The sequence below is a fragment of the Pseudomonas sp. JL3 genome (assembly GCF_031570575.1).
Lineage (GTDB): Bacteria > Pseudomonadota > Gammaproteobacteria > Pseudomonadales > Pseudomonadaceae > Aquipseudomonas > Aquipseudomonas cucumis.
Genome location: NZ_JAKWJK010000002.1, coordinates 56191 through 113285, shown reverse-complemented (window position 1 = coordinate 113285; position 57095 = coordinate 56191). Strand labels below are relative to the sequence as shown.

The following is a 57095-nucleotide window of genomic DNA, read 5'->3' as shown; positions in this document are numbered from 1 at the left end:
TCAACCTTTTCATCGTCTTCGACGCGATCTACACCGAAGCCAACCTGACTCGCGCCGGGCAGATTGTCGGCATTACTCAACCAGCGGTCTCGAACGCTCTGGCTCGCCTGCGCGAGACCTTCAACGATCCGCTTTTCGTGCGCACCGCCCAAGGCATGGTGCCCACGCCGATGGCGCAGAACATCATCGGCCCCGTGCGCAACGCCCTCTCCTTGCTGCGGGTGTCGGTGCAGGAAAGCCGCATTTTCAACCCGTTGCAGGCGGTCAAGACCTACCGCATCAGCATGACCGACCTTACTGAAGCGGTGATCCTGCCGCCGCTGTTCCAGCGCCTGCGACGCCTGGCGCCGACGGTGATCATCGAAAGTTTCCTGTCCAAACGTCGCGAGACCACCAAGGAATTGGCCGCCGGTCGTCTCGATTTCGCGGTGGATGCGCCACTCAATACCGATCCGCAAGTGCGTCACGTCAAGTTGATGGAGGACCGTTACGTGTGCGCCATGCGCAAGGGCCATCCGTTGGCGGGCAAAGAGAAATTCACCCTCGACGATTATCTGTCCCTGACGCACATCCATATCTCCAGCCGGCGCAGCGGTCTGGGTTATGTCGATCTGGCCCTGGGCAAAATGGGCATCCAGCGCAAAATCGCCCTGCGCTCCCAGCATTACCTGATGGCGTCCCAGGTGTTGCAGCAGACCGACATGGTCATGACCGTGCCGGAACGCTTTGCTCGCCGACATGACTTGTACTCGGTGAACCTCCCGGTTAAAGAAGTTCCGCCGGTGGAAACTCATCTTTACTGGCACGAAAGCACCGATCAGGACCCGGCCAACCGCTGGATGCGCGAGCAGATGATCGAGTTGTGCCAACAGGTTACGGCGCATGAGAAGAAGCTGGATAAGGTGTAGGACATTAATCCGCGTCATCGTTCTTCGCGGGCAAGTCGGATCGCCACACCGCTCGCTCCACAGGTTTGGTGTCGATCATTTAATCGTGGCTCGACGCGAACCTTGTAGGAGCGAGGTTTGCCCGCGAAGAGGCCGGTGATACCAACGAAGATCCACGCCCCCTTGACGTAAACGTCAACCTGCCATTAGCTTAGCGCCATGACCTTTTTCGAGCGCTTCCATGAGCAGCCAGACCTATAGCATTTCCGACCTCGCCCGCGAGCTCGACATCACTACCCGAGCTATTCGCTTTTATGAAGAGCAAGGCCTGCTCAGCCCCGAGCGTCGTGGTCAGGAACGCATTTATTCGCCCCGCGACAAGGTCAGCCTGAAGCTGATCCTGCGGGGCAAGCGCATTGGTTTTTCCCTGGCCGAATGCCGCGAGCTGATCGAGCTCTACGACCCCTCCAGCGGTAACACCAAGCAACTGCATAGCATGCTGGCGAAAATCGCCGAGCGTCGGGAACAACTCGAACAGCAACTGCTGGACATCGAACAGATGAAACTGGAACTCGACACGGCCGAAGAGCGCTGTACTCAGGCGCTGGAGCAGACGATCAAGAGCCAGCAAGCGGTCCGGTAGATCTACACAGTTCCCTGTGGGAGCGGCGGTGCGGCGATCCGACTTGCCCGCGATGAGGGCATGACATTCAACATTGATGCTGACTGACACACCGCCATCGCGGGCAAGCCGCCCCCACAGGGTTTTCCCAGTATTCAGACAACAGGTCAATTCCCATGTCCCTACCCACCCACGTACGCCTGGTCGAAGTCGGCCCTCGCGACGGTTTGCAAAACGAAGCCCAGCCCATCAGCGTTGCGGACAAGGTACAACTGGTTGACGCGCTGACCGCCGCAGGCCTGGGCTATATAGAAGTCGGCAGTTTCGTCTCGCCCAAATGGGTGCCGCAAATGGCCGGTTCCGCCGAGGTCTTCGCGCAGATCAAGCGCAAGCCGGGCGTGACCTATGGCGCCCTCGCCCCCAACCTGCGGGGCTTCGAAGATGCCATCGCCGCCGGGGTCAAGGAAGTCGCCGTGTTCGCCGCAGCGTCCGAAGCGTTTTCCCAGCGCAACATCAATTGCTCGATCAGCGAGAGCCTGGGGCGCTTCGTGCCGATCATAGACGCCGCCAAACAACACGGGGTCAGCGTGCGCGGTTACGTGTCCTGCGTGCTGGGTTGCCCTTATGAAGGTGACATCGCACCGGAACAAGTCGCCCGGGTTGCTCGTGAGCTCTATGCCATGGGCTGCTACGAGGTTTCGTTGGGAGACACCATCGGCACCGGCACCGCCGGCGCGACACGCAGGATGTTCGACGTGGTGTCGGCTGATGTGCCACGCGAAAAACTGGCCGGGCACTTTCACGATACCTATGGCCAGGCCATGGCCAACATCTACGCCAGCCTGCTGGAAGGCATCGCGGTGTTCGACAGCTCCATCGCCGGCCTCGGCGGCTGCCCCTACGCCAAGGGCGCCAGCGGTAATGTCGCGACCGAAGACGTGGTTTACCTGCTCAACGGCCTGGGTATCGAGACCGGAATCGACCTGGATGCCTTGATTCGGGCCGGCCAACAGATTTGCACGGTGCTGGGGCGCCCTACCGGTTCGCGCGTGGCCAAGGCCCGCAGTGCACAGTGACAGTGTGGATGTGTCCGGGTGTTACCGCGTGTGCAGAAACGTGGGCGGAAGCGAGTAACACGGAAACAAATTGTCGGGTTTGGGTCGGATGAAAAATCCTGTGAAAAACTCAAGGCATTGAATTTAAAGGGTTTTTAAAAGTTGGCACGGCTTCTGCTATCTCTATGGCATAACAAGAATAAAAACTGCAAACCAATAAAAATAAGACGTAACGACTCTGACATAACAAGAACAACACGGCAGAGACGCAGCTAACAGATTTTTTTGGAGAGGATGTGCTTTTCAGGGTGCTTTTCGAAGTAACCCGCAACCGGGCAGAGAACAATAAAACTACCTTCAGGTAGCTCCCGAACTGGTTGGATCGCTTAGCGAAAAAGTAGATCAGCGCTCAAAAAAATACGTTTGCTCTTGATCCCGGATGGGGATCGACAAAAACAGCGGTAAAGGGCCACGGTTGCCAAAAACAACAACAGACCGCCCCTCAATAATAAAAAAAGAGCACGTGCGACAAAATTAAAGGGGAGCTTCGGCTCCCCTTTGTGCTTTCTCGTGTTTGCCATTTCCACTGCGCCCCCCCCCCCCTGTGGGAGCGAGCCTGCTCGCGATAGCGGTGGTTCAGTCGACATCTATATCGGATGTGCTGCCGTCATCGCGAGCAGGCCCGCTCCCACAAGGAATTGTGGTCAGGCGTGATGACCTCGCAGCTCCTCGATGCTGATCTCGCGCATCCGAAACTTCTGGATCTTGCCGGTCACGGTCATCGGAAACTCCTCGACGAACTTGAAATAACGCGGCGTCTTGAAGTGCGCGATGCGCTCCTTGCACCAGGCTTGCAGCTCCTGTTCGGTGGCGCTGTGGCCGGGGTGGAATTTGATCCAGGCAACGATCTCTTCGCCATAACGGGAGCAAGGAATGCCGATCACCTGCACGTCAGCTACCGCCGGATGGGTGAAGAAGAACTCTTCCAGCTCCCTAGGGTAAACATTCTCACCGCCGCGAATGATCATGTCCTTGTTACGCCCGGCGATGCACACGTAGCCTTCGTCGTTCATGCTCGCCAGATCGCCGGTGTGCATCCAGCCCGCCTCATCGATAGCCTCGTCGGTGCCTTGCGGGTTATTCCAGTAGCCGAGCATCACGCTGTAACCCCGAGTACACAGCTCGCCGATGGTGCCGCGTGGCACCAGGTTGCCCGCCTCGTCGATGATTTTGCTTTCCAGTTGCGGCTGGGTGCGGCCAACGGTGGTGACGCGCAATTCCAGCTCGTCTGACGGACCTGTCTGTAACGACACAGGGCTGGTTTCCGTCATGCCGTAGGCAATTTGCACTTCGCTCATGTGCATTTCATTGATAACCCGGCGCATCACCTCGATCGGGCAGGTCGCCCCGGCCATGATCCCGGTGCGCAGGCTCGACAAATCAAACTCGGCGCGCTTGGGCTGATCGAGCATGGCGATGAACATGGTCGGCACGCCGTAAAGCGCGGTGGCTTTTTCTTCGGCGACGGTGCTCAGCGTCAGCAACGGATCGAAGGCGTCGTTGGGGTAAATCATGGTGCTGGCGTGGGTGACGCAGCCGAGGTTGCCCATGACCATGCCGAAGCAGTGATACAGCGGCACCGGAATCACCAGCCGATCATTGGCTGTCAGCCCGAGGCTTTCGCCGACCATGTAACCGTTGTTGAGAATGTTGTAATGGCTGAGGGTCGCGCCCTTGGGAAAACCCGTGGTGCCGGAGGTGTACTGGATGTTTACCGCTTGATCGAAATGCAGACTGTCCTGACGTTCGCGCAATTGCTCGATCGACACGCTGGCCGCCAGATCGGTCAGCTGCGACCATGGCAGGAAACCCGATGGCGGCTGCGCATCCAGGCTGATCACGCCACGCAGTTCCGGCAGACGTTCGCTCTGCAACCGGCCGATGGATTGTTCCGCCAATTCCGGTACCAGCCCTTGCAGCATGCCGTGATAGTCGGAGGTCTTGAAAGCCCCGGCACAGACCAGCCACTGGCACCCGGACTGCTTCAACACGTATTCGAGTTCGGAGCTGCGGTAAGCCGGATTGATGTTGACCAGAATCACGCCGATTTTCGCGCTGGCGAACTGGCTAATGCACCACTGGGCACAATTCGGCGCCCAGATGCCGAGCCGGTCACCGGTCTGCAAGCCCAGCGCCAACAACGCTTTGGCGTACAGGTCGACGGCTTCTGCCAACTGCTGCCAGGTGTAACGCAGCTGTTGATGTCGCACCACCAGTGCCTCGCCGTCCGGGTATCGCGCGACGGTGTCGTCGAACTTCTGCCCGATGGTCATCGCCAGCAAGGCTTTGTCCTGGGAACCACGTGTGTAGCTGCGCTGCGGGTTTGCACTGGGTTGATCCATGACGACCCCTATTGTCTTTATTAGTGGGTGTTGGAACGGAGCTACGGCAGCTCCGACCATTCAGAACTGGCTCTACTCTCGCCCAAGTTGACGTTAACGTAAAGGGTGATTGACAGCCATTCATCACAAGCTTACGTTAACGTAAAGGTGAGAGCCGAATCGCTGCCCTCCCCACCCTACAAAAAAGCCAAAAGGTGTCCCATGAGCTACCCATCCCTGAACTTTGCCCTCGGTGAAACCATCGACATGCTGCGCGATCAGGTTCAGTCCTTCGTCGCCAAAGAGATCGCCCCGCGCGCCGCTCAGATCGACATCGACAACCTGTTCCCGGCCGACCTGTGGCGCAAATTCGGCGACATGGGCCTGCTCGGCATTACCGTGCCGGAAGAGTACGGCGGCGCGGGTCTGGGTTATCTCGCGCACGTGGTGGCGATGGAAGAAATCAGCCGCGGTTCGGCCTCGGTCGCCCTGTCTTACGGCGCTCACTCCAACCTCTGCGTCAACCAGATCAACCGCAACGGCACTCACGAACAGAAAAGCAAATACCTGCCGAAGCTGATCAGCGGCGAGCACATCGGTGCGCTGGCCATGAGCGAGCCGAATGCCGGTTCCGATGTGGTCTCGATGAAACTGCGCGCCGACAAACGCGGCGACCACTACGTACTCAACGGCAGCAAAACCTGGATCACCAACGGCCCCGACGCCAACACCTACGTGATCTACGCCAAGACCGACCTGGAAAAAGGCCCGCACGGCATCACTGCTTTCATCGTCGAGCGTGACTCCAAAGGCTTCAGCCGCAGCAATAAGTTCGACAAGCTCGGCATGCGCGGTTCGAACACCTGTGAGCTGTTTTTCGATGACGTCGAAGTACCGGAAGAAAACATCCTCGGCGTGCTCAACGGCGGCGTGAAAGTGCTGATGAGCGGCCTCGACTACGAACGCGTTGTGCTCTCGGGTGGCCCGACCGGGATCATGCAGGCCTGCATGGACTTGATTGTTCCGTACATTCACGACCGCAAGCAGTTCGGCCAGAGCATCGGCGAATTCCAGCTGATCCAGGGCAAGGTCGCCGACATGTACACCCAACTCAATGCCAGCCGCGCCTACCTTTATGCGGTAGCCCAGGCCTGCGAGCGCGGCGAAACCGCGCGCAAGGACGCCGCCGGAGTCATCCTCTACAGCGCCGAATGCGCGACCCGAATGGCCCTCGACGCGATCCAGATTCTCGGCGGTAACGGCTACATCAACGAATTCCCGGCCGGTCGTCTGCTGCGTGACGCCAAGCTGTATGAAATCGGCGCCGGCACCAGTGAGATCCGTCGCATGCTGATCGGTCGCGAACTGTTCAACGAAACCCGCTAAACGGAGCTGCACATGGCTATCCTGCATACCCAGCTCAACCCCCGTTCGGCGGAGTTCGCGGCCAACAGCGCGGCGATGCTCAAACAGGTCGACGCCCTGCACACCCTGCTCGCGCAAGTGCAGCAAGGTGGCGGCCCGAAGGCTCAAGAACGCCACACCTCGCGGGGCAAATTGCTGCCCCGTGAACGGATCAATCGCCTGCTCGATCCCGGCTCGCCATTTCTCGAGATCAGCCAACTGGCCGCCTACGCGGTCTACGGCGAAGACGTTCCCGCCGCTGGGGTGATTGCCGGTATCGGTCGGGTGGAAGGCGTCGAATGCATGATCGTCGCCAACGATGCCACCGTTAAAGGCGGCTCGTACTACCCGCTGACCGTGAAAAAACACCTGCGCGCACAAACCATCGCCCAGCAGAATCGCCTGCCCTGCATCTATCTGGTGGACTCCGGCGGTGCCAACTTGCCGCGTCAGGATGAAGTGTTTCCGGACCGCGAACACTTCGGGCGGATCTTCTTCAACCAGGCCAACATGAGCGCCATGGGCATTCCGCAGATTGCGGTGGTCATGGGCTCGTGCACCGCCGGGGGCGCTTACGTGCCAGCGATGGCCGACGAGGCGATCATGGTCCGTCAACAGGCAACGATTTTCCTCGCCGGCCCACCGCTGGTGAAAGCCGCAACGGGTGAAGTGGTCAGCGCCGAAGACCTCGGCGGGGCCGATGTGCACTGCAAGATTTCCGGCGTCGCCGACCATTACGCCGAAAGCGATGAACACGCCCTCGCATTGGCCCGGCGCAGCGTCGCCAACCTCAACTGGCGCAAGCTCGGTGAACTGCAACAACGTACGCCGATCGCGCCGCTGTACAGCAGCGACGAGTTGTACGGCGTGGTGTCGGCGGACGCCAAACAACCCTTCGAGGTGCGTGAAGTGATCGCGCGGCTGGTGGACGGTTCGGTGTTCGATGAGTTCAAGGCATTGTTCGGCACGACACTGGTGTGCGGCTTCGCTCACCTGCACGGTTACCCGATCGCGATCCTCGCCAACAACGGCATCCTCTTCGCCGAAGCCGCGCAGAAAGGCGCGCACTTCATCGAACTGGCCTGCCAGCGCGGCATTCCATTGCTGTTCCTGCAAAACATCACCGGTTTCATGGTCGGCCAGAAATACGAAGCCGGCGGTATCGCCAAGCACGGCGCGAAACTGGTGACGGCCGTGGCCTGCGCCAAGGTGCCGAAATTCACCGTGATCATCGGCGGCAGCTTCGGCGCCGGTAACTACGGCATGTGCGGTCGGGCTTACGACCCACGCTTCCTGTGGATGTGGCCGAACGCACGGATCGGCGTGATGGGGGCCGAACAGGCGGCAGGCGTGCTGGTGCAGGTCAAGCGTGAGCAAGCCGAGCGCGGTGGCCATGGTTTCAGCGCCGAGCAGGAAGCCGAGATCAAGCAACCGATTCTCGATCAGTACGAAGAACAGGGGCATCCCTATTATTCCAGTGCTCGACTGTGGGACGACGGCGTCATCGACCCGGCGCAAACCCGCGACGTATTGGCCCTGGCCTTGTCGGCGTCGCTGAATGCGCCAATCGAACCGAGCCGCTTCGGCGTGTTCCGGATGTGATCTGGAGAAAACCATGAGCGACTTCAACACCCTCGAACTGCTGACTGACCCGCGTGGTTTCGCCACCCTGTGGCTCAGCCGCGAGCAGAAAAACAACGCCTTCAACGCCGAAATGATCCGAGAACTGATCCTCGCGCTGGACAAAGTGTCGAGCGATGCCAGCCTGCGTTTTCTGCTGATCCGTGGGCGCGGCAAGCATTTCAGCGCTGGCGCCGATCTGGCCTGGATGCAGCAATCGGCCGAACTCGATTACCACACCAACCTTGATGACGCCCGGGAACTGGCGGAATTGATGTACAACCTCGCCAAGCTGAAAATCCCGACCGTGGCAGTGGTGCAAGGCGCGGCCTATGGCGGCGCGCTGGGCCTGATCAGTTGCTGCGACATGGCCATCGGCGCCGACGACGCGCAGTTCTGTCTGTCGGAAGTGCGCATCGGCCTCGCGCCGGCGGTCATCAGCCCGTTCGTGGTGCAAGCCATCGGCGAGCGCGCGGCACGCCGCTATGCCTTGACCGCCGAACGTTTCGGCGGGCAACGGGCTCGGGAAATCGGCTTGCTGTCGGAGAGCTACCCGATGGCTGAGCTGGAGCAGAAAGTCGATCAGTGGATCGACAACCTGCTGCTCAACAGTCCGGCGGCCATGCGCGCCAGCAAGGACTTGCTGCGTGAAGTCGGCCATGGCGCGCTGACCCCGGCGCTGCGGCGCTACACCGAGAACGCCATCGCCCGAATCCGCGTCAGCCCCGAAGGCCAGGAAGGCCTGCGTGCCTTCCTGCAAAAACGTCCGCCGAACTGGCAAGCCGAAACCACCCTCAAGGAGCCGCGTTGATGAGCGCACCTGTTCTCACCACCCTGTTGGTGGCCAACCGTGGTGAAATCGCGTGCCGAGTGATGCGCACCGCCAAGGCCTTGGGCCTGACCACCGTGGCCGTGCACAGCGCCATTGATCGTGACGCCCGGCACAGCCGCGAAGCGGATATACGCGTTGACCTGGGCGGCAGCAAAGCCGCCGACAGTTACCTGCAAATCGACAAACTGATCGCTGCCGCGAAAGCCAGCGGCGCACAGGCGATTCATCCCGGTTATGGCTTTCTCTCGGAAAACGCCGGGTTCGCCCGCGCAATCGAAGCGGCCGGTCTGATCTTCCTCGGTCCACCCGCCTCGGCCATTGACGCCATGGGCAGCAAGTCCGCGGCCAAAGCCTTGATGGAAACCGCCGGCGTGCCGCTGGTGCCCGGCTATCACGGCGAAGCCCAGGACTTCGACACCTTCCGCGACGCCTGCGAACGCATCGGTTACCCGGTGCTGCTCAAGGCTACGGCGGGCGGCGGTGGCAAAGGCATGAAAGTGGTCGAGGACGTCAGCCAGCTGGCCGAAGCCCTGGCCTCGGCGCAACGTGAAGCGCAGTCGTCATTCGGCGACTCGCGGATGTTGGTGGAGAAGTACCTGCTCAAGCCACGCCACGTGGAAATCCAGGTATTCGCCGACCAGCATGGCAACTGCCTGTACCTCAACGAACGTGATTGCTCGATTCAGCGTCGGCATCAGAAAGTCGTCGAAGAAGCACCGGCTCCGGGTCTGAGCCCGGAACTGCGTCGCGCGATGGGCGAAGCTGCTGTGCGCTCGGCACAGGCCATCGGTTACGTCGGTGCCGGCACCGTGGAGTTTTTGCTGGATGCGCGCGGTGAGTTCTTCTTCATGGAGATGAACACGCGTTTGCAAGTTGAACACCCGGTAACCGAAGCGATCACCGGCCTTGATCTGGTGGCCTGGCAGATTCGCGTGGCCTGCGGTGAAGCGCTGCCAATGACGCAAGACCAGGTGCCGCTGATCGGCCATGCGATTGAAGTGCGACTGTATGCCGAAGACCCGGGCAATGATTTTCTGCCGGCCACCGGGCGTCTGGCGTTGTACCGCGAATCCGCCGAAGGGCCGGGGCGTCGCGTGGACAGTGGCGTTGAAGAAGGCGACGAGATTTCGCCCTTCTACGACCCGATGCTCGGCAAGCTGATTGCTTGGGGCGAAGACCGTGAACAGGCGCGGCTGCGGTTGCTGAGCATGCTTGATGAGTTTGCCATTGGCGGACTGAAGACCAACATCAACTTCCTGCGCCGAATCATCGGCCACCCGGCGTTTACCGCGGCCGAATTGGATACCGGGTTCATTCCGCGTTATCAGGAACAACTGCTGCCAGCACCTTCAGACCTCAGCGATGAATTCTGGCAAGCGGCCGCGCAGGCATTTGCCAAGAGCCAACCGAGCACGACCCGCGCTGATGACCTGAGTTCGCCTTGGGGTATCGGCAACGGATTCCGTGCCGGATTGCCGACAGAAATCACCCTGCATTTGAGTTGCGAAGGGCAAGACCGGGCGCTGACCCTGGGCGATACCAATGCTCATACCGCCCAGCTCAAGGGTGAATACCTGCTGACCGAACACAACGGTTTGCGCCGCCAGCATCGGGCAATCCGCCGTGGCGACACGCTGTATCTTCAATGGGACGGTGAGCTGCGCCGCATTGAGGCGTATGACCCGATCAGTGCCGTCGAAGCCAGTCACAGCCATCACGGCGGACTCACCGCGCCCATGAACGGCAGCATCGTGCGAGTGCTGGTGGAGGCCGGGCAAACGGTCGAAGCCGGGGCGCAATTGGTGGTGCTGGAAGCGATGAAAATGGAGCACAGCATTCGCGCACCCCACGCCGGAGTGATCAAGGCGCTGTATTGCCAGGAAGGCGAAATGGTCAGCGAAGGCAGTGCGTTAGTGGAATTGGAACTCGCGTGAAATGAAGATCGGTCCTACGCGTTGCGAGGACCGATCTGATTAGAATTTGGCAGTCGCCTGAACCACTACGCCGATGATTCGGCATTCTTCGGTGTAAAGGGCTTTCGGATAGGTCGGATTGAGCGGGACCAGATAACGCTGCCCGCCCTCTTCGATCAGTTTGCGAAAAACCGCCTCGGCGCTGCCGGGCCATTGGGCGATCACCAGTTTGCCAGGCTCCGGCACGATGGCCGGGTCCACCAGAATCAACATGTCCGCGGCAATGCTCACACCCGTGGGTGCGGTCATCGCATCACCGACCACTACCAGCCAGAATGCTGCGCCTTGGGCGTGGTAATCGGACAGCTCGAAGCGCGGCTTGCTGGCAGTCGATGAAGCGCCGTAAGTTGATAGTTCTCCGTCGCGTACCTCCCCGGTTTCCCGCCAGTCACTGACCGGGTAGCGAAAGTACGGGTTGTACTTTTGCGTCAGAGGGATCTCTTCATCCTGTGAGATCTGCGGTTCCCTGATCACCATCGCGACTTCCAGATAATCCATCCCCAGCGCCTGCAAGACACGGTTCATCTCTTGGATGCCGGGCTGACGACGTTTATTCAGCCAATGGCCGACGCCGCCCTGGGACATTCCGATGCGCTCGGCGAGTATCTCTTGAGTGACTTTGAGTTCACTCATTTTGGCCTTGACCAATTCAATCCATTTATCCATGTGCGGCACGATACGTGGGGTACTCCGACCAACAAAACACAAATTGTAGTATTTAAATTCAAGACACAAATACAGTACGTACTAAGCTGGGCTCACGGATTTGAATCTATCACGGAGCTTGCCATCGTCATGACCATCCCCAGCATTACCCTGCCCGACACCCAATTCGACACTACGCTCAACTCGCCAAAAGGCTCTGCCGCCGCGCAGCGGGCGCTGGACTACTACTTGAAACCAGCTGTGTCAGAAGAGGCCAGCGAAGAACGTTTCTTCGATGTGAACCGTAACATCAGCAGCGAAGAGGCACTGGTCCATGCGTCGGATCTGTTGCGCTGTGCCGCCGCCACCGCGCATGAATCCGCCAACCAGCTGCAGGGTGCAAGCCGGGATCTGGCGTTTTCGACGGTGCACATGATCGACATGGCCAAGGCGATGGTCGACCGCTCCCTGGAGGGCAATCAGAACGTTTGAGGAGGAAGCGCTTTGGAGGAGGACAGGAAAAGTTTTCCAATCGCGCAGATAAAAACATTTGACTTGCAAATGATAATGATTATTATTGCATCAACTGGTCGCGAGATCAGTCGATGGCCCAAGGGACCTTAGGTCGGTCTCCTGGACTATCTCCTCATCAGGCTAATCACGGTTTTTGACCCGGCTTTTGCCGGGTCTTTTTTTTGCCAGTTATTCTGGCTTTGGCTTCAGGCTAATGAAGTCTGTGGGTACTGCAAATTCGATTGGCGCGGATGATATCAAATGAATACCTGTTGGCAAGAGAGGCCCGGTAGCATTGGGCCAAACTAACGCAAAATAGCACTTGAGAATCACTCGCGCAGTCTCTAAGCTGCGTCGGCGTCAAGGAGGACGCCCCCCCTTTTCACCCTCGCAATTTCCCCCGGTTTCTCCCTTCCTTGCGTGTAAAGTAGCAGCCATAAAAATCATATTCAGGAATTGATTATGGCCGTGGCTAGATCTTCTTTCGACATCAACGCGAACTTCGACAGTGGCAACATCGAAGTGCTGGACATCAGCAATCCTTTGCAAGCGCTGCTGGCGATCAAGCCAGACACTCGCAGCCAGCATTTCCAGTGGTTCCACTTCAAGGCCAGCGGTCTGCACGTTGGAGAGGAGCATTGGTTTCGCCTGAACAACGCCAGCAAGTCTTCGTACAACAAAGCCTGGGATGGCTATCAGGCGGTGGCCTCCTATGACCACGTCAACTGGTTCCGGGTGCCGACTATTTTCGAAGGTGACTGCCTGCGTTTCAGCCTCGAAGCCACTGCCACCCACGCCTGGTTCGCCTATTTCGAACCTTACAGCCGTGGCCGCCATGACTGGCTGATCGAACAGGCCCTGACCAAGGCCGGCACCGAACTGCTGGCCACCGGCAAGAGCGTTGAAGGTCGCGACATCCAGTTGTTGCGCAAAGGTACCGGCGCCGAAGGCCAGCGCAAGGTCTGGATCATCGCCCAGCAACACCCCGGCGAACACATGGCCGAATGGTTCATGGAAGGGGTGATCGAGCGCCTCGAAAAACACGACGACCCAGTGCTGAAAAAACTCCTGGCCAGTGCCGACCTGTACCTGGTGCCAAACATGAACCCGGATGGCGCCTTTCACGGTCATTTGCGCACCAACGCCATGGGTCAGGACCTGAACCGCGCGTGGCAGAGCGCCAGCCAGGAAATCAGCCCGGAAGTGCTGTTCGTTCAGCAACAGATGGAAAAGTATGGTGTCGACCTGTTCCTCGACATCCATGGCGACGAAGAAATCCCCTACGTGTTCACCGCCGGTTGCGAAGGTAACCCTGGCTATACGTCGCGGATCGAAAAACTCGAAGAACATTTCCGCAGTCATTTGAAACATCAGACCAAAGATTTCCAGACCAAACACGGCTACACCCGCGACGAGCCTGGCAAAGCCAACATGACCCTGGCCTGCAACAGCGTCGGTCAGAAGTTCGACTGCCTGTCGCTGACCCTGGAAATGCCCTTCAAAGACCACAACGACGCACCAAACCCGCTGACCGGCTGGTCCGGCAAACGCTCGAAGCAGTTGGGCAAGGACGTGCTGACAACCATCGCCGACATGGTCGATGCTCTACGTTGAATTCAAAATCAAAAGATCGCAGCCTTCGGCAGCTCCTACAGATGTTCACAAAAACTCGTAGGAGCTGCCGAAGGCTGCGATCTTTTTACTCAGCCGGGAGCCGCACACAATCTTCCGGCCCCAACAAGCGCCCATCCTCGGCACGCAATTCCAGAGCCCGCACCGGTCGACCATTCTCACGATCGACAACCCGCGAATGCGCCTCCCCCGCCTCATAGAAAAACGCCTCGCCCCACTGCCGTAACCCGATGATCAACGGGAACAGGCCCTTGCCCTTCTCCGTCAGTACGTATTCCTGATACGCGCTGCCGTCCGACGCTGGCACCAGATCGAAAATCCCGTGAGCCACCAACGTGCGCAGGCGTGCCGAGAGAATGTTTTTGGCCATGCCCAGATTGCGCTGGAACTCGCCGAATCGCCGCAGGCCATCGAACGCATCGCGCACGATCAATAACGACCACCAATCACCAATCGCGTCCAGTGAACGGGCGACCGGGCATTCGGCGCCTTCCATGCTTGTACGTTTAACCATGACCGCGTCCGCCGGCAACAAATGTGGTTGCAATATAAAACCAGACTCCCTACCGTACAACTGGTTTTATTTTGAAACCACAAAAGGAAGCCTGTGATGAAACCTGACCATCCGTTAAGCGGCGCAGTGGTGCTGCTGTTTGCCGTTGCCTGCGGCCTGGCCGTCGGCAATGTGTATTACGCACAACCGCTGCTCGATGCCATGGCTGAAGCCTTCGCCATGGATCCGGCAACCATCGGTATCGTCGTCACCCTTACCCAGATCGGTTATGGCGTGGGTCTGTTGTTGCTGGTTCCGCTAGGGGATCTGCTCAACCGCCGCCGGCTGATCGTCACGCAAACCCTGCTGTCAGCACTGGCCTTATTGATGATCGCATTAGCGTCGAACAGCACCTGGCTATTGCTCGGCATGGCACTGACCGGGTTACTGGCGGTCGTGACGCAAGTCCTGGTGGCCTACGCTGCAACCCTGGCCATCCCGGCGCAACGTGGACGTGTGGTGGGCGTGATTACCAGCGGCATTGTCGTCGGCATTCTGTTGGCACGAACGGTGGCGGGCGGCATGGCTGATCTGGCCGGTTGGCGTTCGATTTATCTGTTGTCCGCCGGGTTGACTCTGCTGATGGCACTGCTGTTGTTTCGTGTGCTGCCAAAGCACGAAGAGGCGCGACCGGATAGCGCTTACGGTGCGTTGATCGGCTCGGTATTCACATTGTTCAAGGAAGAACCGGTATTGCGTCAACGGGCCATGCTCGCCCTGCTGACCTTCGCCAGCGCCATGGTGCTGTGGACACCCTTGGTGTTGCCGCTGAGTGCCCCGCCGCTTTCACTTTCCCACACCGAAATCGGACTGTTCGGCCTGGCCGGAGCCGCCGGTGCGCTGGCCGCCGCTCGCGCCGGGCATCTGGCTGACCGCGGTCTTGGGCAATGGACCAGTGGACTGTCGTTGCTGCTGATGCTTGCCTCATGGCTGCCCATCGCACTCACTCAATCCTCTTTATGGGCGCTGCTGCTCGGGGTGATTACGCTGGATCTGGGTTTGCAAGCCGTTCACGTTACCAGCCAGAGCATGATCTACAGCGTGCGCCCCGAAGCGCAAAGCCGACTCACCGCCGGCTACATGCTGTTCTATTCGATCGGCAGCGCCTTGGGTTCTATCGGTTCGACGGCGATGTATGCCTGGGCGGGATGGATCGGCGTGTGCTTGTTGGGAGCGGGGATCAATACCGTGGCGTTTATCTATTGGTGGCTGACGTTGGCCACGAAGGACCAACCTGTGGAAGCAACTTCACGCTGACGCGTAGGAGCTGCCGCGGGCTGCGATCTTTTGATCTGGGGGGACACCTTCGATTTTCAAGATCAAAAGATCGCAGCCTGCGGCAGTTCCTACATTGACCGCGTACATCCGCAGAATTTACCTGTGGCAGCTGGGATCACCCTCGATCTTTGCCCCGCAACATGCTGTTCAGCACATCATCACGACGTACCCAACCGTGAAACAACGCCGCCGCCAAATGCAGCAGTACGGTCAGAAACAACAGATACGCCAAATACCCATGCGCCTTGCGCAGGAACGCAAACACCTGCGCATTCGCCGGCAGAATCGACGGCAACTGCAACGAGCTACTGAGCATCACCGGATCGCCGGCCGCCGAAATCATCGCCCAGCCCAACAGCGGCAAAATCAGCATCAAGGCGTACAGCAAAAAATGCGAAGCCTTGGCCGCGAATGCTTGCCAACCCGGCAGATCCGCCGGCAGTGGTGGTTGCCGGGTCGAAAAACGCACGGCCAGGCGCACGATCACCAGCAACAGAATCGCAACGCCCAAAGGTTTGTGCAGATGGATCAGCCACTGATGGCGCTCGGACACCGAGGCCGCCATGCCCGCGCCGATAAACAGCATCGAGATGATCATCAGCGCCATCAGCCAGTGCAGCAGCCGCGCCAATGGCGTGAAATGGTTCGGTTGAGCACTCATTGTTGAGACTCCTGTTTGGCGTTGGGCAACTGCTTCACTTCGCTGGCTCGGCGCAGGTAGGAACGGGCGTAACCGGCTGAGCGAGCGGCGAGCAATGGGTCGTCGGAGCCTTCGATACCGCTGGGCAATACCAGTGGGTCGTAGTTGATGTCACGACACTCGCCATTGAGTTGCGGCTGGGTGCTTTCAAGCACCAGCGTGCCGGCGTTCAGCACTTTTCGGCCGTCGGGCCAGGCCTTGCTCGCGTCGTTGACCGGGTCCCCGGGGTTCGCCAGGGTGATGTTCAACTGCCAACGCAGCGGGCCGGCGGACAAGCGCTGTACCAGATCTTTCTCGAGAAAATCGCCACCCTCGGGGGCCGTTGCACCTGCCGCGTCCTGAGCCACTGGCGTCATGCTCCAACGCACCGCCTGCCGTTGCCCGGCCGCGTTCACCAGGTAAAACGCGTTGACGCTGTTATAGGTTTCCGTCGCGTAACTGGCTGACGGTTTGGCGGTTTTGATCCAGGCCAGAAATGGCGCGGCTTCCGGATGAGAACCGAAGAACGCTGGCACAGCCGCCGGGTTCGGTTTGCCGGTAGCCGGATCCGGTGACTGTGCTTGTTGCAACTGATAGAACGCCTCGGGCGTGCCCACCGGGAACACTGGCATACTGTTCATCCCGGTGCGCCACTGCTGACCATTGGCCTGGGTGAAACGCAACGCCAGGCTGCGGATCGGCACGCTATTGTCCGGCGCGTAAGGATTGCCCGCAGGCAGCGCGAAACGCCCGACCACCGGGGTCCGCGCTTCGCTGAACACTTGGGCGCTGGAATACTCGCGCGCCTGGCTGCTGCTCTCGAAATGCCCGATCACGCACACGCCTTTGGCGTGGTTACGACGGAATCCCGGGTGCACGCCGTTGTTTTTCTCCAATACATTGACCAAGTCTTTCGGCGTCAGGCGCTGTGGGTCGAGTGTGCCGTTGACGTAGGCAAAAGCCCCGGCCAGCGCGGCGACCACCACGGCAATGCCGGTCAGGCGCAACGTCAGGCTCGCGGCACTCAGCGGTGGCCGGCCAGGCCCCGTGGGTGGTGATGAGCGATCTACCATGAATGACTCCAGGGCCATCGGCCACAAGTGAGAAGAATCAGGCAGACGAACCGCGCCAAGGTTTATTCCATCGCCCGGTATTTATTTTTTCAGGCGTGGAATAACCTCCAATGTCGGGCGTCTTCCTGAACACTCACCACAGCGTAGTGACTGGTCAGAACTTCATGAACGATATCGACGAACAACTCAGAGAAATCATTCCCAGACTGCGGCGTTTCGCCGTATCGCTGACGCGCAACTCCAGCAGCGCCGACGATCTGGTGCAGGCCTGCCTTGAGCGCGCGCTGTCGAGTTGGGGCGACAAACATCTCGAGGGCGACTTGCGTGCCTGGCTGTTTTCGATTCTTTATCGGCAGTTTCTCGACGCTCATCGCCGCTCCCGGCGTTATGCGCGGATGCTCGAATTCTTTACCGGCCGTGACGATGCGCAGCCTTCGGCAGAACGCACGGTGATCGCCCAATCGACCCTGCAAGCCTTCGATCAGCTCGGCACCGAACAGCGCGCGCTGCTGCTCTGGGTGTCGGTGGAAGGCTTGAGTTATAAGGAGGTCGCCGAGATTCTCAACGTCCCCATCGGCACCGTGATGTCGCGCCTGTCCCGCGCACGCCAGGCCTTGCGCCAGCTCAGCGACGGCGAAATCAACCGCCCTTCCCTGCGGAGACTCAAATGATCAGCATGCCTCCCAGCGAGCGTGACCTGCACGCCTACGTCGATCACCAACTCAGCGATGCTGACCGACATCGGGTGGAGACTTACCTGGCCAACAACGCCGAAATGGCCGCGCAAGTACGCGCCTGGCAGCACGATGCCCAACAATTGCGCGCAGCCCTGAGCGGTGCCTTGCAGCAACCGGCCAACCCGCAACTCGACCCGGCAATGATTCGCCAGCGAGTCAAACACCAGTCGCGCCGCCATCTGGCCAGCGCCGCGGTGTTGCTGATTGCGGTCAGCGTCGGCGGTTTGAGCGGTTGGCAGGCGCGGGAAATGACCCTGGTCAGCGCCCCGCTGCCGATGACCGATGCGATGCAGGCCTACCGGCTGATTGCCCAGCAAGGCATGCTGCCGGCGGATTACACAGTCAGCGATAACGGCGATATGCAGGGCTGGCTCGATCGGTATTTCAGCCAGGCCCATCGTCTGCCGAACCTGACCGCTGCCGGATACAAACCCATCAGCGGGCGGCTGCTCAGCACCGAACAAGGTCCGGCGGCGATGGTGGTGTACGAGGATCAGGGCGGGCACAAGATCAGCTTCTACGTCCGCCCGCCGGGGCCGAAAAACTTCCTCCTGCCTCGGGGTAGCCGCAGCGATGGCGAACTGCAGGCCGAGTACTGGTCGGGGGCCGGGTACAACTACGCGATGGTCAGCCCGAGTGACACGCCGGCGGCGCAGATGCTCAAGCAAACTGCGCAATTCTGATCATCACCGCCAATCCCTGTGGGAGTCCGTGATCATTTGGAGATTACGGTCAACCCTGCCCAAACACTTGCGAAGGCCTTCGCAACAGCGGATCAAACGGATTGATCCGCGGCCCGATCAGTGCGGCTTCACGCTTGAGCATGTCCACCACCGTTGGCAAGCGATCCGGCCCCAGGCGATCACTGACCGTGGCCACACTCAGCGCCGCCACCGCCCGGCCTTCGCGGTCGAGGATCGGCACGGCCACCCCGGCCATGCCTTGCAATACGCCAGTGTTGCGCCCGGCGTAACCGAGGGTGCGCACATTCTCGACTTCCGAGCGCAGGAACACCTCGTCATACAGGTGAAAATCCTTGAGCCGCGGCAAGTTGTAATGAATCACCGTGTCGCGCTCCTCTTGCGGCAGAAACGCCAGAATCGCCAGACTGCCCTGCCCCACGCCGAGCGCCACCCGCCCGCCGATATCACCGGTAAACGTGCGGATCGGAAACGGCCCTTCACTGCGATCCAGACAGATCGCATCGAAGCCGCTGCGCGCCAGTAAAAACAACGAATCCCCCAACGATGCCGACAACCGCAGCAACGCCGGCCGCGCCAGTTCGCGCAAATTGCCGGTATTGCCGGCGCGAGCCGCCAAGGCAAAAAACTCCAGGCTCAAGCGATAACGTTTACTACGCGCGTCCTGCTCGACCATGCCCTCGTCCATCAGGCTGCGCAGCAAGCGGTGCGTCGTCGGTTGCGACAAACCAATGCGCTGCGCCAGTTGGGTCACGCGCTCTCCGCCCTCGACGGTATCGCCCAGACTGCGCAGCACCGCAAATAGTCTTGAGACGGCACCGACGCCGACTTCATTTTTGTTTTCATTCCGCTCAATGGAATCAGACATGTGATTTCTCGACGATAAATTTACTCACTGAATGAAACTGAAAATAGTCATCGCTTCAGTGAAATAGGCCATTGAGCCCATCCTATTCTTCGTCCTACTCTGCGTCCATCAGGGGCGATTCGAACAACAGCGGCAGCCGACAGAAGTCGAGCGCCAACGCACCCCGGCAACATCCTTTTCGTATCTGCCCATACAAAAAAGCGCGCCTTTGGCGACGCATAACAATCTCAGGTGGAGCGCAGTCATGGCCTTCGTGCAACTTGAAAACCTCGGCAAACGTTATGGTGAGATCGACGCGGTCGTCGCCACCAATCTGTCAGTGGAAAAAGGCGAGTTCGTCTCCTTGCTCGGCCCCTCCGGCTGCGGCAAAACCACCACCCTGCAAATGATCGCCGGCTTCGTCGAAGTCAGCAGCGGGCGCATTGTGCTGGACGGTCGCGACATCACCCACGCCAAACCCGCCAGTCGCGGGCTGGGCGTGGTGTTCCAGAGTTACGCGCTGTTCCCGCACATGACCGTGCAAGACAACGTCGCCTTCGGCCTGCGCATGCGCAAAGTGCCCAACGGCGAGTTGCAGCAACGGGTGGATCGGGTGCTGAAACTGGTACGTCTACACCTGCACGCCGAGCGTTACCCACGGGAGCTCTCCGGCGGTCAGCGCCAACGAGTCGCGCTGGCCCGGGCGCTGGTGATTGAACCACCGGTGCTGCTGCTCGACGAGCCGCTGTCCAACCTCGACGCCAATTTGCGCGAAGAGATGCAGTTCGAAATCCGCCGCATTCAGCGTGAGGTCGGCATCACCACGCTGATGGTCACCCACGACCAGTCCGAAGCCCTGTCGATCAGCGACCGGGTGGTGGTGATGCAGGCCGGGCGCATCACCCAGATCGACGCGCCCTACACCCTCTACGAACACCCGCGCACCGAGTTCATCTCCGGGTTCGTCGGCAAGGCCAACCTGCTGCCCGGCGAGCGGGACAGCGCCGGCGTCGTGCAGGTGTGCAGCCGTGGCAACGGCGAACTGACCCTGAGCCTGCGCCCGGAAAAGATCGACTTGCTGGATAACGGTCAGGGCCGTCTGCAAGGCAAGATCGTCAGCCGCTTTTTCCTTGGCAGCCAATGGCTGTACGGCGTATCGACATCGTTGGGCGAACTCAGCGTGGTGCGCCGCAACGACGGTTCGGCCCCCTTGATCGAAGGCACGGCGGTCGGCCTCGATTGGGATGCAACATTGCTGCGGGTGCTGAGTGTCGACGAGGTGGAGGCATGAGTACGCTTGCCGTCATCCACCAGGGACGTCAGGGTTATTGGTTATCAGCACCGGCCCTGGCATTGTACTTCGGTCTGCTGGTGATCCCGCTGCTGCTGACGCTGATCCTGTCGTTCAACGTCTTCGACTACAGCTCGGGAATCAACAGCGACGCCTACACCCTCGATCATTACAGCAGCCTGCTGGGCGATCCGTACTTCTACGAGATCTTTCTGAGGACGTTCTGGATCAGCGCCCTGACCACCCTGCTCTGCGTGGTGATCGGCGTGCCCGAGGCCTACATCCTCAGCCGCATGGGCGCGCCGTGGCGCTCGATCTTCCTGATTCTGATCCTCACGCCGTTGCTGATTTCGGTGGTGGTACGTGCCTTCGGCTGGAGCCTGTTGCTCGGCGCCGACGGCCTGGTCAACCAGACCCTGCAAGCCTTCGGCGGCTCGCCGATGAAGCTGCTCTACACGCCGTTCGCGGTGGTGATCGCACTGGTCCACGTGATGCTGCCGTTCATGATCATTCCGGTCTGGACCTCGCTGCAAAAACTCGACCCGGCCGCCGAACAGGCCGCGCTGTCACTGGGCGCCAGCCACCTCACGGTGATGCGCAAAGTGGTGCTGCCGCAAATCATGCCCGGCGTGCTCTCCGGCACCTTGATCGTGTTCGGCCTCGCGGCCAGCTCATTCGCCATTCCCGGACTGCTCGGCGGACGCCGGATAAAGATGGTCGCCACGCTGATCTACGACCAGTACCTGTCGGAACTCAACTGGCCGATGGGCGCTGCGATTGCCGTGGCCCTGCTGTTGCTCAACCTGCTGATCATGCTGTCGTGGAACCGGATGATCGAAGGCCGCTACAAGAAGTCATTGGGATAATTCGTCATGTCCAGAAACGGTCCTTTCGCCCTGCTGTTCCATACCCTGGTGGTGCTGTTCATGCTCGCGCCGCTGGTGGTGGTGTGCCTCGTCGCCTTCACCCCGGAAAACACCCTGAGCCTGCCGACCACGGAGTTTTCCCTGCGCTGGTTCCGCGCCGTGTTCGAGCGCGCGGACTTTGTCGATGCGTTCTATAACAGCCTGATCCTGGCGTTCTGCGCCGCCACGCTGGCGACGCTGATCGCGGTACCGGCAGCCTTGGCAATCACGCGTTTCGAGTTCCCCGGACGGGACTTTTTCAACGGTCTGTTCCTGTCGCCGATCATCATCCCGCACCTGGTGTTGGGGGTCGCCTTGCTGCGGTTGTTTGCGCTGATGGGCGTCAACGGCAGCTTTGCCTGGCTGATCTTCGCCCATGTGCTGGTGATCACGCCGTACGTGCTGCGCCTCGTGTTGGCCTCGGCCATCGGTCTGGACCGTAGCGCCGAGCACGCCGCGCAATCCCTGGGCGCCGGACGCTTCACGCTGTTCCGGCAAATCACCTTACCGATGATTTTGCCGGGGGTCGCCGGTGGCTGGCTGCTGGCGTTCATCAACAGTTTTGATGAGGTCACGTTGTCGATCTTCGTCACCTCGCCGGCCACGCAAACCTTGCCGGTGCGCATGTACGTGTACGCCACCGAATCCATCGATCCAATGATGGCGGCGGTATCGGCCCTGGTGATTGCGCTGACCGCGCTGACGATGATTCTGCTTGATCGGGTCTACGGCCTGGATCGGGTTCTGGTGGGCAAACAATGAGGGCGCCATGGCTCTGCTGAAACGACTGGCCGAAGGCGACCGCCCGGCCCTGGACTTTACCCTCGACGGCAAACCTGCCAGTGGCTTGCTCGGCGATACCCTGCTGACCGCGGTGCTGACCTGCAGCGAGCATCTGCGCGGCAGCGATTTCAGCGCCGAACCCCGCGCCGGTTTCTGCCTGATGGGCGCCTGCCAGGACTGCTGGGTCCGCCTGGGCGATGGTCGCCGGGTGCGTGCCTGCTCAACGCTGCTTGAGGGCGGACAGCACATCAACCGCGAACCGGGGCGATTGGTATGAACGCTGTGGTGATCATCGGCGCCGGTCCCGCCGGGATACGTGCGGCACAGACCCTGGTGGCGCATGGTGTCCGCCCGGTTCTGCTGGATGAAGCAGCACGCGGTGGCGGGCAGATTTATCGGCGTCAGCCGGCGAGTTTCAAGCGCTCGGCGGTCAAGCTGTATGGCTTCGAAGCACACAAGGCCAAGGCACTGCATCAGACAATCGACACACTGCGCGAGCAACTCCATTACCGCCCCGACACCCTGGTATGGAACGCCGAAGCTGGGGCGCTCGACACCTTGCATGAGGGCCGCGCCGCACGGCTGGAATTCTCGCGCGTGATTGTCGCCACGGGCGCCACCGACCGGATTCTGCCGGTGCCAGGCTGGACGCTGCCGGGGGTCTACAGCCTCGGTGCGGCGCAGATTGCCTTGAAGTTTCAAGGCTGTGCCATTGGTGAACGCGTGGTGTTCGCCGGCAGCGGGCCGTTGCTGTATCTGGTGGCGTACCAATACGCCAAGGCCGGCGCCAATGTGATCGCCGTGCTCGACAGCTCGCCCTTCAGCGCTCAGGCCCGCGCCCTGCCCGGCCTGCTGTCGCAACCCTCCACGCTGGCCAAAGGCATTTATTACCGCTCCTGGCTGACCGCTCACGGCATCCCGGTACATCAGGGCGCCACCTTGAAACGCATCGATGGCGAACACCGCGTGCAATCGCTGAATTGGCACAACGCAAAAGGCGAACATCGAATCGACTGCGACGCCATAGCCTTCGCCCATGGCCTGCGCAGCGAAACCCAACTCGCCGACCTGCTGGGCTGCGAATTCACCTGGAATCCGCTCAACCGCGCCTGGCTGCCGCAGCGCGACAGCGCCGGTCGCAGCAGTGTCGCCGAGGTGTACCTGGCCGGTGACGGCGCCGGCATCATGGGCGCCGACGCGGCGGAAATGGCCGGTGAACGGGCGGCCCTGGCGCTGCTCGAAGACATCGGTTACCTGATCCCGCCACAGCGAGCCACTCAGCTGGAACAGTCGCTGAACACTATCGGCAGATTCCGCCAAGGCCTTGAGCGCGCCTTTATCTTTCCCGAAAGCTGGGCCACCGACGCCGCGGATGACCTGATGATCTGCCGCTGCGAAGAAGTGCGCGTCAGCGACATCCGCCAAGTGGTGCGCGAAGGCCATTGGGAGATCAACCGGGTCAAGGCCCACTGTCGGGTCGGCATGGGTCGCTGCCAGGGACGGATGTGTGGCGCCGCCGCAGCGGAAATCATTGCCTGCGAAAGCCAGCGCGGGGTGTCCGACATCGGCCGGTTGCGGGCGCAGGCGCCGATCAAACCCCTGCCGTTCGGTCTGGAGGTCGAGCCATGATCGAGGTCGATGCAATCATCATTGGCGGTGGCATTGTCGGCTCCTCTGCCGCCCTGTTTCTGAGCAAGGCCGGCCGTCGCGTTGCGCTGCTGGAGCGGGACTTTTGCGGTTCGCATTCCAGCGGCGTGAACTACGGCGGCGTGCGGCGTCAGGGCCGGCCGCTGTCGCAATTGCCGCTGTCACAACGGGCTCACGAGATCTGGGGGCAACTACCGCAGTTGATCGGCATCGACGGGGAATACCAGCGCAGCGGTCACCTGAAACTCGCCCGCAGTCTCAATGATCTGCACGCCTTGCAGGACTACGCCGCCAGCAGCCAGGGGTTCGGCCTCGACTTGCAGGTACTCGACCGCAATGAGTTGCGCGCACGTTTTCCGTGGGTTGGAGAGGTCGCGGTCGGTGCCTCGTTGTGCCCGGACGATGGCCACGCCAACCCGCGACTAGTATCCCCCGCCTTCGCGCAAGCGGCGCGTCGGCACGGTGCGCAGATCCATGAACAATGCACAGTGACGGCGGTGGAGCATGACGGTCAGCGCTTTCGCGTCAGCACTCAATCGGGCCTCGAGCTGCAAGCCCCTTGGCTGCTGAACTGCGCCGGCGCCTGGGCCGGAAAGCTCGCCGCGCAATTCGGTGAAGCGGTGCCGATGCACGCCGGGCACCCGGCCATGCTGGTCACCGAGCCATTGCCGTTGGTGATGAATGCCAGCACCGGCGTCGAAGGCGGCGGCATCTATGCCCGTCAGGTCGCTCGCGGCAATTGTGTGTTGGGCGGCGGCCAGGGCTTTGCCCTCGATAACGCCCGCGCCCGGCCTGGTCAGAACGCCGTCATCGAGATCTTGCGCCAAGCCGTCGAACTCTACCCGTTTCTTGAAGGCGCCCAGGCGATTCGCACCTGGAGCGGCACCGAAGGTTATCTGCCCGATCGCCAACCGGTGATCGGCCACAGCAGCACTCAACCCGGTCTGTTGCACGCGTTCGGCTTTGCCGGCGCGGGCTTTCAGATCGGGCCTGCGGTGGGCCAGGCGCTCACCGAGATCATCTGTAGCGGCGCGTCAAAGACGTCGCTGGATGCGTTTTCCATTACCCGGTTTCACTCCATCTCCGTTGCTTGATAGAGGAAGGTCGCGCCATGAATAATTTCAAACGCAGTGCACTGCTCGGTTTCTCTTGCTTGGGCGTCATGCTCACGGTCAGCCAGGCCCAGGCCGACCCGACGCTTTACCTGGGCATGAACGGCGGGACCATGGAGCGGCTCTACGCCGACAAGGTGCTGCCGGCTTTCGAGAAAGCCAACAACGTCAAAGTGGTGATCGTGCCGGGAACCTCCGCCGATATTCTGGCCAAGGTCCAGGCCAGCAAAGGCAACCCGCAGATGCACGTGATGTTCCTCGACGACGGCATCATGTACCGCGCCATCGCCATGGGCCTGTGCGACAAACTCGAAGACAGCCCGCCCCTGGCACAGATTCCGGCCAAGGGCCGCATCAAGGATCAAGCCGTGGCGGTCAGCCTCGGCGTCACGGGGCTGGCGTACAACACGCGGCTGTTCAAGGAAAAAGGCTGGAGCGCGCCGACCTCCTGGATGGACATGGCCGACCCGCGCTTCAAGGACAAACTGGTGTTCCAGTCGATGGCGTCTTCGACCTTCGGCCTGCACGGTTTCCTGATGTTCAACCGGATTCAGGGTGGCAGCGAAACCGACGTCGAACCGGGGTTCAAGGCCTGGCCGAACACCGTCGGGCGCAACGTGCTGGAGTACATTCCAAGTTCGGCGAAGATCTCCGAAATGCTCCAGACCGACGAAGCGGCGCTGTTCCCGCTGACACCGACCCAGGTCACCGCGCTCAAACTCAAGGGCATGCCGGTGGAGTATGCGCAGCCGAAGGAAGGCTCCGTGGTGCTCAACGTCGCCGAATGCGCCATCGCCAACAACACCCAACCGGAGCTGGCGCAGAAACTCGCCGCCTTCCTGCTGACCCCCGAAGCACAAGCCGCCGCGCTTGAAGATGGCGATCAGATTCCGTCCAACCCGAATACACCAACCACCGACAAGACCCGCGGTCAGGTCGAGGCGATGAAGCAGTATCTGACCACCGCGATCGCCATCGACTGGGATCAGGTCAACGAACAGCGCCCGGCGTGGAATGCCCGGTGGAATCGCAGTATCGAGCGCTAACCTCGAAGATCAAAAGATCGCAGCCTGCGGCAGCTCCTGCGTGAGGAGTGAGCGACGAAAGTCCTGTGGGAGCGAGGCTTGCCCGCGAAAAACGATGGCGCGTAATGCCTGAAAAACCGCGGTGTATTCTTCGCGGGCAAGCCTCGCTCCCACAGGTTCTGCGTCTTGACTTACGGGCCATAGGGCAAACCCGACTTTCCCGCTATCATGTGGCCCATTTCCAGGCCCCCACGCCCTCCTCCGGATCAATAGCGAATCTGCCCATGGATACCCTCGCCCAACTGCGCGCCGGCCAATTGTCGGGCATCACTCGCCTGGATCTGTCCTGCGGCCTGACCGAGTTCCCCCGGGAAATCTTCGACTTGGCGGGCTCGCTGGAAGTGCTCAACCTCAGTGGCAACGCCTTGCGTAGCCTGCCGGACGACCTGCACCGCCTGACCCGTTTACGCGTGCTGTTCTGCTCGGACAACCGGTTCACCGAACTGCCCGCTTGCCTGGGCCAGTGCACGGCGCTGACGATGATCGGCTTCAAGGCCAACGCCATCGCAAACGTGCCGGGCGCCGCGCTGCCGCCGCTGTTGCGCTGGCTAATCCTGACCGACAACCGCCTCACGGAGCTGCCGACCGAACTGGGTAAACGCCCGCATCTGCAAAAGCTCATGCTCGCCGGCAATCGGTTACAGCGTTTGCCCGAAAGCCTGAGGCACTGCCATCGACTCGAACTGATCCGCATCGCCGCCAATCAGCTCACCGAGCTTCCCGAGTGGCTGCTGACCCTGCCGAGCCTGACCTGGCTGGCGTACGCCGGTAACCCGCTGGAAACCGAAGCCGATGCCGCCGCCCTCGAAGCCACGGCGAGCATTCCCTGGTCCCAACTGAGCCTGGAGAAAAAACTCGGCGAAGGCGCGTCGGGAGTTATTCATCAGGCGTTGTGGGAGCAGACGAAACAGGTCGCGGTGAAACTCTACAAAGGCGAAATGACCAGCGATGGCTCGCCGTTGCACGAAATGAACGCCTGCATCACCGCCGGCATCCACCCCAACCTGATCCGGGTCGAAGGGCGGATCGCCGGGCATCCGCAAGCGCAGGCCGGGCTGGTGATGCAACTGATCGATCCGAGTTACCGCAACCTGGCCGGGCTGCCGAGCCTGACGTCATGCACCCGCGACGTCTACGCCGACGACATCCGGTTCAGCGCTGACGTGGCACTGCGCATCGCCAGTGGCATCGCTTCGGTGGCTCAACATTTGCACCGCCAAGGCATCACCCACGGCGATCTCTATGGCCACAACATTCTGTGGAACGAGCACGGTGATTGCCTGTTGGGCGACTTTGGCGCGGCGTCTTTCCACGCCACTTCGGACAGCCTTGAAAGCCGTGCGCTGCAACGGATCGAAGTGCGGGCGTTCGGGGTACTGCTGGGGGAATTGCTGGCGCGGGTCGACTCGGGGTTGAGCGATGAAGGTCGTGAGTCGCTAGAGGCGTTGCAGCAGCGCTGCTGTCAGCCGGATGTGCTGGCGCGGCCGGGGTTCAGCGAGGTTGTGCGGGAGTTGGCTGCGCTCAACTAGCGGCCAATATAAAACCTGTGGCGAGGGAGCTTGCTCCCTCGCCACAGGCAAGCCCCCTCACCACAAGTCAGATCACAAACTGTCGGAACCGCTTAACCCGCCAACCCGACAAACATGTCCTGCACGTCATCGTGGTTATCGAGGCCTTCGAGAAACGCTTCGACTTCTGCCATCTGCTCGTCGCTCAGGCCACTGACCGGGTTCTTCGGCTGGTAACCCAACTTGGCCGACAACACGGTGAAACCCTGCTCCGGCAGCGCTTTCTGTACCGCATCCAGGTCCGCAGGTTCGGTCAGGAACAGCGTCGCGCCGTCTTCACCTGGCTCGAAATCCTGGGCACCGGCTTCGATCGCGGCCATTTCCGGATCGGCGTCAGGGCTGTCCGGGGACGCCTCGATCATGCCGACGTGGTTGAAGTCCCAGGCCACCGAACCGGAAGCGCCCAACTGGCCCTTACGGAACGCGACGCGGATTTCAGCGACGGTGCGGTTGATGTTGTCAGTCACGCATTCAACGATCAGCGGCACCTGATGCGGTGCGAACCCTTCATATGTCACGCGATGGTATTGCACGGTTTCGCCGAGCTGGCCGGAGCCTTTCTTGATCGCGCGTTCCAGGGTTTCGCGGGGCATCGAGGCTTTTTTCGCCTGTTCGACCACCAGACGCAGGTGTGCGTTGGTGGCGGTATCGGCACCGTTGCGGGCAGCGATAGTGATTTCTTTCACCAGTTTGCCGAAAATCTTGCCCTTGGCGTTGGCTGCCGCTTCTTTGTGTTTAACCTTCCACTGTGCGCCCATTACTCACTCTCTCGATCTGTGGCGCCGAGACATCTATTGGCCGACGCATGGCGCAAGTTTATACGGCCTAAAGATGCCAATCGACCAAAAATTCCAAGATATTCACCCCATGACGAATCGACATCTTCACCAATGTTTGTAGGGCGATTCTGAAAAGTCGATTTGCGGTGACGCTTCAGGGCTGTGGTTTCGTACCCTCTGCGCCCATCCTCCCCGGCAGAAGCGCGTTCGATGCACAACGACAAGGAAAGCCCTTTCACCCTGACACTTCTCGACGGCGGTTTGAGCTTGCAGGTATTGCAGTTCAGTGGCCGTGAAGGTCTCAGCCAGCCCTATCGATTCGACATCGACGTGATCGGCCTCGCATCGTCGATGCACCTCGACCAATGGCTGCAACAACCGGCATTTCTGCGGCTGGCGGGTGACCAGGGCATTCACGGCGTGATCCACAGCGTCAGTCGCGAACATCGCGGCCCGCACCGGGTCGGCTACTCCCTGGTGCTGACGCCCCATCTTCAACACTTGGATCGGCACAGTTCGCGTCGGGTGTTTCATCGTCTCAGCGTACCCGCAATCGTGCGCCAGTTGCTGGAGGAGCATCAACTGCCCGAGCACAGCTACCGCTTCGAACTGGCAAACGGGTGTTACCCGCCCCGACCTTTTTGCATTCAGTACGATGAAAGCGATCTGACCTTCATGCAGCGGCTGTGTGAGGAAGAAGGCATCCACTATCACTTCGAACATCAGCACGACGGGCACGTGCTGGTACTGGCCGATGACAGCCTGAGTTTCCCTCAGGAACCGCTGCTGATGCCGTTCCATGACGATGCATTCAACGATTCCGCCTTGCCGGTGATCAGCGAACTGTTCCAGCGCCATGACCCAGACCTCGCCCCTGCACGATGGGAGGCCAGAAACCGCGGCGCGCGGGTGATCGGCGATGGAGCAGCCAATCACCCGCTCACCAGAACGGGCCCGATGACGGTACGCCCCGCACCCGAACAGCTTCATCACGACCAGCTCAGCCGCCGACGGCTGGAACGCCTGCGTTGCCAGCAACGGCAGATCCACGGCCAAAGCAATCAGAGCGAACTGTGCAGCGGACAGATCCTGCAAGTGGCGGAACATCCGCTCTCGAGTTTCAATGATCAGTGGCTGCTCACCGACATCCGGCACCAAGGACAGCAGCCGTCGATTCTTGCCGAAGACCAGTCCGGCAGTGCCCGGCGCTACAGCAATCAGTTCACTGCCATTCCCTGGTCAACGGTCTTCAGACCGGCGCTCAAACACGCCAGGCCGAGCATCCCGGGCTATCAGCCCGCCCGAGTGCTGGGCCCCGTCGGGCAACCGGCGGCACTCGATGACCAGGGCCGGATACAGGTCAGGCTATGGCCGACACCGGGGTTCGAGGCGGATGAATCCGCCGGTTTCTGGCTACCGGTCGCCCTCGCAACACCGGACGGCCGGATCGACCCGGCCAGGCTGCCCATGGCCGGCACCGACGTGCTGATCAGTTTCCTCGACAGCGATCCGGACCGGCCGGTGCTGTGTGCCGGCAGGGGTCATCCCCAACCTTCCCGGCCCGCTCCCGAGTCACATCGAGATGGCCGTCTGCTGCTCGATTGGCTGGTCAACCGCTCGGATCTCGCACCCTGAGCCTCATCCCTTGTCGGCCTTGCCCGCCGCCGCGGCAAACTTGGCCAGACGCACGTCGAGGTGCCGTGGCCGATGCCCGTGATCCTCGGCGCGCTCCTTGCGGCGAATGGCGTTGCGCACCATCAGCGAACCCAGATAACGGATCGGCTCCGGCGGAAAAAAGCCCAACGGGCCATTCACCAAGGGCGAACGGGTCCAGGCATTGTCCAACCCCAACACCATCGAGGCGAGAATCTGCCCGCCCATATGGCAAGGCCCGACGCCGCTGCCGGAGTAACCGAAACCGTAGAACACATTGCCGCTGGCGCTCATCTGGCCGAAGAACGGTAAACCGGTGACGGAGCGATCCGACGGCCCATTCCAGGTGGCCTCGACCTTGACCTTGGCGAACGCCGGAAAAAACTCGCTCAGGCTGTGTTGTAACAGGCCGGCATAAGGCGACGGCTGATCGAACACCGGCAGCATTCGCCCACCGTAGGCGAAGGTATTGCCGCCCTTGCCGAGCATGATTCGACCGTCCGGGGTGTTGTGGTAGTAGTGCACAAAAATCCGTGAATCGAGCACCGTTACGCCGCTGGTCAAACCGATCTCGTTGAGCAAATCCGGCCGCGGTTCGGTGATCAGCATGTCGCTGGAAATAATCGCCACACTGCGCTCGAACTGCGGGAACGCCCGGGCCATCCAGGCATTTATCGCCAGCACCACCCGGTCGGCGCGGACCGTGCCATTGGGGGTTTTAATCCCCGCCGGCTTGCCCTCCACCAGGCCAGTCATCGCAGTGTTTTCATGAATCCTCACCCCCAATTGCAGGGCCACCCGACGCAAGCCGCGCACCAGTTTGCCCGGCTGAACACTCGCAGCAGCCGGGGAAAACCAGCCCTCCAGGTGTTTGCTGGAACCGGCCATGCGCTGTACATCCGCCACTGGCCGCTGGGTGAAAGAGTTGATGCCGTTGCGCTCCAGCGCCGCAATAACCGCGTCGGTTGAACCGCATTGGGCGCGATTGGTAGCGGTGTAGAGCGTGCCATCGAGGCGGTAATCGGCGTCCACCGCGTACTCTTCGCAAAAGGCACCGATGGCGTGGATGCTGCGCTCGGACTCCTTGACCAAGCGCACGGCCTCTTCGACGCCGAACAGCCGTTCCAGGGTAAAATACTTGGCCGACCACGACAGCGCACAACCACCATTGCGCCCACTGGCACCGGCACCGCAGATGTCCGCCTCGATCAGCAGCACCTCCAGTTCGGGGTTCTGCTGCTTGAGCATGATTGCGGTCCACAACCCGGTGTAGCCGCCACCGACAATGCACACGTCGGCGCGGTCATCACCGGCTAAAGGTTCGCACGGCGTGCAGGACTCGGCCGCCAGCGCCTGTTCCAGCCAGTAAGGTCTCATGGGGGTAATCCTTATGTACGCAGGGGTTTTACAGTCATCGGTTGGTTAGGCACACATGCACGTTCGGAACGCAGACCAGCCGGGCGACTGTTCCAGTGGGGGATCAGCACCAGCGCTGAAAACAACGCGCACCCGGCAAAGACGATGAACACCGTGACCGAATCGAAGTAACCCGGCAGCAGCCCGCCGAGAATCGCCCCGACCGAACCGCAACCATTGACGAAGCCCGCCGCAGTGCCACCGGCCTTGGCGGTGCCGAAATCGATCGCCGCCGCGCCGCTGATCATCGAGTCCGGTCCGTACAGGGTCAGGCCCATGACGAACAGCAGCGCCACCACCAGCAACACGCTGCCGGTATGCAGGGCGCCCATGAACAGCGCCAGGGAAACGGTGAGTGCCAACAAGCTCAGCACACAGGCCGGCATGCGGCGGGCACCGAACAGTTTGTCCGAGGCCAGCCCCAGCAGGATCGGCCCGAGCAACCCGGCCAGTTCGAACGCGGTGGGGATGATCGCCGCGCCGACCTTGCCCACCGTGGGCATTTGCTCGAAGACGATCACCGGCCCCCACAACAGAATCGCGTAGCGCGCCGGTTTCAACAGAAAGTACGCCAGCCCCAGCACCAACACCGTGCGGTTGCGCAGGATTTCCCGCAGCGGCTCCAGAACGCTGATCTTGCTTTGAGCGTGCGCCTCTTCGGCGGTTAACGCAGGTTCCGGCTCCACCGCTGGCAAGCCAACGTCTTCGGGTTTGTTACGCTGAAAAATAAAAAACAGCACGGCGACCAGCCCAACCACCGCCGCACTGGAAATGAACGCCGCATGCCAGGTGCCGATCAGCGTATACGCCCACCAACCCGCAAACGGCGAGGCCACCAGCCCGCCAAAGGCGTAGCAGGAACTCCATAAACCCAACACCCGCCCCCGCTGCTCGGCGGGAAAGAAACTGCCAATGTTCTTGCACAGCCCCGACCATCCGGTGGACTGCGCCAGCCCTTGAATCAGCATGCACGTGGCGAAAATCGGCAACGTAGCAAAGCTGCCCATCACCAGAGCGGCCACCGCGGAAATCAGCAACCCGCCGAGCACCACAACCCTTGGGCCGAAGCGGTCGGCCAGGATGCCCCAGGTGAATTGCCCGATGGCGTAAGCGGCCAGGTAGATGGCGTCGAGGTTGGCCATGGCCATCTTGTCGAGGGTGAAGTCGGGGTCTTCGGCGATCCCCAGTTTGGCCACGGAAAAGGCTTTGCGGGTGAAATAGAACGCGGCATACGCGAGCCAGGTGATGGCGAAAATCTGCACGCGCCAACGCTTGATGGTACCGATGGGACTGTTCATTGTGGTTCTGACCTCAGGGTGTGAGTGTGCCGGCAGAATTGGAAGAAAACGCCTGTGTTTTTTATTGTTGAGCACTGCGGTATCGCCTGTTCCCTGAGGCGATACCGGTCAGATGAGTCCTGCTGATTGCACGCATGGGCTCATGGCCACCGATGCTGTTCGACTGACCAGTCATCAGGGCTGAAGCGGATAAAAACAATTACTGATTAATAAGTGAAATCGATTTATCGTATTTCCAATATAAGCTCAGGTTGTTACTGGCTAAGCTCGTCACTGGAGAGTTCGATGTCGGTATCCCACGCCCAGCTCAAAGCCTTCCACGCCGTCGCGGTCCACGGAAGCTTCACCAGGGCCGCCGAGCGGCTGTTTCTGACGCAACCGGCGATTTCCGACCAAGTGCGCAAGCTCGAAGAGCGTTTCGGTGTGTTGCTGTTCCACCGCAATAAACGCTCCGTGCGCCTGACCGATCTGGGCGAACGCCTGTTGAGCGTCACCCAGCGGCTGTTCGTCATCGAGGCCGAGGCACAGGAGTTGCTTCACGCATCTCAGGCGTTGCAAACCGGCAGCCTGATTCTGGCGGTGGACGCGCCGGTGCATGTGCTGCCGCAGATTGCGCGGTTCTGTGAGCGCTACCCCGGCATCAGCGTAAAGATTGAAACCGGCAACACCGACGAATCGCTATTTCGGCTGTTCAACTACCAGGCCGATCTGGCCCTGTTGGGGCGTGATGTCAGCGACGAACGCTTGCTCTCGTTGCCACTACGCAATGACCCGATGGTGGCGTTCGTTTCACGCCATCATCCGTGGGCCGATCGCGAGTCCATCTGCCTGGCGGACCTGGACGACACGCCGTTGGTGCTGCGGGAAATCGGCTCGGTGACTCGGCAAACTCTGGAAGAAGAAATGACCCGCGCCGGGTTGCGCATCCGCCCGGCGATTGAAGTCGAAGGCCGGGAAGCGGCGCGCGAGGCGGTGGTGGTCGGGATTGGCGTGGGGGTGGTGTCGGCCGCTGAATTTGGCGCGGATTCGCGGGTGTGCGCGTTGCCGATTACCGATTGCACACGTCGGCTGACAGAAACGCTGGTGTGCTTGCGCGAACAGAGTTCGCGGCGGGTGGTGGCGACGTTTCTGGAGATGGTTCGCGAGAGTCTGTTGTAGGCAGATCTGGCCCCTTCGCGCTGCGGTCTATCCGGCGGGCGCCAACTCAAAAAACGCCTGTATCAAGCGCAAATCCCGCCGCCGTTCCATGCACCCGATCATGTGCCGATTGACCAACCCCTCGCCCATAATCGGCACCGCCACCACTCGCGGGTCGTGGCTGACCTCCACCGACGACACCACGCCCACGCCCAACTCCGCGGCCACCGCCTCGGTCACGGCCTCACGACTGTCCAGTTCCAGCAACACCCGAGGATTGACCCTGGCTTGAGCGCACGCTTCGTCGAACGTGCGTCGGGTGATCGAACTCGGTTCACGCAAGACCATGATCACCTGGTCCAGTTCTTTGAGCTGCACCCCTTTGGACTTCTGCGCCCACGGATGACCCGCGGGCACCAACGCGCAAATCCTCGATTCGCTCAACGCTTGCAGGTGCAACCCCTTGCGCGGCTCGACCTCGGTCAGCACCGCCACGTCGGCATGCTCCGACAGCAACGCCGCCAACGTTTCCTGGGCATTGCCCAACCGCAGGTTCACGGTGATTCCCGGATAACGCGCGCGCAGGCTGGCGAGCATCGGCATGACCATGTGCGGCCCATCCGCCGCCACTTCCAGGCGCCCGGTCAGTAACTGACGGTTGGCCTCCAGCATTACCTGCGCTTCTTCGGCCAGACCAAACATCGCCCGAGTGATCGCCGCCAGTTTGGTGCCCTCTTCCGTCAGCTCGACGCGCCGCGCGGTGCGTCGCAACAAGGTGATCTGGTAATGCTCCTCCAGCGCCTTGATGTGCCCGGTAACGGCCGGTTGGCTGATAAACAGGCGCTCGGCGGCGCGGGTGAAGCTGCCTTCCCGAGCCACGGCGTCGAAGGCGCGCAGCTGAAACAGATTCATGAATAACCCTCACTGATGGCTGGCATAACAACAAACAATTTGATTGATAGCTCACCGAATTGCAATTTATGTCCCGTAGCTTCATCCCACTGAGCTTTTGCGAGGACACAAGAATGAGTACTGCCGAGCCCATCCTGCTCACCCCCGGTCCATTGACCACAGCGAGCCGCACCCGTCAGGCGATGATGGTCGACTGGGGCTCATGGGATGACCGCTTCAATCAACTGACCGCCAGCCTCTGCGAACAGCTGCTGACAATCATCAACGGCGGCGATAGCCATCACTGCGTGCCGTTGCAAGGCAGCGGCACGTTCGCGGTCGAAGCGGCCATCGGCACGCTGGTGCCTCGGGACGGTAAAGTGCTGGTGCTGATCAACGGCGCCTACGGCAAGCGCCTGGCAAAGATCTGTGAAGTGCTCGGCCGCTCGTTCAGCACCTTCGAAACCGCCGAAGACGAACCGACCACCGCCGCCGACGTCGACCGCCTGCTGCGGGCCGATGCCAGCATCACCCACGTCGCGCTGATTCACTGCGAAACCAGCACCGGCATTCTCAACCCGCTGGCTGAAATCGCCCACGTTATCGAGCAACAGGGCAAACGCCTGATCATCGACGCCATGAGTTCGTTTGGCGCCCTGCCGATCGACGCCCAGGATGTGCCGTTCGATGCGCTGATCGCCGCCTCGGGCAAATGCCTGGAAGGTGTGCCGGGAATGGGTTTCGTCTTTGCCCGCAAAGAAGCGCTGGCCAATGCCGCCGGTAACTCGCACTCACTGGCGATGGACCTCTTTGACCAGCACACCTACATGGCCAAGACCGGCCAATGGCGCTTCACCCCGCCGACCCACGTGGTTGCGGCGCTGCACGAAGCGCTGCTGCAATACAACGAAGAAGGTGGCTTGCCCGCACGGTATCAGCGCTACGCCAATAACTGCCAGGTGCTGCTCGATGACATGGCCAAATTGGGCCTGCGCAGCTTCCTGCCTGCCGCGATCCAGGCGCCGATCATCGTCACCTTCCACGCGCCGAAAGACCCGCGCTATCAGTTCAAGGAATTCTACGAGCGGGTCAAGGCCAAGGGTTTCATCCTCTACCCCGGCAAACTGACCCAGGTCGAAACCTTCCGCGTCGGCTGCATCGGCCACGTCAACCAGGGCGAAATGCACGCAGCGGTGGCGGCGGTCGCCGAGGTGCTGCGCGAGATGGAAGTGTTGGAAATCTAATTCTCCCCAGATCCCTGTGGGAGCGGGCTTGCCCGCGATAGCGGTCTGACATTCACCATTGAATGTCGACTGACAGGGCCTCATCGCGGGCAAGCCCGCTCCCACAGGTACATCGAACTCCCGTATATCTCCTTCTCATAGGAATTTATTTGCCATGAACTACAGCAACCCAACCAAACTGCAAGCCGCCATCCTCGACTGGGCCGGCACCGTGGTCGACTTCGGCTCCTTCGCCCCGACGCAGATTTTTGTCGAAGCCTTCGCCGAGTTCGACGTCCAGGTTTCCATCGAAGAAGCCCGCGGGCCGATGGGCATGGGCAAGTGGGACCACATTCGTACCCTGTGCGATCAGCCGCAAGTCGCCGAGCGTTACCGCAAAGCGTTCGGCCGCACGCCGACCGACGATGACGTCACGGCTATCTACCAACGCTTCATGCCGCTGCAGATCGAAAAAATCGCCGAACACTCGGCACTGATTCCGGGCGCCCTGGACACCATCGCCAACCTGCGCCAACAAGGGATCAAGATCGGCTCCTGCTCCGGCTACCCGAAACAGGTCATGGACAAAGTGGTAGAACTGGCCGCCACCAATGGCTACGTCGCCGACCACGTGGTCGCCACTGACGAAGTGCCCAACGGCCGCCCTTGGCCGGCTCAGGCACTGGCCAACGTGATTGCCCTGGGCATCGACGATGTCGCGGCCTGCGTGAAGATCGACGACACGGTGCCGGGCATCCTCGAAGGTCGCCGCGCCGGCATGTGGACCGTGGCGTTGATCTGCTCCGGCAACGCGCTGGGTCTCGACTACGAAGGCTATCGCGCTCTGGGCAGCGATAAACTGGCCAGCGAACGCAAGCGCATTCACGCGATGTTCGAAGGCTCGCGGCCGCACTACATGATCGACACCATCACCGACTTGCCGGAAGTTATCGCCGACATCAACAAGCGCCTGGTCAACGGCGAGATGCCGCAAACCGACTGATTGCACCTCTCGTTTCACAAAAAAGCGCCAAGTCCTTTAACGGAACTGGCGCTTTTTTGTGGCCGATCACTTGATCCAGAGCATTGAACAGCCCCTTCGCCTCAGGCAAACCCACCAAACAGGATTACAGTTAACCCCACGCCGTCGAACAAGAACGGTGACTTCAGACCTGACCTGTGAGGAACACCGTATGCCCTGGAAGAATTCCGACTCACGCTACAGCACCGTATCGATCGCGCTGCACTGGTTGATGCTGGTGCTGCTAATAGTGGTTTACGCCTGCATCGAATTGCGCGGGATATTCCCCAAGGGCAGCGGCGGCAGGACGCTGATCAAGGAAGCGCACTTCATGCTCGGCTTGACGGTGTTCGTGCTGGTCTGGCTGCGGCTGTTCGCTCGCAGCCTGGGGCCGGCGCCGCAGATCTTCCCCGCCTCGCCTCGTTGGCAAACCCTGCTCGCCAAACTGATGCACTGGGCGCTGTATATTTTCATGATCACCATGCCGATTCTGGGCTGGTTGATTACCAGCGCCGAGGGGCATCAGGTGATGTTCTATGGCATCGACCTGCCGTTGCTGATCGAAGAAAACAAACCGCTGGCCAAGCAGCTTGAGGGCTGGCATGTACTCGGCGGGACGATCGGCTATTGGCTGATCGGACTGCACGCCGTGGCCGGGCTTTACCATCACTATGTGGTGCGCGATAACACCTTGCTGCGGATGGTGCCCAAGCGCGGTTAGTCGCGACTGGTCTGCTCGAAACCCCGGCGGCCCTGCAAGCCGCCGGTGTGGATGAAAATCAAGCGCGTTCCCCGGGCAAATTTACCCGCCTCGATTCGCAGCTTGAGCGCCAGCAGCGCTTTGCCGGTGTACAGCGGTTCGAGAGGAATGCCGCTGGCCTGTTCGGTCTGCTCAATGAACTCGAGTAAAAGCGGATCGACTTTGGCAAAGCCGCCACGGCTGGCGTCGAACAGTTCATAAACCGGATTCTGCAGACCTGTCTCGCGAAGAATCGATTCGACCTGCTGCGCTACGCCATGATCGTCAGGCACCGCCAGCGCGCCATACACCGGATGCTCACCCGTCTCGGCCAGAACCAACCCTGCCAGGGTGGTGCCCGTTCCGCAGGCCAGCCACCAGCCGTCGTAGTTGCTCCAGCCCAGACCGCTCAATTGCTCGCAGGCCAGAGTCACCAATTGCCCGCAGCCCTTCGCCCCAAGCAAGCCGCCGCCACCTTCCGGCACTGGATGTAGCTCGGGGTATTGCTCCCGCCATGGCTGCCAGAAACCCGGTTCGTGCCGCGCTCGATAACCGCCATAACCCAACCAATGCAACTGCATGCCGAACGCCTGCAAGTCCTTTACTGTCGGCGTTTCTTGCGGATGCCCACGCAGCAAACCCACAGTGGTGAAACCGAAGCGTTTGCCCGCAGCGGCCAGCGCGTGAAGATGATTGGAATGGGCACCGCCCAGGCTGATGATGCCTTGGGCGCCGTTCTGGTCGGCGGCTTTCAGGTGTTCGATGAGCTTGAACCACTTGTTGCCGCTGATCAGCGGGTCGATCTGGTCCAGACGCAGGATCGCGACGTCGATGCCGGCAGTGGTGAGCCAGTCGAGGTGAAGGGGTTCGAGGGGGGCTTGGGGTAGCCAGTCGCTGGGAAGAGAAAGCATCAATGCGCTACGTTCTGGCGAAAAGCAGGAGTCTATCAGCCAGCACGATCCCTGTAGCAGCTGCCGAAGGCTGCGCCAGCTGCTACAAGGGATTGCGGTGTACGTTAGAGTTCAGCCGCCAACCGCGAACCCTGGTTGATCGCGCGCTTGGCATCCAGCTCTGCCGCCACGTCCGCGCCGCCGATCAAATGTACGTTCTGCCCCGCCGCGACCAGACCGTCGTGCAACTCACGCAACGGATCCTGCCCGGCGCAGATCACGATGTTGTCCACCGGCAATACCTGCGGTTCGCCGCTTTCGCCGATACGGATGTGCAGCCCCTCGTCGTCGATCTTCAGATACTCGACGCTGTTGAGCATCTGCACCTGCTTGTTCTTCAGACCGGTGCGGTGAATCCAGCCAGTGGTTTTGCCCAGGCCGTCGCCGACCTTGGACTTCTTGCGCTGCAGCAAGAACACTTCACGGGCCGGCGCATGCGGCTGCGCCTTGATCCCCGCAACACCGCCGCGCGCTTGGAGGTATGTATCGATGCCCCACTCCTTCCAGAACGCTTCGCGGTCCTGACTGGTGGCCACACCCTCGTGAACGAGGAATTCCGACACGTCGAAACCGATACCGCCGGCGCCAATCACCGCGACGCGCTTGCCCACTGGTTTACGCTCAAGGATCACGTCCAGGTAGCTCAGCACCTTGGCGTGCTCGACGCCCGGAATCCCCGGTACCCGCGGCGCAATGCCGGTCGCCAGGATGATTTCGTCGTAACCGCCCTCAACCAATTGCGCCACATCCACACGGGTGTTCAGGCACAACTCGACGTTGGTGGTCTGCAACTTGCGGCTGAAGTAGCGCAAGGTTTCGAAGAACTCTTCCTTGCCCGGCACGCGCTTGGCGATGTTGAACTGACCGCCGATTTCGCTGGCCGAATCGAACAACGTCACCTGATGACCACGCTCAGCAGCTACAGTGGCGGCAGACAAACCGGCAGGGCCGGCACCGACCACGGCGATTTTCTTGATCTGCTGCACCGGCAGGTAATTGAGTTCGGTTTCATGGCAAGCCCGCGGGTTCACCAGGCAACTGGTCAACTTGCCGCCAAAGGTGTGATCCAGGCACGCCTGATTGCAACCGATACAGGTGTTGATTTCATCGCCACGACCGGCCGCAGCCTTGTTGACGAATTCCGGGTCGGCGAGGAACGGCCGCGCCATGGACACCATGTCGGCATCGCCTTCGGCCAGAATCTGCTCGGCGACTTCCGGGGTGTTGATGCGGTTGGTGGTGATCAGCGGAATACTGACCGAGCCGCGCAACTTGGCCGTAACCTTGCTGAACGCCGCACGCGGCACTTTGGTGGCGATGGTCGGAATCCGCGCTTCGTGCCAGCCGATGCCGGTGTTGATGATCGTCGCACCGGCCTGCTCGATGGCCTTGGCCAATTGCACGATCTCTTCCCAGCTGCTGCCGCCTTCCACCAGATCAAGCATCGACAGGCGGAAGATAATGATGAAGTTCGGGCCGACCGCTTCGCGCACCCGGCGGACAATTTCTACCGGCAGGCGCATGCGGTTTTCGTAAGCGCCGCCCCAGCGGTCAGTGCGATGGTTGGTGTGGGCCGCGAGGAACTGGTTAATGAAATAACCTTCGGAGCCCATGATCTCGACGCCGTCGTACTCGGCTTTTTGCGCCAGAGTCGAGCAGGTGACGAAGTCACTGATCTGCTTCTCTATGCCTTCCTCGTCCAGCTCTTTAGGCTTGAACGGGTTGATCGGCGCCTGAATCGCGCTCGGCGCCACCTGCTTTGGGCTGTAGGCATAACGCCCGGCATGAAGAATCTGCATGCAGATCTTGCCGCCCGCCTCATGCACCGCGCGGGTAACGATCAGGTGCTTGAGCGCTTCTTCCTCGGTGGTCAGCTTAGCCGCGCCGGAGTAAACCCCGCCCTCATCGTTCGGGCCGATACCGCCGGTGACCATCAGGCCAACGCCACCACGGGCACGCTCGGCGAAATACGCAGCCATGCGCTCGAAGCCGCCGGGCTTTTCCTCGAGGCCGGTGTGCATCGAGCCCATCAAGGTACGGTTGCGCAACGTGGTAAAACCCAGGTCCAGCGGGGCCAACAGGTGCGGGTAATGAGCGGCGGCCATCGGTAACTCCACAACGAGCGATCACGAAAAAAAATGCAGGAGCTCTTCGGCCCCCGTCAGTCATGTTCGACAGACTAAGAGTCGCACTGCTGTCACTCAATGACCGTAACTGACAACTTATTGATCCAAATGCACAGCGCCCCTTGGCAAGCGCGGGCATGAGCCCTACCCTAGTCGCGAACCCTGCACACGGCCGTTGACTGTTTCCCCATGCGCAAACTTTTGTACCTGACCCTCTCCATGGCGTTGATCGCCGCCCTCACGACCTACGCGATGTGGGCCGCGGACCGTCCGGTGGGTCATTACCTGTCGGACCTGCGCATCAGTCTCGCGGTCGATCAGGGCACACCCGCCGATCGCGGCAATCTGCTGGGCATCCAGCCCGAGCTGTTCCCAACCGATTATCAAAGCCCCGAACGCCTGCACCGCAAGCTCGCGGCTTACTTGCAGAAGGCTCAGGATCAGGGCCTGCTGAACGAAAAGACCATCGTCGTACTGCCCGAACATGTCGGCACCTGGCTGATGATCAGCGGCGAAAAAGACGAGTTGTACCAAGCCACTACGCTCAAGGAAGCCATGAACTGGCTGGCGGTGAGCAACCCGTTGCAGTTCATCCGCGCCCTGATCAGTGCCGAGGGCGGCAGCCGTCTCGACGACGCGCACTTGCGGATGAAAGCCAAAAAAATGGCCCAGAATTACCAAGCGCTGTTCGGCGGCTTGGCGAAAGAATTCCGCATTACTCTGGTAGCGGGTTCCATCGTGTTGCCCGAGCCGAGTGTCAGCGATGGCACCCTGAAGATTGGCCGCGGCGCGCTGTACAACAGCAGCGTGGTGTTCGGTCGCGACGGTCTGCCGATTGGCCAGCCGCAGAGACAAATGCACCCGACTTTCGCTGGGCACGACACTGTCCAAGCCCATTCCGAACACACGATCAACGTCGTCGACACACCGGCCGGACGCCTGGGCGTGCTGATCGGCAGCGACAGTTGGTATCCGGACAACTATCGCAAACTCGACGATCAAGGCGCGCAACTGGTGGCGGTCCCGGCGTTCGTCGTCGGGCGCGGGTCCTGGGATCAACCGTGGCGTGGCTACAAAGGCCAGTCCACGCCGAGTTCTGTCAGTCTCAAGGCTGGCGAACTCAGTGAAGGTCAGGCCTGGCATCGGTTGACGTTGAGTGCCCAACCGTCTGGCAGCCAGACCATCGCCGGCATGAGCGTGTTCCTGCGCGGTCAGTTTTGGGACAAGGGCAGCGCCGGTCAAAGCTTCCTCAGCAGCAACGGGCAGCAATTCGCCGACGGCGATGCCCGGGGCGCACGTTTGCTGAACCTCTGGTTGTAAGCGATGAAACCGCAGCCGATGCGCCTCGGTGATTTGTCGGTGGGTTTCGTCCATAGCCTGGCCGACGCCGTGCGCAGCCATGGCCTGGACCCACAACCGCTGCTCGAACAATACGGCCTCGATGCCGCACGGCTGGCCGAAGCCGGCGCCCGTCTCTCGATCCCGCGCTACATGCGCCTGGGTCACGGCGCCATTCAACTGACCGACGATCCGGCACTGGGTTTGCGCATGGGCCGGCTCAGTCGCCTGAGCCAGGCCGGCCTGGCCGGAGTCACCGCCACCCAGGCCCCAACCGTGCGGGAAGCGGCGCGCTGCCTGATTCGCTTCGAAGCGCTGTACGGTTCCAACTATCGCGGCCAGTCGAGTTTTCATGAAGACGCCCAAGGCGCCTGGCTGCGGTTCTATTCCATCAGCCCCTATAACGCCTACAACCGCTTCGTGGTGGACTCGATCATTGCCGGCTGGTTGCAGCAATTGTCCAGCGTAAGCCCTGCCCCGCTACGCGCCGAACGGATCGAGATCGAATTCCAGGCGCCGGATTACCGAGAGGCGTACGCCGTGCTGGGGGATTGTCCGATTCAGTTTGGCGCCGAACAGAATCAACTGCGCCTGAGCCTGGACAGCCTCGCCCAGCGCAACCCGGAGCACTGCCCGAGCACCTGGCGGCACCTGCTGCAACTGTGTGAGCGGGAACTGGAGCAACTGACACGCACCCGCAGCCTGCGTGAACGCATCACTCAGTTACTGGGGCCGTTGCTCAATGGTGGTCGGGAACCCGACCTGGAAGAAGTGGCGGCACGCCTGAAGCTGCCAACCTGGACCTTGCGTCGCAAGCTCGCCGACGAAGGCACGCAATTTCGTGCCATTCTCAACGACACACGTCGCGACCTCGCCATGACCTACATCCGCGACACCGAACTGGCGTTCGGGGAAATCGCCTACCTGCTGGGTTTTGCCTCAGCCGAAGCCTTTCAACGGGCCTTCAAACGCTGGAACGGCCAGACCCCCGGCGAGTTTCGCCGCAGTCATCGCCAATCCGCGTAACGTTTACAACTCGGTAGCGTCTTCGGCCGGTTCCAGTGGGTCCAGTTCAAATGCCTGATACTCGAGCAGTTCTTCTTGATAATCGTCCATTATTAAAACCCCCATCGCTTGTTGAAAAAATCTTCTGAATAAATGACCAGCGCCCTGAGCATAAAGTGCCCGCATGAAAGAAAAATGACGCGCGCATGACACTACATCGCTACTGAATAAAACGTAGCAGGTGGTCAGGAATTTATCCCAGAATTTTTTCGATACGAGCCGTAGGAATACGGCTCGGTTTGATGTGGATCAATCTTGGAAGGTGTTACAGGATCGGAGTCGTCTGACCCGATCCGTAACATCAGCCTATTACTGGCCGGAGACAGGCATGGCCGAAATTGGCTCGGTCGGTGCCGGCATGGTGCTTGAATCCGCCGGTGGAGCCACTGTTTCCGTGGACGAAGTCGGCTCGCCGCTCTGCTCCGGGGTAATCGGCGCCGTTTCAGCAGGTGGTACAACAGGCTCCGAACTGGTTGGAGCGGTTTCAGCTGGTGCAGGTTCAGCTGCCGGCGCTGGAGCAGGCGCAGGTTCGGCCGCAGGGGTCGGAGTCGGGGCCATCTGAGCCGGCACAGCCTTGACTTCAGGCACACCCAGCTCAGTCTTCGGCTTCTCGGTAATGTGCGCTGCCTTCTTCGCTTCCGGTGGCAGGAACAACTCGACCAGGGCAAAGAAACGCTCGTAGAACTTGGCCGAGGATACGGTTTCACTGGCGACCTTGACCATCGAGTCGTCGGACGAGCCGATCGGCATCGAGACCGAGCCCAACACACCGACACCGAGACTGGCGGAGTTGTTGGTCTTCTTCAGCGCATAACGGTCCTGCAGGGCGTTGGCGAACATGGTCGCGTGGTGCCCTTCGCTGCCATCATCGGCACAAACCACGCTGAAGCTGATCTCCATGTGGGTCTCGCCAGTCTGCTGGAAACTCTTGTGACCACTGACCAGCTTCGGATCGGCGCTGGTGATGATGTAACCCTGGCTGAGCAAAGCCCGACGGGCGGCCTCGCAGGACTGCTTATCGGTCACCGGATAATTGCGCGAAAACGTTCCGGAATCGTCGAAGTTCTCATGCTCATAGATGGCGGCTTTCTTCGATGAACAACCGGCAGCGGCGGCCAGCATCACGGCCAGCCCCACAACCCGCATGGGAATTGATCTTAACATTGAACATCCTGAGGAAAACGGTTCGGGGCGTATTGTGCAACAGATCGATGCTTAGCGTCGCACCGTTTAGTGTCTAGAAACAGTTACAAGTCTACTGACTGTCATTGACAGGAAAAAGTCGCGCGGTAAATAAGCAGGCGACGGGTAGCTCATACCGCTTTTGTTTCACCCATAAAAAACCCCAGCCTTTCGGCCGGGGTCTTTTATGTCGCGTAAAGCTCAGTCAAGCATCAGAAACGCTTGATCTCAGCCTCGCTTTCCAACAGTTTGCGGTAAGCCGCGAAGTCTTGCTGGCCAATGCGCGAGGCGAGGAATCGACGGTATTGAACCTTCTCCTCTTCGGTCGGCGCCGCCGCTTCGTTCACGCCGTCCAGGCGCACGATCACCAGGCTACCATCGGCCAGAGTCACGCTGCTGAAGGTCGGCTTGTCCTTGGAGACTGGCTTGGGCATGCGGAACAGCGCTTGCAGCACGGTTGGGTCGACCCCTTCCTGAGCACGAGTCGCCGCTTGAATCACTTTCCAGTTCTGGCCATCGATCGCCTTGTCCAGCGCAGTCTTGCCATCGCGCAGGCTGGCGATCAGTTGATCAGCCTTGGTCTTGGCGGCAGCACTGGCATGCTCCTTGATCAGTTGCGCACGGATACTGGCAGACACGCTTTCCAGCGGCAGTTGCTCAGGCTTGCGGTGTTCCTTGGCGCGCAGCACGATCACGGTTTCCGGGTCCAGCTCGATGGCGGTGCTGTTGGCACCCTCATCCAGCACTTCAGGACTGAACGCAGCGGTCACCACGGCACGGTTGGCCGCAATACCTTCGCCACCTTCCCGACCGAATGGCGCGGAGGTGTGGACAGTCAGCTTCAAGTCTTGTGCCGGCTGAGCCAGATCGGAGGATTCGAACGACGAGTCTTCCAATTGTTTGGTCGCCTCGACGAAACGCTGCTCGACCTGCTGGGTTTTCAGCTCGCGGGTCAGCTTGTCTTTCAGGCTGGCAAACGTTGGCACTTCAGGGGCTTCAACGCCCAAAAGCTTGATCAGGTGGAAACCGAAGTCGGTGCGAACCGGCTCCGAAACCTGATCTTTGGCCAACGAATACAGGGCTTTTTCAAACGCTGGATCGTAGACGCCTGGACCTGCAAACCCAAGGTCACCGCCGTTGTTCGCCGAGCCCGGATCCTGGGAGAATTCCTTGGCCAGGGCCTCGAATTTCTCGCCTTTGGCCAGACGCGCCTGCACTTCTTCGATTCTGGCCTTGGCTTGCGCCTCGGTCACCTTATCGTTCACTTCGACCAGAATATGCGCAGCCCGGCGTTGCTCGGACAGGTTCGCGGTTTCTTTCTGATACGCCGCTTGCAGGTCTTCGTCCTTGACGCTGACCTGATCAAAGAAGGACGCCTTCTTCAATTCGAGGTAATCGATGACCACCTGATCCGGCGTCATGAATTCCTTGGCGTGTTCGTCGTAGTAGGCTTTGACTTCGTCGTCAGTCAGTTTCACCGCCGCAGGATCTGCCTTGACGTTCAAGGTGGCGAAATCGCGGGTCTGCTTTTCCAGACGGGCGAAGGCAAGAACCTGTGCATCGGTGACAAAGCCGCTACCGGCCAAGCCAGCGCGTAGCTGACCGATCAGCATTTCCTGAGCCAGCATCTGGCGGAATTGCAGACGGCTATAGCCGAGTTGACGGATCACCTGATCGAAGCGATCGGCGTTGAACTTGCCTTCCACCTGGAATTCAGGCGTTTGCAGGATCACCTGATCCAAAGCCGCCTCGGAGAAAGCGAATTTCGATTTTTCTGCGCCTTGCAGCAGCAGTTTGCGATCGATCAGGCCTTTGAGGGCCGATTCGCGCAGCATTTTTTCGTCGAGCAAGGAAGCATCGAAATCCTTGCCAAGCTGTTGCATGAGCTGACGGCGTTGCATATCAACCGCCTGGTTCAGCTCGTTTTGACTGATTTCTTCACCATTGACCTTGGCCGCATCCTGGCTGTTGGTCGTCGCCTGGAAAATGGCCTCGATACCGGTGAAAGCCATCAGTACAACGATGATCCCGATAATGGTCTTGGCAATCCAGCCTTGTGAATTGTCCCTGATATTCTGCAGCATGCGTCCCCCAGAAACGGTTGAACTTCAAAATTAGGCAACCGTGGAGCGTGGGTAGAATCCGGATAGAAGAAAGGCGCATCCGAGGATGCGCCTTCTCGTAACTGGCGGAGCGGACGGGACTCGAACCCGCGACCCCCGGCGTGACAGGCCGGTATTCTAACCGACTGAACTACCGCTCCGCTGCCAAGTCAGGAATGACCCCGACCCGGATAGGCAAAAACCTGAATCGAACTTAGTTGACAGCTTCTTTCAGTGCTTTACCGGCTTTGAAACCTGGTTTTTTGGCGGCGGCGATTTCCAGCGTCTTACCGGTCTGTGGGTTACGACCGATGCGAGCTGGACGATCGGTCACGGAGAAGGTACCGAAACCAACCAGAACAACAGAGTCGCCAGCCTTGAGAGCGCCAGTGACGGATTCGATTACAGCGTCCAGCGCACGGCCAGCAGCAGCTTTCGGGATATCAGCGGATGCAGCGATAGCATCAATCAGTTCCGACTTGTTCACTCTAAGTCCCCTTATATCTATTTGAGTTTGATTCTAAGTTTTTTGGTGAAAGCAAAAAAACGAGTGCTGAATGGCCTACAGACACTTAAGAGCCGCTTTATAACAAGGGCTCTAAAAAACTGTCAACAAGCCCCCCAGGCAAATGCGTACTAATGCGTGCTAATTCTTTCCTTAGAGTCAGACTCGCGTTTTTCATCCTTTGCAACGATCTCCGGAACCACATCCGGCAAGGGCTCCGGCGCGTATTGCAGCGCAATTTGCAGGACCTCGTCAATCCATTTAACTGGTTTAATCTGTAGATCTTGCTTGATATTGTCAGGAATTTCCTTCAGATCGCGTACGTTCTCTTCAGGAATGATCACCGTCTTGATTCCGCCACGGTGAGCAGCCAGCAGTTTTTCCTTCAAACCACCGATCGCCAGCACCTGACCACGCAAGGTGATTTCACCGGTCATCGCAACATCTGCGCGTACAGGAATGCCAGTCAATGCTGATACCAGGGCCGTGCACATGCCTACACCAGCGCTAGGGCCATCTTTAGGCGTTGCCCCTTCAGGCATATGGATATGCGTGTCGCGTTTCTCGTGGAAGTCCAGAGGAATCCCCAGGCTCTTCGCACGGCTGCGGACAACGGTCAGGGCTGCAGTGATCGATTCGACCATCACGTCACCCAGAGAACCGGTTTTGATCAACTGGCCTTTACCCGGCACGACCGCGGCCTCAATGGTCAACAATTCGCCGCCCACCTGAGTCCAAGCCAAGCCGGTGACCTGACCGATCTGATCCTGCGACTCCGCCAGACCGTAGCGGAATTTACGCACGCCCAGGAAGTGTTCGAGCATGTCGGCAGTAACCTTCACCGAGAAGCGTTTTTCCATCGCATGCTCTTTGACCGCCTTGCGGCAAACCTTGGCAATCTGGCGCTCCAGCCCCCGTACACCGGCTTCGCGGGTGTAGTAGCGAATGATGTCGCGGATCGCTTCGGCGTCGAATTCCAGCTCGCCTTTCTTCAGACCGTTGGCCGTAATCTGCTTCGGCGAAAGGTATTTGACAGCGATGTTGATCTTCTCGTCTTCGGTGTAACCCGGCAGACGAATCACTTCCATCCGGTCCAGCAGCGCCGGCGGAATGTTCATGGAGTTGGAGGTGCACAGGAACATCACATCAGAGAGGTCGTAGTCGACTTCCAGATAGTGATCGTTGAAGTTGTGGTTCTGCTCGGGATCGAGCACTTCCAGCAACGCCGACGCTGGATCGCCACGCATGTCGCTGCCCATTTTGTCGATTTCATCGAGCAGGAACAGCGGGTTACGGACGCCCACCTTTGTCATCTTTTGAATCAATCTTCCTGGCATCGAACCGATGTAAGTCCGGCGATGACCACGAATTTCCGCCTCATCGCGCACACCGCCGAGGGCCATGCGCACGAATTTACGGTTGGTGGCGTGAGCGATCGACTCCGCCAGAGAGGTTTTACCCACCCCAGGAGGCCCGACCAGGCACAGCACCGGACCACGAATCTTCTTCACGCGCTTCTGCACGGCGAGGTATTCGAGGATCCGCTCTTTGACTTCTTCCAGGCCATAGTGGTCGGCGTCGAGAATGTCTTCGGCACGGGCAAGGTCCAGACGCACCTTGCTCTGAGCCTTCCACGGCACTTGAACCAGCCAGTCGATATACGAACGTACCACTGTCGCTTCCGCGGACATTGGCGACATTTGCTTGAGTTTGTTCAGTTCGGCCTGAGCCTTGGCCAGCGCGTCTTTCGGCAGACCGGCGGCATCGATACGCTTTTTCAGCTCCTCGATTTCGTTGTGGCCTTCGTCGCTGTCGCCCAACTCTTTCTGAATGGCCTTCATCTGCTCATTCAGGTAGTACTCGCGCTGGCTGCGCTCCATTTGCTTTTTAACGCGGCCACGAATGCGTTTTTCGACTTGCAGCAGATCGATCTCGGCATCCAACAACGCCAGAACGTGCTCGACACGGGCCGACAAATCGATGATTTCGAGGATTTCCTGCTTTTGCTCGATCTTCAGGGCCATATGCGCGGCCATGGTGTCGACCAAGCGACCTGGCTCGTCGATGCTGTTAAGCGACGACAGGACTTCAGCAGGGACTTTCTTGCCCAGCTGCACATATTGTTCGAACTGAGCCAGCAAGCTGCGGACAAACACTTCCGACTCGCGCTCAGGCGCGTCGACTTCGTCGATCAGCGATACTTCGGCACGGCAGTGGCCATCGACTTCGCTGAAGCGCTCCACGGCGCCTCGCTGCTCGCCTTCGACAAGAACCTTGACCGTGCCGTCAGGCAGCTTGAGCAGCTGCAGAACGGTAGCGATGGTGCCTACGCGATAAAGTGCTTCTTCACCGGGATCGTCGTCAGCAGGATTTCGCTGAGCCAGCAGAAGGATCTGCTTGTCGCCCGTCATCGCTGCCTCGAGGGCTTCGATGGATTTCTCGCGCCCCACGAACAGCGGGATAACCATGTGCGGATAAACCACGACATCACGCAATGGCAGGAGAGGCAATTCGATGGTTGTCTTCATGATTTCGCCTCTACGGCGGCCATAAGGCCGTAAACAGATGGAAGTAAGCTTGAAACCAAGATGGGGGCTGTTTTCAAAAAAAACAAGCGCAAATAAAATGTTAAAACGCGTTAAAAGCAAAGGGGCCCGAAGGCCCCTTCTTTATTCCAGCAGTGTGACGCTTAGGCGTCCGGCGCTGCCTTGGCAGTCGGCTCACTGTTTTCGTAGATATACAGTGGCTTGGACTTACCTTCTATAACGCTTTCATCGATCACTACTTTACTCACCTCGGACTGCGAGGGGATTTCATACATAGTGTCGAGCAATACACCTTCGAGAATCGAACGCAGTCCTCGGGCACCGGTTTTGCGTTCCAGGGCACGTTTGGCGACCGATTTCAGCGCGTCGGCCCGGAATTCCAGGTCCACGCCTTCCATCTCGAACAGCTTGGCATACTGCTTGGTCAGAGCATTTTTCGGCTCGGTGAGAATCTGCATCAATGCAGCCTCATCAAGCTCGTCCAGCGTGGCAAGTACCGGTAGACGACCGACGAATTCCGGGATCAGACCGAACTTGACCAAATCGTCAGGTTCGACTTCACGCAGGGACTCACCGACTTTCTTGCCTTCTTCCTTGCTGCGAACTTCCGCGTTGAAACCGATGCCGCCCTTGGTGGAACGGTTTTGAATAACCTTTTCCAGACCGGAGAACGCACCACCGCAGATAAACAGGATGTTACGGGTGTCGACCTGAAGGAATTCCTGCTGCGGATGCTTGCGACCACCTTGAGGTGGTACGGAAGCAACTGTGCCTTCGATCAACTTGAGCAGGGCCTGCTGCACGCCTTCACCGGAAACGTCCCGGGTGATCGACGGGTTGTCAGACTTGCGCGAGATCTTGTCGATCTCATCGATGTAAACAATGCCCATCTGGGCTTTTTCTACGTCGTAATCGCACTTCTGCAGCAGCTTCTGAATGATGTTCTCGACATCTTCACCTACATAACCCGCCTCGGTGAGGGTGGTTGCGTCGGCGATGGTGAACGGAACGTTCAGCAAGCGGGCCAGTGTTTCGGCAAGCAGGGTTTTACCCGAGCCTGTCGGGCCGATCAGCAAGATGTTGCTTTTGCCGAGTTCGACGTCGTCATTCTTTTTGTCACGCTGGTTCAAACGCTTGTAGTGGTTGTACACCGCTACGGCCAGAACCTTTTTCGCACGCTCCTGACCAATCACGTACTGATCAAGGATGCCGCTGATTTCTTTAGGCGAAGGCAATTTATGCGCGCTGCTTTCGGCCTGGGCTTCCTGCACCTCCTCACGGATGATGTCATTGCACAGGTCGACGCACTCGTCGCAGATAAAGACCGAGGGGCCGGCAATCAATTTGCGTACTTCATGCTGGCTTTTGCCACAGAAGGAGCAATAGAGCAGCTTGCCGTTGTCCTCGCCGTTGCGGGTGTCAGTCATTCGTTCGATCCAAATCCGATAGGCTTGCAACACAAGATGAAGGCTATTGCGGGCTTTTTCAAGCCCGCTAGTGATCGGACCCGCCGACCAACCTTATTTTGAGCTGCTTATTTTAAGCGGGGCGCTGATTGATCACTTCATCGATCAACCCGTATTCACGCGCTGCTTCTGCACTCATGAAATTATCGCGGTTGGTATCGCGCTCGATTTCTTCAAGAGTGCGCCCGCTATGCTTGGCCATCAGCGTGTTGAGACGCTCACGAATGAAGAGGATTTCCTTGGCATGGATTTCGATATCCGAAGCCTGGCCCTGGAAACCGCCCAGTGGCTGGTGAATCATCACACGCGAGTTCGGCAGGCAGTAACGCTTGCCTTGGGCACCGGCCGTCAGTAGAAACGCACCCATGCTGCACGCTTGACCGATACAGGTGGTCGACACGTTTGGCTTGATGAACTGCATGGTGTCGTAGATCGACATACCCGCCGTCACCGAACCGCCCGGCGAGTTGATATAGAGATGGATGTCCTTGTCCGGGTTTTCCGCTTCAAGGAACAGCAGTTGCGCACAGATCAGGTTGGCCATGTAGTCCTCTACCGGACCAACCAGAAAGATCACTCGCTCCTTGAGAAGGCGCGAGTAGATGTCATAGGCGCGTTCGCCACGAGCAGACTGCTCGACAACCATCGGGACCAGGCCGCCTGCGGCCTGGATATCAGAGTTCTGCTGAATATACGAATTACGGAACATGCTCTGCAGTCACTCCCAAATAGTTATGTCTTGAATACGCATAAGCCAGCACGAAGGCTGGCTTATGGTGTGTACTTCTTACCGCAAAAACAATCAGTCGGCTTGTGGAGCTTCTACCGGCTTGACCGCTTCTTCGTAAGAGACCGATTTGTCGGTCACGCTAGCTTTCTGCAGAACAGTATCCACAACTTGTTCTTCCAGCACAACCGAACGGACTTCGTTCAGTTGCTGGTCGTTCTTGTAGTACCAGGACACAACCTGCTCAGGCTCCTGATAAGCCGAAGCCATTTCCTGAATCATCTCGCGAACGCGGGCTTCATCAGGCTTGAGGTCGAATTGCTTGACCACTTCAGCCACGATCAGACCCAACACAACGCGGCGCTTGGCTTGTTCTTCGAACAGCTCGGCCGGCAGTTGGTCAGGCTTGATGTTGCCGCCGAACTGCTGAACAGCCTGCACACGCAGACGGTCGACTTCGTTGGACAGCAGAGCCTTTGGCACTTCGATCGGGTTGGTGGCCAGCAGACCGTCCATAACCTGATTCTTGACCTTGGATTTGATCGCCTGACGCAGTTCACGCTCCATGTTCTTGCGAACTTCGGTGCGGAAGCCTTCCAGTCCGGTTTCCTTGATGCCGAATTGAGCGAAGAATTCTTCGGTCAGCTCAGGCAGTTTAGGCTCGGAAACGGTGTTCACGGTCACGGTGAACTCAGCGGCTTTGCCTGCCAGGTCGAGGTTCTGATAGTCCTCAGGGAAGGTCAGGTTCAGAACGCGCTCTTCGCCGGCTTTAGCGCCGACCAGACCGTCTTCGAAACCAGGAATCATGCGGCCGGAACCCAGCACCAACTGGGTGCCTTTGGCGGAACCGCCAGCGAACACTTCACCGTCGACTTTGCCGACGAAATCGATGTTCAGTTGGTCTTCGTTCTGAGCAGCGCGATCGGCGACTTCAAAACGGGTGTTCTGCTTGCGCAGGATTTCCAGCATCTTGTCCAGATCGGCATCAGCCACGTCAGCGCTCAGGCGCTCGACAGTGATACCTTCGAAACCGGCAACAGTGAACTCCGGGAACACTTCGAAAATTGCGACGTATTCCAGATCTTTGCCAGCTTCCATCGATTTAGGCTCGATCGAAGGAGCGCCAGCCGGGTTCAGCTTCTGCTCAACAACAGCTTCGTAGAAAGAAGACTGGATCACATCGCCCACGGCTTCTTGACGTGCATCAGCACCAAAACGGCGCTTGATTTCACTCATAGGCACTTTGCCTGGACGGAAGCCAGCGATCTTGGCCTTTTGGGCAGTCTGCTGCAGACGCTTGTTGACCTGAGTCTCGATGCGCTCAGCCGGCACGGTGATGCTCATGCGGCGCTCAAGAGCAGAAGTATTTTCAACAGAAACTTGCATGGATATTCCTCGTTGCACAGACGTTAGCCGGCCGTTTCCGACCCCAGAATCAAGGGCATGCATTCTAGTGGGTCAAACTCAAGAAGTCACCCTACTGAAAACGGGTAAAAAAGCAGCAGGCAATTTATAGGCGGGGACAAACGGTTGTGCCTCGCCCTGTTAGCAAATACAGCCAGTCATGCCAGGGCTCTGCACCAATCCTTCTATATATAGAAGGAATCGGCAATCCATCCCTGACAGCCGACCCCACGAGGGGACCGACGGGCGAATCAGCATCATCGAGATACATAATTTCGACGACCCTACCCGCCCTTCAACCCGGAATATGCGGTTGTTTTGAAAATTCAGACTTATAAAACAAAAACGGCGCAGCCCTTTTCAGGTGCTGCGCCGTTTTCTGCTATTAAATAGCTGTTTGTAATGGTGCGGACGGAGAGACTCGAACTCTCACACCTTGCGGCGCTGGAACCTAAATCCAGTGTGTCTACCAATTCCACCACATCCGCATCAAGCTTTTAAAGCAAAGGCGCCAGACTGTTAATCTGGCGCCTTTCTAAATATGGGGTGGACGAAGGGGATCGAACCCTCGACAACGGGAGTCACAATCCCGTGCTCTACCAACTGAGCTACGCCCACCATATTGCCATGTTGCGCTACTTGTGCCAAAGCTGCCTAATTGGCGCACCCGGCAGGACTCGAACCTGCGACCATCCGCTTAGAAGGCGGATGCTCTATCCAGCTGAGCTACGGGCGCCTTGTTAATCTGTATTCTTGGACGATTACAAACTAAGTGCTTTCAGTCTCGCCGAATTAAACATCAACTCTGCTCAACCTTCTTAACCAGTGCTAGGCTGTGCCCGACAAGTGCGACGAATGTTATAGGTGAGCCTGAAGGTCGTCAACTCTTTTTTAAAAAAAATTCATTTAATTAAAGGGGTTAGGGGAATTTGCAGACCAAGCGCCTTTGCCCTCACCTCATGACATGCGAGAATGCGTTCTCTTTTTTTCCCCTCTCGATGGTTAATCACGCGCAATGACTGCACAACTAATCGACGGCAAATCGATCGCCGCCAGCCTGCGCCAGCAGATCGCCAAACGAGTCGCCGAGCGTCGCCAGCAAGGTCTGCGCACGCCCGGTCTCGCGGTGATCCTGGTCGGCAGCGATCCTGCCTCTCAGGTTTATGTCTCGCACAAGCGTAAAGACTGTGAAGAGGTCGGCTTCCTTTCCCAAGCCTACGACCTGCCTGCCGAAACCACTCAAGAAGCACTGACCGACCTGATCGATCGCCTGAACGACGACCCGGCGATTGACGGCGTTCTGCTTCAGCTGCCTTTACCTGAACATCTGGACGCCTCCAAATTGCTGGAGCGCATTCGTCCAGACAAGGACGTCGACGGTTTCCACCCTTATAACGTCGGCCGTCTGGCCCAGCGCATTCCGCTGCTGCGTCCGTGCACACCTAAAGGCATCATGGCGTTGCTGGAAAGCACCGGTGCCGATCTATACGGGATGGACGCGGTCATTGTCGGGGCTTCCAACATTGTTGGCCGTCCGATGGCAATGGAACTGCTGCTGGCCGGTTGCACCGTGACCGTTACCCACCGCTTCACCAAAGATCTGGCGGGCCATGTCGGTCGCGCCGACCTGGTGGTGGTTGCCGCCGGCAAGCCGGGCCTGGTCAAAGGTGAGTGGATCAAGGAAGGCGCGATTGTGATCGACGTCGGTATCAATCGTCAGGAAGATGGCAAGCTGGTCGGTGACGTGATCTACGAAACCGCCCTGCCCCGCGCCGGCTGGATCACTCCGGTACCGGGTGGCGTTGGCCCGATGACCCGCGCCTGCCTGCTGGAAAACACGCTGTATGCCGCGGAAACACTGCACGGCTGAGTTCACGCTGACTTGCAGCGCCGCATAAAAGAACCCCGCCCATCGCGGGGTTCTTTTTGCCTGCGAGAAAAGCTCGACCATCCGCCGGAAAAGGCTGTTTTTATCAGGCTTCCAGGCACTTTCCCCTGAACATCGAACAACCATCGACAGTTCTTCAGCCATACTCCTAAAATGCGTCGCTTTTTAAAGAAACAGCCCGTTACAGAACGGCATATCCACCCTTTATGAGTCCGCCAGCGTGAAAATCCGTCTTTCAATCCTGAGCCTATTTTTTGCATTTACAGGGACTTTCACCACGCCAACGATCAACGCCGCCGAAACCACCGCCGCACCCCGAGACATTTCACAACTGAAGATCGCTTCCGGCAGTGTCTTGCTGATGGATATGCAAACCAACAAAGTGATCTATGCCAGTAACCCTGACGTCGTAGTGCCAATCGCGTCCGTCAGCAAACTGATGACCGGCCTGGTGGTGGTAGAAGCCCGGCAGAACATGGACGAATACCTTTCCGTCAATATCAGCGACACCCCGGAAATGAAAGGCGTGTTTTCCCGGGTCAAACTCAAAAGCGAATTGCCGCGCCGAGAGATGCTGCTGATTGCCCTGATGTCGTCGGAAAACCGTGCCGCTGCGAGTCTGGCCCATCACTATCCGGGCGGCTATGTCGCGTTCATTGCCGCCATGAACGCCAAAGCCAAAGCACTGGGGATGACCAGCACCCACTTTGTCGAACCGACGGGCCTCTCCCCCCGCAATGTGTCCACCGCCCGCGATCTGAGCAAACTGCTGATCGCCGCACACAAGCACCCGCTATTGACTCAACTGAGCACCACCAAGGCAAAAACCGTTTCGTTCCGTAAACCCAACTACAGCCTGGGCTTCCGCAACACCGACCATTTGGTCAACAAGCCTAACTGGGACATCAAACTGACCAAAACCGGCTTTACCAACGCGGCCGGTCACTGCCTGGTGCTGGTCACCCACATGGGTGATCGTCCGATGGCGCTGGTGATTCTGGATGCCTTTGGCAAGTACACACACTTTGCCGATGCCAGCCGTATTCGCAGCTGGGTCGAAACCGGCAAGAGCGCCAACGTGCCTTCCGTCGCCCTGCAGTACAAATCCGACAAGAATCTCAAGCATCGCCAGAGCGGCGTGGTTGAAGCATCGAAATAAGCTCGAAACGCCTCCAAACGAAAGCCCCGAATATTCGGGGCTTTTTTTGTCTGGGATTAATCGTTAGGCAACGGCATCTGATCGTCATCCGGGATGCCATCCCCGGCACTTGGGTCTTTCCAGCCCTGCGGATGTTTTGTTGGTACCACGGTCGGTCTGGCCAACGGGTCCCGTAACGGGCTGTCCGGATCCATCACCGGATCCAGATCCCCTTCGGGGGTTGTTGGAACACTGTCGGGAGGATCTGGACGTTTGTCGTCGAAGCTCGAATCGGTAGACATATGCACCTCTGACTAGGACTTGGGTTTCAGATCGCCAAGCGGATCGTAAGGCTTCGCGGGAGCCTTCTTGCCCGCCTCACCCGGTTTTACATCCTTGGGCGCCTTGGCGGGCCCGATGGGATCGACCTGCGGATCGGCGAGGTCCGGAGAATCGGGGTCGAACCCCAACTCATTATCGGACGAATGCTCAGACGAGTGCGGGCCAGTGGGGGTATTGGAATGAGCCATGGGCGCCTCCTGGTCACGACCCGGCAAGTAATCCGGGTCCTTTACATGAGAGGCCAATAATCCTGAGTGGTGCCCTGCAAGATGACGAACGGAAACTACTGCGCGCTTAACGCTTTTTTCGCCCGGGCTGCCGCCTGCTCTTGACCTG

At 59.6% G+C, this 57095-nt stretch carries 51 protein-coding genes and 4 tRNA genes (2 of these 55 only partly in view); 29 read left to right on the top strand and 26 right to left on the bottom strand.

The genetic code is table 11. From position 1 onward, the window contains the following. From MMG91_RS03715 to MMG91_RS03705, 3 genes are all read left to right on the top strand, one after another. Positions 1-908: the 3' portion of a LysR family transcriptional regulator gene (locus MMG91_RS03715; protein WP_008068246.1), read on the top strand. It extends 22 nt beyond the left edge of the window; the window shows 908 of its 930 coding nt (coding positions 23-930); its start codon lies beyond the left edge, outside the window; it ends in the stop codon at positions 906-908. Between the two features lie 220 nt (positions 909-1128). Next, entirely contained in the window at positions 1129-1530 is a 402-nt protein-coding gene (locus tag MMG91_RS03710; protein ID WP_310658786.1) for a MerR family DNA-binding transcriptional regulator, read from the top strand. Between the two features lie 155 nt (positions 1531-1685). Continuing rightward, positions 1686-2585, top strand: coding sequence for a hydroxymethylglutaryl-CoA lyase (locus tag MMG91_RS03705; RefSeq protein ID WP_310658785.1), 900 nt, complete (start codon positions 1686-1688; stop codon positions 2583-2585). Positions 2586-3268: 683 nt separating this feature from the next. On the opposite strand, the gene MMG91_RS03700 is transcribed toward MMG91_RS03705, so the two are convergent. Continuing rightward, positions 3269-4966, bottom strand: a complete 1698-nt coding sequence (locus MMG91_RS03700) for an AMP-binding protein (protein WP_310658784.1) — start codon at positions 4964-4966, stop codon at positions 3269-3271. Positions 4967-5167: 201 nt separating this feature from the next. On the opposite strand from MMG91_RS03700, the gene MMG91_RS03695 reads away from it, so the two are divergent. Genes MMG91_RS03695 through MMG91_RS03680 form a run of 4 tightly spaced genes read left to right on the top strand, consistent with a single transcriptional unit; the run spans position 5168 to position 10735 of the window. Then, positions 5168-6331, top strand: a complete 1164-nt coding sequence (locus tag MMG91_RS03695) for an isovaleryl-CoA dehydrogenase (protein WP_007904074.1) — start codon at positions 5168-5170, stop codon at positions 6329-6331. A gap of 12 nt (positions 6332-6343) precedes the next feature. Then, a complete protein-coding gene (locus tag MMG91_RS03690; RefSeq protein ID WP_310658783.1) occupies positions 6344-7951 on the top strand; it encodes a carboxyl transferase domain-containing protein in 1608 nt (535 codons plus the stop codon). 13 nt (positions 7952-7964) lie between these two features. Then, complete coding sequence (locus MMG91_RS03685) at positions 7965-8780, top strand: gamma-carboxygeranoyl-CoA hydratase (RefSeq protein WP_305502536.1); 816 nt, start codon at positions 7965-7967, stop codon at positions 8778-8780. Next, positions 8780-10735 (top strand): acetyl/propionyl/methylcrotonyl-CoA carboxylase subunit alpha, encoded by a 1956-nt coding sequence (locus MMG91_RS03680; RefSeq protein WP_310658782.1) that lies wholly within the window; start codon positions 8780-8782, stop codon positions 10733-10735. Before MMG91_RS03685 ends, MMG91_RS03680 begins: the two co-directional genes overlap by 1 nt. Before the next feature lie 39 nt (positions 10736-10774). Here MMG91_RS03680 and MMG91_RS03675 read toward each other — a convergent pair whose 3' ends face one another. Next, positions 10775-11440 (bottom strand): LexA family transcriptional regulator, encoded by a 666-nt coding sequence (locus MMG91_RS03675; protein ID WP_305446183.1) that lies wholly within the window; start codon positions 11438-11440, stop codon positions 10775-10777. 129 nt (positions 11441-11569) lie between these two features. Between MMG91_RS03675 and MMG91_RS03670 the strand changes: the two genes are divergently transcribed. Beyond that, on the top strand, positions 11570-11911 hold the full coding sequence (locus MMG91_RS03670) for a DUF6124 family protein (protein ID WP_305446184.1): 342 nt from the start codon (positions 11570-11572) through the stop codon (positions 11909-11911). A 483-nt stretch (positions 11912-12394) separates the two neighbouring features. Beyond that, positions 12395-13546 carry a M14-type cytosolic carboxypeptidase gene (locus tag MMG91_RS03665; protein ID WP_310658781.1) on the top strand — a complete coding sequence of 384 codons (1152 nt, stop codon included), beginning with the start codon at positions 12395-12397 and terminating at the stop codon, positions 13544-13546. Between the two features lie 85 nt (positions 13547-13631). On the opposite strand, the gene MMG91_RS03660 is transcribed toward MMG91_RS03665, so the two are convergent. Next, positions 13632-14078 (bottom strand): helix-turn-helix domain-containing protein, encoded by a 447-nt coding sequence (locus MMG91_RS03660; protein ID WP_123720445.1) that lies wholly within the window; start codon positions 14076-14078, stop codon positions 13632-13634. Positions 14079-14174: 96 nt separating this feature from the next. Between MMG91_RS03660 and MMG91_RS03655 the strand changes: the two genes are divergently transcribed. Beyond that, positions 14175-15374, top strand: coding sequence for an MFS transporter (locus MMG91_RS03655; RefSeq protein ID WP_310658780.1), 1200 nt, complete (start codon positions 14175-14177; stop codon positions 15372-15374). 136 nt (positions 15375-15510) lie between these two features. Here the strand turns inward: MMG91_RS03655 and MMG91_RS03650 are convergent, their stop codons facing one another. Then, positions 15511-16056, bottom strand: coding sequence for a cytochrome b (locus MMG91_RS03650; protein WP_310658779.1), 546 nt, complete (start codon positions 16054-16056; stop codon positions 15511-15513). Next, complete coding sequence (locus MMG91_RS03645; RefSeq protein WP_305502540.1) at positions 16053-17147, bottom strand: catalase family peroxidase; 1095 nt, start codon at positions 17145-17147, stop codon at positions 16053-16055. The genes MMG91_RS03650 and MMG91_RS03645 overlap by 4 nt, the downstream gene beginning before the upstream one ends. A 164-nt stretch (positions 17148-17311) precedes the next feature. Here MMG91_RS03645 and MMG91_RS03640 point away from each other — a divergent pair, with 164 nt between their 5' ends. Both MMG91_RS03640 and MMG91_RS03635 read left to right on the top strand, forming a co-directional pair. Then, positions 17312-17818: a sigma-70 family RNA polymerase sigma factor gene (locus MMG91_RS03640; RefSeq protein ID WP_310659070.1), complete on the top strand. Its 507-nt coding sequence runs from the start codon at positions 17312-17314 to the stop codon at positions 17816-17818. Continuing rightward, positions 17815-18567: an anti-sigma factor gene (locus MMG91_RS03635; protein ID WP_310658778.1), complete on the top strand. Its 753-nt coding sequence runs from the start codon at positions 17815-17817 to the stop codon at positions 18565-18567. The genes MMG91_RS03640 and MMG91_RS03635 overlap by 4 nt, the downstream gene beginning before the upstream one ends. Before the next feature lie 49 nt (positions 18568-18616). On the opposite strand, the gene MMG91_RS03630 is transcribed toward MMG91_RS03635, so the two are convergent. Further along, positions 18617-19453 carry an IclR family transcriptional regulator gene (locus MMG91_RS03630; protein ID WP_310658777.1) on the bottom strand — a complete coding sequence of 279 codons (837 nt, stop codon included), beginning with the start codon at positions 19451-19453 and terminating at the stop codon, positions 18617-18619. Positions 19454-19697: 244 nt separating this feature from the next. Between MMG91_RS03630 and MMG91_RS03625 the strand changes: the two genes are divergently transcribed. The 8 genes from MMG91_RS03625 to MMG91_RS03590 all read left to right on the top strand — a co-directional run bounded on the left by MMG91_RS03625 (position 19698) and on the right by MMG91_RS03590 (position 27784). Continuing rightward, a complete protein-coding gene (locus MMG91_RS03625; protein ID WP_310658776.1) occupies positions 19698-20723 on the top strand; it encodes an ABC transporter ATP-binding protein in 1026 nt (341 codons plus the stop codon). Continuing rightward, positions 20720-21589 (top strand): ABC transporter permease, encoded by an 870-nt coding sequence (locus tag MMG91_RS03620; protein ID WP_310658775.1) that lies wholly within the window; start codon positions 20720-20722, stop codon positions 21587-21589. Before MMG91_RS03625 ends, MMG91_RS03620 begins: the two co-directional genes overlap by 4 nt. Positions 21590-21595: 6 nt before the next feature. Then, entirely contained in the window at positions 21596-22390 is a 795-nt protein-coding gene (locus MMG91_RS03615; RefSeq protein WP_007896923.1) for an ABC transporter permease, read from the top strand. A 7-nt stretch (positions 22391-22397) separates the two neighbouring features. Beyond that, positions 22398-22688: a (2Fe-2S)-binding protein gene (locus MMG91_RS03610; protein WP_310658774.1), complete on the top strand. Its 291-nt coding sequence runs from the start codon at positions 22398-22400 to the stop codon at positions 22686-22688. After that, positions 22685-24040, top strand: coding sequence for an FAD-dependent oxidoreductase (locus tag MMG91_RS03605; protein WP_310658773.1), 1356 nt, complete (start codon positions 22685-22687; stop codon positions 24038-24040). The genes MMG91_RS03610 and MMG91_RS03605 overlap by 4 nt, the downstream gene beginning before the upstream one ends. After that, positions 24037-25152: an FAD-dependent oxidoreductase gene (locus tag MMG91_RS03600; protein WP_310658772.1), complete on the top strand. Its 1116-nt coding sequence runs from the start codon at positions 24037-24039 to the stop codon at positions 25150-25152. The genes MMG91_RS03605 and MMG91_RS03600 overlap by 4 nt, the downstream gene beginning before the upstream one ends. A gap of 17 nt (positions 25153-25169) precedes the next feature. Further along, positions 25170-26216: an ABC transporter substrate-binding protein gene (locus MMG91_RS03595; RefSeq protein ID WP_310658771.1), complete on the top strand. Its 1047-nt coding sequence runs from the start codon at positions 25170-25172 to the stop codon at positions 26214-26216. A gap of 263 nt (positions 26217-26479) precedes the next feature. Beyond that, positions 26480-27784: a leucine-rich repeat-containing protein kinase family protein gene (locus tag MMG91_RS03590; protein WP_310658770.1), complete on the top strand. Its 1305-nt coding sequence runs from the start codon at positions 26480-26482 to the stop codon at positions 27782-27784. Between the two features lie 92 nt (positions 27785-27876). Here MMG91_RS03590 and MMG91_RS03585 read toward each other — a convergent pair whose 3' ends face one another. Then, the gene (locus MMG91_RS03585) at positions 27877-28581 is read right to left on the bottom strand and encodes a YebC/PmpR family DNA-binding transcriptional regulator (protein WP_095053122.1); all 705 of its coding nucleotides are present in this window, start codon (positions 28579-28581) and stop codon (positions 27877-27879) included. Between the two features lie 231 nt (positions 28582-28812). Between MMG91_RS03585 and MMG91_RS03580 the strand changes: the two genes are divergently transcribed. Beyond that, positions 28813-30237, top strand: a complete 1425-nt coding sequence (locus MMG91_RS03580; RefSeq protein ID WP_310658769.1) for a type VI secretion system tip protein TssI/VgrG — start codon at positions 28813-28815, stop codon at positions 30235-30237. Between the two features lie 3 nt (positions 30238-30240). Here the strand turns inward: MMG91_RS03580 and MMG91_RS03575 are convergent, their stop codons facing one another. Together MMG91_RS03575 and MMG91_RS03570 are read right to left on the bottom strand one after the other, a co-directional pair. After that, entirely contained in the window at positions 30241-31632 is a 1392-nt protein-coding gene (locus tag MMG91_RS03575; protein WP_310658768.1) for an FAD-dependent oxidoreductase, read from the bottom strand. Between the two features lie 11 nt (positions 31633-31643). Next, a complete protein-coding gene (locus MMG91_RS03570; protein ID WP_310658767.1) occupies positions 31644-32969 on the bottom strand; it encodes an MFS transporter in 1326 nt (441 codons plus the stop codon). Between the two features lie 285 nt (positions 32970-33254). Here MMG91_RS03570 and MMG91_RS03565 point away from each other — a divergent pair, with 285 nt between their 5' ends. Continuing rightward, a complete protein-coding gene (locus MMG91_RS03565; RefSeq protein WP_310658766.1) occupies positions 33255-34127 on the top strand; it encodes a LysR family transcriptional regulator in 873 nt (290 codons plus the stop codon). Between the two features lie 27 nt (positions 34128-34154). Here the strand turns inward: MMG91_RS03565 and MMG91_RS03560 are convergent, their stop codons facing one another. After that, the gene (locus tag MMG91_RS03560; protein WP_310658765.1) at positions 34155-35018 is read right to left on the bottom strand and encodes a LysR substrate-binding domain-containing protein; all 864 of its coding nucleotides are present in this window, start codon (positions 35016-35018) and stop codon (positions 34155-34157) included. A 113-nt stretch (positions 35019-35131) separates the two neighbouring features. Between MMG91_RS03560 and MMG91_RS03555 the strand changes: the two genes are divergently transcribed. The 3 genes from MMG91_RS03555 (at position 35132) to MMG91_RS03545 (ending at position 37962) form a co-directional block, all read left to right on the top strand. Continuing rightward, on the top strand, positions 35132-36241 hold the full coding sequence (locus MMG91_RS03555) for a 2-aminoethylphosphonate--pyruvate transaminase (RefSeq protein ID WP_310658764.1): 1110 nt from the start codon (positions 35132-35134) through the stop codon (positions 36239-36241). A 154-nt stretch (positions 36242-36395) separates the two neighbouring features. Beyond that, complete coding sequence (gene phnX / locus MMG91_RS03550; protein ID WP_310658763.1) at positions 36396-37223, top strand: phosphonoacetaldehyde hydrolase; 828 nt, start codon at positions 36396-36398, stop codon at positions 37221-37223. Positions 37224-37413: 190 nt separating this feature from the next. Next, positions 37414-37962, top strand: a complete 549-nt coding sequence (locus MMG91_RS03545) for a cytochrome b (protein ID WP_310658762.1) — start codon at positions 37414-37416, stop codon at positions 37960-37962. On the opposite strand, the gene MMG91_RS03540 is transcribed toward MMG91_RS03545, so the two are convergent. Together MMG91_RS03540 and MMG91_RS03535 are read right to left on the bottom strand one after the other, a co-directional pair. Further along, the gene (locus MMG91_RS03540) at positions 37959-38891 is read right to left on the bottom strand and encodes a pyridoxal-phosphate dependent enzyme (protein WP_310658761.1); all 933 of its coding nucleotides are present in this window, start codon (positions 38889-38891) and stop codon (positions 37959-37961) included. The genes MMG91_RS03545 and MMG91_RS03540 overlap by 4 nt on opposite strands. Before the next feature lie 104 nt (positions 38892-38995). After that, complete coding sequence (locus MMG91_RS03535; RefSeq protein WP_305446207.1) at positions 38996-41035, bottom strand: NADPH-dependent 2,4-dienoyl-CoA reductase; 2040 nt, start codon at positions 41033-41035, stop codon at positions 38996-38998. Positions 41036-41245: 210 nt separating this feature from the next. Between MMG91_RS03535 and MMG91_RS03530 the strand changes: the two genes are divergently transcribed. Together MMG91_RS03530 and MMG91_RS03525 are read left to right on the top strand one after the other, a co-directional pair. Then, positions 41246-42376: a nitrilase-related carbon-nitrogen hydrolase gene (locus MMG91_RS03530; protein ID WP_305446208.1), complete on the top strand. Its 1131-nt coding sequence runs from the start codon at positions 41246-41248 to the stop codon at positions 42374-42376. Positions 42377-42379: 3 nt separating this feature from the next. After that, positions 42380-43420: an AraC family transcriptional regulator gene (locus MMG91_RS03525; RefSeq protein ID WP_310658760.1), complete on the top strand. Its 1041-nt coding sequence runs from the start codon at positions 42380-42382 to the stop codon at positions 43418-43420. Between the two features lie 348 nt (positions 43421-43768). Here MMG91_RS03525 and MMG91_RS03520 read toward each other — a convergent pair whose 3' ends face one another. From MMG91_RS03520 to MMG91_RS03470, 11 genes are all read right to left on the bottom strand, one after another. Further along, positions 43769-44623 (bottom strand): DUF2242 domain-containing protein, encoded by an 855-nt coding sequence (locus tag MMG91_RS03520; protein WP_310658759.1) that lies wholly within the window; start codon positions 44621-44623, stop codon positions 43769-43771. A gap of 230 nt (positions 44624-44853) precedes the next feature. After that, entirely contained in the window at positions 44854-46725 is a 1872-nt protein-coding gene (locus MMG91_RS03515) for a SurA N-terminal domain-containing protein (protein WP_310658758.1), read from the bottom strand. Positions 46726-46827: 102 nt separating this feature from the next. Further along, positions 46828-46904: transfer RNA gene (locus MMG91_RS03510), tRNA-Asp, on the bottom strand. Positions 46905-46957: 53 nt separating this feature from the next. Beyond that, complete coding sequence (locus MMG91_RS03505) at positions 46958-47230, bottom strand: HU family DNA-binding protein (protein ID WP_002552737.1); 273 nt, start codon at positions 47228-47230, stop codon at positions 46958-46960. 149 nt (positions 47231-47379) lie between these two features. Then, on the bottom strand, positions 47380-49776 hold the full coding sequence (gene lon, locus MMG91_RS03500; protein ID WP_007901802.1) for an endopeptidase La: 2397 nt from the start codon (positions 49774-49776) through the stop codon (positions 47380-47382). A gap of 161 nt (positions 49777-49937) precedes the next feature. Next, complete coding sequence (gene clpX / locus MMG91_RS03495) at positions 49938-51221, bottom strand: ATP-dependent Clp protease ATP-binding subunit ClpX (RefSeq protein ID WP_007901798.1); 1284 nt, start codon at positions 51219-51221, stop codon at positions 49938-49940. Between the two features lie 112 nt (positions 51222-51333). Then, a complete protein-coding gene (gene clpP / locus MMG91_RS03490; protein WP_007901795.1) occupies positions 51334-51969 on the bottom strand; it encodes an ATP-dependent Clp endopeptidase proteolytic subunit ClpP in 636 nt (211 codons plus the stop codon). Between the two features lie 93 nt (positions 51970-52062). Further along, positions 52063-53373 carry a trigger factor gene (tig, locus tag MMG91_RS03485; RefSeq protein ID WP_052967287.1) on the bottom strand — a complete coding sequence of 437 codons (1311 nt, stop codon included), beginning with the start codon at positions 53371-53373 and terminating at the stop codon, positions 52063-52065. Positions 53374-53794: 421 nt separating this feature from the next. Then, positions 53795-53879, bottom strand: a tRNA-Leu gene (locus MMG91_RS03480). Between the two features lie 54 nt (positions 53880-53933). Then, positions 53934-54009 (bottom strand) — tRNA-His (locus tag MMG91_RS03475). 41 nt (positions 54010-54050) lie between these two features. Continuing rightward, positions 54051-54127, bottom strand: a tRNA-Arg gene (locus MMG91_RS03470). A 279-nt stretch (positions 54128-54406) separates the two neighbouring features. Here MMG91_RS03470 and folD point away from each other — a divergent pair. Both folD and pbpG read left to right on the top strand, forming a co-directional pair. After that, a complete protein-coding gene (folD, locus tag MMG91_RS03465) occupies positions 54407-55261 on the top strand; it encodes a bifunctional methylenetetrahydrofolate dehydrogenase/methenyltetrahydrofolate cyclohydrolase FolD (RefSeq protein ID WP_305446212.1) in 855 nt (284 codons plus the stop codon). 238 nt (positions 55262-55499) lie between these two features. Continuing rightward, on the top strand, positions 55500-56438 hold the full coding sequence (gene pbpG, locus MMG91_RS03460) for a D-alanyl-D-alanine endopeptidase (RefSeq protein ID WP_305446213.1): 939 nt from the start codon (positions 55500-55502) through the stop codon (positions 56436-56438). 56 nt (positions 56439-56494) lie between these two features. Here pbpG and MMG91_RS03455 read toward each other — a convergent pair whose 3' ends face one another. The 3 genes from MMG91_RS03455 to MMG91_RS03445 form a co-directional block, all read right to left on the bottom strand. Continuing rightward, a complete protein-coding gene (locus MMG91_RS03455) occupies positions 56495-56719 on the bottom strand; it encodes a hypothetical protein (RefSeq protein WP_253544799.1) in 225 nt (74 codons plus the stop codon). Between the two features lie 12 nt (positions 56720-56731). Further along, positions 56732-56947 carry a DUF6021 family protein gene (locus tag MMG91_RS03450; protein ID WP_305446214.1) on the bottom strand — a complete coding sequence of 72 codons (216 nt, stop codon included), beginning with the start codon at positions 56945-56947 and terminating at the stop codon, positions 56732-56734. Positions 56948-57042: 95 nt separating this feature from the next. Then, positions 57043-57095 carry the 3' end of a peptidase C39 family protein gene (locus tag MMG91_RS03445; RefSeq protein ID WP_310658757.1) on the bottom strand. The gene runs 673 nt beyond the window's last position, so the window shows 53 of its 726 coding nt (coding positions 674-726); its start codon lies off the right edge, out of view; its stop codon occupies positions 57043-57045.

Coding starts and splice junctions, on each gene's coding strand:
- MMG91_RS03710 (WP_310658786.1), top strand. CDS start 1,129: ATGAGCAGCCAGACCTATAGCATTTCCGACCTCGCCCGCGAGCTCGAC.
- MMG91_RS03705 (WP_310658785.1), top strand. CDS start 1,686: ATGTCCCTACCCACCCACGTACGCCTGGTCGAAGTCGGCCCTCGCGAC.
- MMG91_RS03700 (WP_310658784.1), bottom strand. CDS start 4,966: ATGGATCAACCCAGTGCAAACCCGCAGCGCAGCTACACACGTGGTTCC.
- MMG91_RS03695 (WP_007904074.1), top strand. CDS start 5,168: ATGAGCTACCCATCCCTGAACTTTGCCCTCGGTGAAACCATCGACATG.
- MMG91_RS03690 (WP_310658783.1), top strand. CDS start 6,344: ATGGCTATCCTGCATACCCAGCTCAACCCCCGTTCGGCGGAGTTCGCG.
- MMG91_RS03685 (WP_305502536.1), top strand. CDS start 7,965: ATGAGCGACTTCAACACCCTCGAACTGCTGACTGACCCGCGTGGTTTC.
- MMG91_RS03680 (WP_310658782.1), top strand. CDS start 8,780: ATGAGCGCACCTGTTCTCACCACCCTGTTGGTGGCCAACCGTGGTGAA.
- MMG91_RS03675 (WP_305446183.1), bottom strand. CDS start 11,440: ATGGATAAATGGATTGAATTGGTCAAGGCCAAAATGAGTGAACTCAAA.
- MMG91_RS03670 (WP_305446184.1), top strand. CDS start 11,570: ATGACCATCCCCAGCATTACCCTGCCCGACACCCAATTCGACACTACG.
- MMG91_RS03665 (WP_310658781.1), top strand. CDS start 12,395: ATGGCCGTGGCTAGATCTTCTTTCGACATCAACGCGAACTTCGACAGT.
- MMG91_RS03660 (WP_123720445.1), bottom strand. CDS start 14,078: ATGGTTAAACGTACAAGCATGGAAGGCGCCGAATGCCCGGTCGCCCGT.
- MMG91_RS03655 (WP_310658780.1), top strand. CDS start 14,175: ATGAAACCTGACCATCCGTTAAGCGGCGCAGTGGTGCTGCTGTTTGCC.
- MMG91_RS03650 (WP_310658779.1), bottom strand. CDS start 16,056: ATGAGTGCTCAACCGAACCATTTCACGCCATTGGCGCGGCTGCTGCAC.
- MMG91_RS03645 (WP_305502540.1), bottom strand. CDS start 17,147: ATGGTAGATCGCTCATCACCACCCACGGGGCCTGGCCGGCCACCGCTG.
- MMG91_RS03640 (WP_310659070.1), top strand. CDS start 17,312: ATGAACGATATCGACGAACAACTCAGAGAAATCATTCCCAGACTGCGG.
- MMG91_RS03635 (WP_310658778.1), top strand. CDS start 17,815: ATGATCAGCATGCCTCCCAGCGAGCGTGACCTGCACGCCTACGTCGAT.
- MMG91_RS03630 (WP_310658777.1), bottom strand. CDS start 19,453: ATGTCTGATTCCATTGAGCGGAATGAAAACAAAAATGAAGTCGGCGTC.
- MMG91_RS03625 (WP_310658776.1), top strand. CDS start 19,698: ATGGCCTTCGTGCAACTTGAAAACCTCGGCAAACGTTATGGTGAGATC.
- MMG91_RS03620 (WP_310658775.1), top strand. CDS start 20,720: ATGAGTACGCTTGCCGTCATCCACCAGGGACGTCAGGGTTATTGGTTA.
- MMG91_RS03615 (WP_007896923.1), top strand. CDS start 21,596: ATGTCCAGAAACGGTCCTTTCGCCCTGCTGTTCCATACCCTGGTGGTG.
- MMG91_RS03610 (WP_310658774.1), top strand. CDS start 22,398: ATGGCTCTGCTGAAACGACTGGCCGAAGGCGACCGCCCGGCCCTGGAC.
- MMG91_RS03605 (WP_310658773.1), top strand. CDS start 22,685: ATGAACGCTGTGGTGATCATCGGCGCCGGTCCCGCCGGGATACGTGCG.
- MMG91_RS03600 (WP_310658772.1), top strand. CDS start 24,037: ATGATCGAGGTCGATGCAATCATCATTGGCGGTGGCATTGTCGGCTCC.
- MMG91_RS03595 (WP_310658771.1), top strand. CDS start 25,170: ATGAATAATTTCAAACGCAGTGCACTGCTCGGTTTCTCTTGCTTGGGC.
- MMG91_RS03590 (WP_310658770.1), top strand. CDS start 26,480: ATGGATACCCTCGCCCAACTGCGCGCCGGCCAATTGTCGGGCATCACT.
- MMG91_RS03585 (WP_095053122.1), bottom strand. CDS start 28,581: ATGGGCGCACAGTGGAAGGTTAAACACAAAGAAGCGGCAGCCAACGCC.
- MMG91_RS03580 (WP_310658769.1), top strand. CDS start 28,813: ATGCACAACGACAAGGAAAGCCCTTTCACCCTGACACTTCTCGACGGC.
- MMG91_RS03575 (WP_310658768.1), bottom strand. CDS start 31,632: ATGAGACCTTACTGGCTGGAACAGGCGCTGGCGGCCGAGTCCTGCACG.
- MMG91_RS03570 (WP_310658767.1), bottom strand. CDS start 32,969: ATGAACAGTCCCATCGGTACCATCAAGCGTTGGCGCGTGCAGATTTTC.
- MMG91_RS03565 (WP_310658766.1), top strand. CDS start 33,255: ATGTCGGTATCCCACGCCCAGCTCAAAGCCTTCCACGCCGTCGCGGTC.
- MMG91_RS03560 (WP_310658765.1), bottom strand. CDS start 35,018: ATGAATCTGTTTCAGCTGCGCGCCTTCGACGCCGTGGCTCGGGAAGGC.
- MMG91_RS03555 (WP_310658764.1), top strand. CDS start 35,132: ATGAGTACTGCCGAGCCCATCCTGCTCACCCCCGGTCCATTGACCACA.
- phnX (WP_310658763.1), top strand. CDS start 36,396: ATGAACTACAGCAACCCAACCAAACTGCAAGCCGCCATCCTCGACTGG.
- MMG91_RS03545 (WP_310658762.1), top strand. CDS start 37,414: ATGCCCTGGAAGAATTCCGACTCACGCTACAGCACCGTATCGATCGCG.
- MMG91_RS03540 (WP_310658761.1), bottom strand. CDS start 38,891: ATGCTTTCTCTTCCCAGCGACTGGCTACCCCAAGCCCCCCTCGAACCC.
- MMG91_RS03535 (WP_305446207.1), bottom strand. CDS start 41,035: ATGGCCGCCGCTCATTACCCGCACCTGTTGGCCCCGCTGGACCTGGGT.
- MMG91_RS03530 (WP_305446208.1), top strand. CDS start 41,246: ATGCGCAAACTTTTGTACCTGACCCTCTCCATGGCGTTGATCGCCGCC.
- MMG91_RS03525 (WP_310658760.1), top strand. CDS start 42,380: ATGAAACCGCAGCCGATGCGCCTCGGTGATTTGTCGGTGGGTTTCGTC.
- MMG91_RS03520 (WP_310658759.1), bottom strand. CDS start 44,623: ATGTTAAGATCAATTCCCATGCGGGTTGTGGGGCTGGCCGTGATGCTG.
- MMG91_RS03515 (WP_310658758.1), bottom strand. CDS start 46,725: ATGCTGCAGAATATCAGGGACAATTCACAAGGCTGGATTGCCAAGACC.
- lon (WP_007901802.1), bottom strand. CDS start 49,776: ATGAAGACAACCATCGAATTGCCTCTCCTGCCATTGCGTGATGTCGTG.
- clpX (WP_007901798.1), bottom strand. CDS start 51,221: ATGACTGACACCCGCAACGGCGAGGACAACGGCAAGCTGCTCTATTGC.
- clpP (WP_007901795.1), bottom strand. CDS start 51,969: ATGTTCCGTAATTCGTATATTCAGCAGAACTCTGATATCCAGGCCGCA.
- tig (WP_052967287.1), bottom strand. CDS start 53,373: ATGCAAGTTTCTGTTGAAAATACTTCTGCTCTTGAGCGCCGCATGAGC.
- folD (WP_305446212.1), top strand. CDS start 54,407: ATGACTGCACAACTAATCGACGGCAAATCGATCGCCGCCAGCCTGCGC.
- MMG91_RS03455 (WP_253544799.1), bottom strand. CDS start 56,719: ATGTCTACCGATTCGAGCTTCGACGACAAACGTCCAGATCCTCCCGAC.
- MMG91_RS03450 (WP_305446214.1), bottom strand. CDS start 56,947: ATGGCTCATTCCAATACCCCCACTGGCCCGCACTCGTCTGAGCATTCG.